Below are 57,671 nucleotides of genomic sequence, written 5' to 3'. Positions count from 1 at the left end.
ATTCTACTAACAGACGGTTATCATCGTCCCAGAGGCCGTCTCCTGGTATTATCGAAGGATATTTCTTTGCGAAGATATCGCAGATGCGGCGCGTTAATTCATAAACGCCCAAATTATGTTCAAATCTGGTGTGCGTTCCCCCAGGAAAGACATAGCTGACAGGTCCAATCTGCTTAATTCTGCGCATCCGCTGGAATTCTTTTGATTTTACGATATCGAAGATAACTTTATCTTCAATATGGATGTAGCCGTGCACCGGGTCACGGAGTACAACTTCTTGTTTTAGTTTTTCACTTTGAAATCTTGCCATAAACATTCACCAAGCTTGTTAATTTAATTTTTGAAAAAATATATTAAAATAGAGTATAACTATATAAATTATAGCAAAGATGTGTCTGAAGTGCTTAACGAAAGGGATGAGAGCGTGACTGATATTACAATCAATTTAACTAGCAAAATTACTCAAGATAACGATACTGAAACTTTTACCAGAACAGCACCAGGAAAGATGACCGAAGACGGGGATATTATTCGCATTTCCTACGCTGAAGAGGGTGCAATTCCCGTCAAAGTGCTTTTAAAGGACGACAAATTGTTGATCAGACGAGGCGTTGATCACAACAACTACTCGTTCATGAAGTTTGTTCCCGGTGAAAAGGAGAGCTGCCGTTATGTAGTTGAAGGCAGACAAATGGATATGGTCAGCGTGACCAACCTGCTCGAATACACAGAAGATGAAGGTTCTCATAAACTTCGGGTTGAATATGACCTCTTTAATGGACTATACTTAATAGGTAACTATGCAGTCACGTTGATTTTTACTTAAACGCCTAGTAGAATAGTAAAGATTGTAAAAGAGAGGACGTACAGCTGTGGGATTAGACAAATTTAAAGACAAAAACCGCGACGAATTATCAATGATCGAAGTTGCTCGTGCAATTTTGGAAGATAATGGTAAGAGAATGGCATTTGCGATATTGTTAATGCCGTACAAAAATACTTGAACAAGAGTGACGAAGAAATTCGTGAACGTTTGCCACAATTCTATACTGACATGAACACCGATGGTGAATTTATTTCCATGGGTGAAAATGTTTGGGCACTTCGCTCATGGTTCCCATACGAATCAGTTGACGAAGAAGTTAACCACCCAGAAGATGAAGATGAAGACGATGTACGCAAGCACCACAAGAAGGTTAATGCCTTCTTAGCCAGTGCAACTGGTGACGATGACATCATCGACTACGACAATGACGACCCAGAAGACGACGACTTAGATGCCACTGCTGATGATAGCGATGACGACTACGGCGACGACGATTCTGATTACGATGAAGATAACGATGATACTGATGACGTGTTGCCAGACGGTATCGAAGGTCAATTGTCACAATTAAACGATGACGATGATGACGAAGAAGATAATTAATTTGCTTGACGCTTGACTTAAGAAGAAAAAGCAGATAATATTTTTCTTGGGCACCCTATGTGCGTTTAGCTCCCTAACTTAAGGGAGCTTTTTTGTTTGAAGGATAAATAATAAAGGAGCAGAAAATGACAAAATACATCTTCGTAACTGGCGGTGTCGTATCTTCACTTGGTAAGGGTATTACTGCATCAAGTCTAGGTCGACTTCTCAAGAATCGTGGTTTAAAGGTAACCATGCAAAAGTTTGACCCATACATCAACATTGACCCAGGTACAATGAACCCATACCAACACGGTGAAGTTTATGTTACCGACGATGGTACAGAAGCAGACCTTGATTTAGGTCACTATGAAAGAATCGTAGACGTTAGAACTAGCAAGTATTCTAACGTAACTACTGGTAAGATTTACCAAGAAGTTTTGGAAAAAGAACGTCGTGGTGACTACCATGGTGCAACAGTTCAAGTAATTCCTCATATTACTGACATGATCAAGAAGAAGATCATGCGTGCAGCTCTTACTACTGATTCTGACGTAATCATTTCAGAAATTGGTGGTACTGTTGGTGATATCGAATCAACTCCATTCATGGAAGCTATTCGTCAAATGCGTCGTGAAGTTGGTCAAGACAACGTAATGTACATTCACTGTACTTTAGTGCCACTTCTTCACGCAGCTCACGAAATGAAGACTAAGCCAACTCAACATTCAGTTGCAGAACTTCGCAGCATCGGTATTCAACCAAACATGCTTGTTCTTCGTGCGGAAGAGCCAATCGACCAAGAACACAAGGACAAGATCTCAACCTTCACCGATGTTCCTGTTGACCGAATCATTGAATCAATTGATGCTCCTTCATTGTTCGATGTGCCTTTGGCTTTCCAAAAGCAAGGAATGGATCAAAAAGTTTGTGACTTCTTGCATCTTGAAAGTTCAAAGCCAGAAGCTGACATGGAAGCTTGGAAGAAGCTTGACGAACGTGCTAAGAGCTTGAAGCACAAGACTAAGATTACTTTAGTAGGTAAGTATGTAGAACTTGAAGATGCCTACATTTCAGTTACTGACGCTTTGCAACACGCAGGTTACCTTTACAACACTAAGATTGAAGTTGATAAGGTTCAAGCTGAAGATGTAACTGAAGACAATATTGCAGAAATCATGAAGGGTTCAGATGGTTTAATCGTTCCTGGTGGTTTTGGTACTCGTGGTCTTGAAGGTATGATCACTGCTATCAAGTACGCTCGTGAAAATGATATCCCATTCTTAGGCATTTGCTTGGGTATGCAAATGGCTAGTGTTGAATTTGCACGTGACGTATTACACCTTGAAGATGCAAACTCTGCAGAAGCAGAACCAAACTGCAAGAACAACATCATCGACATCATGGCTGACAAGCGTGATGAAGAAAACATCGGTGGTACTTTACGTTTAGGTCTTTACCCAGCTGCTCTTAAGAAGGGTACTAAGACTCGTGAAGCTTATGATGATCAAGATGTTATTCAAGAACGTCACCGTCACCGTTTCGAATTCAACAACAAGTACCGTGACGCATTTGAAAAGGCCGGCATGGTCTTCTCAGGTGTTTCACCAGACAACCGCTTAGTTGAAATTATTGAATTGCCAAAGAAGAAGTTCTTCATCGCAGCTCAATACCACCCAGAATTCTTGAGTCGTCCACAACGTCCAGAAGGCTTATTCAAGTCATTTATTGGTGCAGCTAGTGGTCTTCCAGCACAAAAATTCTAGAATAATAGATTTGAATTATACAAAATCTTAAGAAAACAAGAACTGAGGACCTCAGCTCTTGTTTTTTTTGTCAATATCCTTTAACATTATTATGATTAATTGAAAGAGAAAAGGATTTGTTTTCGCCAATGAAGCAGATGATTATTCATGGTGGAAAGCCCCTGCAGGGTGATGTTTGGATTGGTGGAGCTAAGAACTCAACTGTTGCATTGATTCCGGCATCAATTTTGTCTAGAACACCGGTAACTTTGGAAGGCGTCCCAAGAATTGCTGATGTTATTAACTTGATGGACTTATTAAGTGAGATGGATGTGCATTGTGATTTTGGAGAGACAACTTTGCGCATTGATCCAACAGATATTAAGATGAGTCCTTTGCCAGCTGGTAAGATTAAGAGTTTGCGTGCTTCATATTACTTTATGGGTGCACTTCTTGGTCGTTTTGGCAAAGCAGTTGTGGGCTTCCCTGGTGGTGACGATATTGGACCACGTCCTATTGACCAGCATATTAAGGGCTTTGAAGCCTTAGGCGCCAGCGTAAAAAATGAAAATGACCAAATTATAATTACGGCTCCTGAAGATGGCTTACATGGTGCGAAGATTCACCTTAAGATGCCATCTGTTGGTGCAACGATGAATATTATTATGGCCAGTGTAACTGCACAAGGCCAAACCATTATTGAAAATGCAGCGAAAGAACCAGAGATTATTGATTTAGCTACCTTCTTGAACAACATGGGGGCAGTTATTCGTGGTGCTGGTACTGATGCGATTCGTATTGAAGGTGTGGATATGCTTAAAGCACAAATTCCACATACTATTATTCCAGACAGAATTGAAGCTGGAACTTACGTATCACTTGCTGCATGCATCGGTAACGGCATTCGTATTCATAATATTATTGAAGAACACCTTGATTCATACCTTGCTAAGGTTGAAGAAATGGGCGTTGTGATTGATGCGGATGAAGATTCACTTTACGTTTACCCAGCCGGTGATTTGAAGATGGTGCAAGTGAAGACTGATGTATATCCTGGCTTTGCGACAGATTTACAACAGCCAATTACGCCACTTCTTTTGACCGCTAAGTCTGGTGAAGGCGTAGTAATCGATAACATTTATCCCAAGCGAATTGGACATATTGCTCAATTACAAAAGATGGGTGCCAACATCAAGGTTGAAGATAATATTATTTTGGCACATCCAACACCTCAATTTCACGGAGCAGAAGTAACTGCCGGTGAAATTCGTGCGGGTGCTTGTTTGATGATCGCTGGACTTATGGCACATGGTACGACGACTATTGATAAGGCCGGTAATATTTTACGTGGTTATGATCGAGTTCAAGAAAAGTTACGCCAACTTGGTGCTGACGTAACAATTAAAGACGACCCGGATGTACCAGGCGTTTTAGATAATATCTAAAAGCAGGACTTGCATAATTACTAAAGATTAGTAAAATCATATTGTGGCGGAACAGCAGGGTAGGCTGTTTCGTCTTTTTTGTACAAAAAAATCACATGACATTTTATTCCCATGTGATTTTTATTATCTAGAATTTTGCCCTTCTACTAGTCAAGCAAGTCATACTTCAAAGTCATCAAACCGTGACCTTCATCAACCATTTGGCCAAGAAGTTCAACAGTGTTGTTGTAAACAGTGTCAGCCATCTTTTGGTTAGCCGCGATCAACTTGTCTTGCAATTCCTTGCCTGAAAGATTCTTAACTTCCTTGTCAGTGTCGTGTTGGATCTTGTGGCATTGTGCCAAACTCTTTTGTTCAAAGGCATCTTCAAGTTCGCCGTAAACACGGTAGTTGGTGTCGCCAAGTTGTGCAGTTAACTTGTTAAGCCAGAAGATCTTGCTCAAGTTGAACTTAGGAGTAGTTTGGAAGCTTTCTGGAGTAGTAGTTACGTTAGTGTAGAATGGCACCATTGAATTGAATGTGTTAGGACCAAATGCCAACCATTGAACACCAGCGATTTCTGCAGGAACATCGTTTCTGATTTGCAAAATGTGAGTTTCGAAGTTTCTGTTGATACCGATTGGACGGAAAGTCTTCTTTTGTTCAGGAGTACCTTGATCGCCGTAAGCATCATATGGAGTGTCTTGGTAGTGTGAACTTTCAGCCCATTTAATGTCTTCGATTGAGATCAAACGGTTTGCGTGGCAAATGAATGGTTGATCTTGATCAGCAGGAGTGCCGCCAAAGTCTGGATCGAAGTAGTTGTGAATGTACCAAGCACGTGGGTTGTTGTAGTGAGCATCCTTGATAGTTGATGAACCAAAGATGTGACGCATGTTGTAACCTTCACGGTCTGGGTTCAAGTGGTATTCACTGATTAAGTCCTTCAAGTCGCTTGAGGCGGCGAAGTTGTCAGTGTCATCAAAGTCAAATTCATCGATGTTCAAACGGTTTGGTGCGATAACGTATGCATCGTCAGGGATGCGACGTGCGATCCAGTGGTGGCCACCGATAGTTTCAAGGTACCAAATAGTGTCCTTGTCTGAGAAGGCCATACCATTCATTTCGTAGGTACCGTATTTTTCAACAAGGTAACCTACACGCTTAACACCGTCAAATGCTGAATGAAGGTATGGAAGAGTTAAAGTAACAAAGTCTTCTTCACCTAAACCGCCTTCTGATGGGTCAAGAAGTGGGTCAACGCCTTGGATGCGTGAGTTAGTAGTGATAGTTTCAGTAGCAGTCATCGCAATGTTTTCTGCGTTGATACCTGCAGCACCCCAAATACCATTTTTACCTGAAACATCAGGTGCAGAAGTGTAACGAAGAGGAGTTTCAGCTAAATCTTCGTCATCAATCTTTTGCTTGCTGATAACGCTAGTGTAGTACTTAGGTTGGTCTTCTGGGTTAACTGCCTTGAAGCCTTCAGGGATAATAACACGACCGCCGTCTTCACTACGAGCGATCATGGTTGAACCGTCAATAGTTGCTTTTTTACCAACTAAGATAGTAGTACATTCTGTTTGTTTCATTTGATCATTCCTTTACTAGATAAAATTTGCTTCATATTAATATTGTATGCAAAAAAGACATTAATTTCCACGAAATACGTTAGGACTGACGCCGCTATATCGTTTGAATGCCTTGGAGAAAGTGAATTCGTCGCCGTAGCCGACCGTATGCGCGATTTGCTTTAAATTATGCGTAGTATTTTGCAACTCCTTCTTAGCGGCCTCCATCCGCAATTGCATCAGATATTTTTGCGGCGAAATCTTGGTATTCTTTCTAAATAGGGCATACAAAAAACTACGCGAAACGCCAAGCCGGTTGCAGAGCTCCACGATGTTGTAAGTAGGGTCGGTGTAGTTTTTGTTCAAATAATCAATAGCGATCTGGTATTGATCGACCTCAGGTGTCTTGCGAACCGGTGGGTGATCAGGAAATTCGTCGACGAGGTAATAGAAGAGCTGATAGGTGAGAGAGATGATTTGAATGTTATTAAGTAGCGAGGTCTTCTTGTTTAAAATACCGTAGATTTTATGTAAAGTCGTGAAGAACTTAGTGTTCTGAATCTGCCGCAAAAAGTTTTTATTAGGCAAATTAGAAGCCTTAATCATCTGGTTGGTGCCAGGACCGGCTAACCCAATCCAGAAATACTGCCATGGTTCATCATGATCTGCTTGAAAGTAGCAGGTTTGACTACGTGGAATGTAGAATAGGTCGCCTTCTTTCAATTTGACTGAGTGGTGGCCGCTTGAAGTAAAAGTGCCTTTACCCGACATGATGTAATAGAGGACATCGTTTTTGCGCAAATTATTGCCTTCGAAGTATTCGTCAGGCTGACAAGCTTGCTCACCATAAAATAGAATGTGGCTTTCGAGATTTTGATTGTTGAAATTATGATATTGGTTCGGCATATTTTCCTCGCTATTGAAAAACTTTTCTTCTATTCCTATTATAGATAATGATTAAGATTAAGGGGAAGAATAAGTATAGAAAAAGACAAGCAGGATAGATTTTTTGAACGATTTCAGACATCACTAAGAGAATACCTACTCACTTTTAACGATGGCGTGATTGCGATTATGATTATGGTGTTGTCGATTCCTGCACCTAGAAGTGACGGCGACTTTTGGTATGATGCGCACCGCATCTTTATCACCTTTAAAAGAGCGACGAAACAGGTCGTCATCGCAGATTTTTTTCTACTGACACTATCGTTTATTCCCGTGATGACTAAGTGGATTATCATTGATCCTTTGCAAATGGCGCTAGCAGTCTACGGCGGCGTTTATCTGTTGGTGCAAATGTGTGTGTTGGATCTTTGTGGCTGGCAATTATGGCCGCGTTCATAAGGGAGCCGTTTGGCAGACCGCGTTAGTTAGAATGCTGTTGATTGGGATGCCGCTAGCTGTAGTTTTAATTCTTTTGCCTAAAATTACCTTAATCATGTACTTAGTTTTGCCCATCATTTCGTTCTTCGCACCTGATCGAGCACCTAGATAGTTTAGACATTATCATAAAAAGTAAAACGCCTGATTTTTTGTCAGGCGTTTTATGTAGGGTCTAAAGAAATATTTATAGAAAAAATATGTGAGATTTATAAATTATGAAATGGGATATTCAGCTTATTTGGCACCACTTCTTCCATTAAATATAAGGTTAAGCAAAGTAGCACAAATGCTGGCTACTACGATACCGTTACCCAAGAACAATTGAATAGTTTGAGGAAGGTCTTGGAAGATTTGTGGGTAAACGGTAACGCCTAAACCTAATCCGATAGAGATAGCTACAACCAAGATGTTACGGTTGTTTTCAAAGTCAACTTTGGTTAACATTTTGATCCCTTGAACGGCGATCATGGTGAACATGACTAACATGGCGCCGCCTAAGACAGAATCAGGAATAATGGTTACTAAAGCGCCGATTTTAGGAAGAAGACCCATAGCCATCAATAAGCCGGCAGCCCAGTAGATTGGGCGTTTTGTTTTGATACCAGATAATTGAAGCAGGCCAACGTTTTGTGAGAATGTAGTGTAGGGGAAGGTGTTGAAAAGCCCACCGAAGACTTGTGCCAGTCCTTCGGCACGATAACCGCGTTTAAGGTCATCTTCGGTAATATCTTTATGAAGCAGGTCGCCGATTGCAAAGAAGACACCGGTTGATTCAACCATAGAAACCAATGCAATGATGATCATTGTTAAACAAGACGACCATTCAAATTCAGGCACTCCGAAGTAGAAAAGCTGTGGCAGGTGGAACCATGAAGCTTGCATAACTGGTTTTAAGGAAACAAGTCCCATGAAACTTGCAATAACGGTTCCGGCGATTAATCCGATCAAAACGGAAATTGAACGAAGGAATCCTTGGGTCCAGACTTCGATGGCAACGATGATGAGGATGGTAAGAAAGGCAGCGATAAGATTTTTCGCATCACCGAAGTCTTTGGCTTGAGCATTGCCACCGCCCATGTTTTGGACAGCAACAGGAATCAAAGTTAACCCAATAACTGTAATTAAAGTTCCTGTGACGACTGGCGGAAACAGCTTTTTAATTTTTGAGAACCAACCAGCGACTAGGAAAACGAAGATACCGGCGACGATGATTGCGCCGTACATCGTGTTGATCGAAAATTTTTGCCCGATCATTTCAAGTGGTGCAACAGCTTGGATGGCACAGCCTAAAACAACGGGAAGGCCGATACCAAAGTATTTGTTGCGGAACAATTGGATCATGGTGGCAAGACCACACATGAAGATATCAATGGAAACAAGGTAAGTCATTTGTTCGCTATTGAATTTAAGTGCGGTACCGATCAAAAGAGGAACGGCAACAGCACCGGAATACATGGCGAGCAGGTGTTGCAAACCTAAGACAGCAGCTTTTTTGTGACTAACTTCTTTTTGTGCCATTTTTTATTTATTCTTCTCCTTCGAAGTGTACTTTACCGTCTTTGAAACTGTCGATACTTGCTAGTGCTTCAAAGCGTAAGCCTTCGTTTTTAACCCAGTCGCTTCCGCCTTGGAAGGTTTTGGCAACGACGGCACCGACACCAACGATGTCACAGCCGGCTTGTTTAGCAATGTTAACCATACCTTTAACGGCTTCACCGTGGGCAACGAAGTCATCAACGATTAAAAGGTGTTCACCTTTGTGTAAGAATTTTTCTTCAACACAGATCTTGTTGGTAACCTTCTTGGTGTATGAGAAGACATCTGCCCAGTAAACTGCGTCGTTAAGAGTAGATGGCTTCTTCTTTCTGGCAAAGACCATTGGCACGCCCAATTGATAAGCGGTCATGATGCCAGGTGCGATACCTGATGCTTCACAGGTCAAAACCTTGTCGATTTTTTCATCGGCGAAAAGTCGCTTGAATTCTTCACCAACTTGCATCATTAACTTGGGATCAACTTGGTGGTTCAAGAATGAGTTAATCTTAAGAACATCGCCGTCTAAAACTTCCCCATCTCGTTTAATTCTGTCTTCTAATAACTTCAACTACTTAATCCTCCTAAAGAAATAAGGACCTCTTCTACCTACGTTTAGGTAAAAGAAGTCCTTAAGATGTTTTTCTTAACTTTCATTCACCTATAGTCCACCATTTACGGTAGTGGGTAGAAACTGTCGACCTTATTTCGACGATATATAGATATTCTTGTGTTGGTTTAATAGTAACAAAATACATTGCCGAACACAAGTAGAAAATTTTGCTTTAATGTTCGATTATTTCTTGTTGGAGAAGTAATATGTTTTTTATTTCGCCTTCTTTTTAAAAAATCTTAATGTGAAAATTAGATAAGTGACTAATGCTAGGTTAAAGATGAGACCTGAAACGTGGTCAGCAATGCTAGGATCTTGCACGTAATGACGAATGAGGTAGTAAACAAGAAGTAAAACAATTCAGAAAATCACGCTACCGTTAATTAACAAGCTTTTCTCTTCTTTGGGTAAATGTTTTCTACGTCCAGAAATTGTTTTAAAGGCAAGTTGCCGTAAGAAGTAGAAAGTAAATTGATAACTGGCAATGCTAAGTAAGACAAAAGTAATCATTAATACTGCCCATGTCCAGCTCCAAACAGGTAAAAGATGCAAAGTCCAGATCATTATAAGTGGAATGATGGCAAGAATGCAGAGCACTACACCGATAACGATTCATCGGTTATTCTTTTTCCTAAATTCATGAGCAGATGAATCAATTAAATAATTTTGTGTAGATGTTAAAGCAAACTTCTTTTGAGTGATTGATTTGAATTCACGGATCATCAATTTGGCATGAATAAACTAGCCCAATGCAATAGCGATGATGACAATTGGGGCTGTATACGCTATTGTCCCGGAGATCCTAGAAGCAATGAATGTAAAAGACAAAAATAGACAAAATATTGCAAGTGCTACAAAGAATAAAGCGATCGATAAACTTTCAAAGTGGGCCGCCTTTTTTGCGACTTCTAAGTATTGATCAATTTCTTGATCAGTGATTGCTGGTAAAGCTTTTTCTATTTTTTCTTCAGAACTTTTCCCGGGTAATTCAAAAGATGGTGTCCCATTCTTTAATAAATAGTCAGTGGTAACCCCGAATAATTCTGATAAATCGACTATCTTTTTGATGTCAGGTATCGATTGATTACTTTCCCACTTAGAAACGGCTTGGCGACTGACGTTCATTTTTTCAGCTAACGCTTCCTGGGAGAGACCAGATTTTTTGCGTAGATCCGCAATTTTTTGACCTAGTTTCATAATTGGTCGTTCTTTCTGTTTTGTTGATGATTTTAATTTATAAAAAAGTTTAGTTGTTAACAATAACTTTTTGCTTGCGTCTTAGGCAACTAGCGGTTGCAACTGGTAGTTGCATTACCTAAAAGCTGAACATTTAACTTCGGTTTCATAAATATTGATTGACCTTTTTGAAAATTCCTAGTAAAGTTGACTAAAAACGTGTAGTTGAAAAGAGGGAGAATCAAGTGGCTAAAAATCTAGACGATTTTGACAAGATTATTGTTCTTGACTTTGGTAGTCAATACAATCAATTAATCACTCGACGCATTCGTGATTTTGGCATCTACTCAGAACTTTTGCCCCACGATCTTTCAATTGACAAGATCAAGGAAATGAATCCTAAGGGAATTATTTTCTCAGGTGGGCCAAATAGTGTTTATGACGAAGGTGCTTTGAAGGTTGATCCTGAAATCTTTAAATTAGGTATTCCTATTTTGGGTATTTGTTACGGGATGCAACTGATGAGCTATGACTTGGGTGGTAAGGTTGAACCTGCTGACAACAAGGAATACGGTAGAGCAAACATTACTGTTGAAGATCCAGACAGTGCTTTGTTCAAGGGCTTACCAAGCAAGCAATACGTTTGGATGAGCCACGGTGACTTAGTAACTCAAGCACCTAAGGGCTTCGAAGTAACTACTTCAAGCAAGAACTGTCCAATCGCTGCTATTGCTAACCCAGACAAGAAGTTCTATGGTATTCAATTCCACGCTGAAGTTCGTAACTCAGAATATGGTTTGGATATCTTGAAGCGTTTTGCTTTTGACGTTTGTGGCGCCGTAGCTAACTGGACGATGGATGACTTCATCGATATGCAAGTTGATGAGATCCGTAAGGAAGTCGGCGACAAGAAGGTTATCTTAGGCCTTTCAGGTGGTGTTGATTCAAGTGTAACCGCCACTTTGCTTCATAAGGCAATTGGCGATCAATTGACTGCTATTTTCGTTGACCACGGGATGCTGCGTAAAGACGAAGGCGACCAAGTAATGAAGGCTTTGAACAAGGACCTTGGTGTAAACATCATCCGTGTTAATGCGCAAAAGAGATTCTTGGACAAGCTTAAGGGTGTAACTGATCCTGAAAATAAGCGTAAGATCATTGGTAAGGAATTTATCGAGGTCTTCAACGAAGAAGCCAAGAAGATTAAAGATGTCGATTTCTTGGCTCAAGGCACTTTGTACACCGACGTGATCGAATCAGGTACTAATACTGCCCAAACTATCAAGTCACACCACAATGTGGGTGGCCTTCCTAAGGACATGCACTTCAAGTTGATTGAACCACTTCGTAAGTTGTTCAAGGATGAAGTTCGTGAACTTGGTGAAAAGTTAGGTATTCCACATGACTTGGTATGGCGTCAACCATTCCCAGGGCCAGGTCTTGGTATTCGTGTTCTTGGCGAAGTTACCGAAGACAAGTTAAAGATCGTGCGTGAATCTGATGCAATTTTACGTGAAGAAATCAAGCGTGCAGGATTGCAAGAAAAGATTTGGCAATACTTCACAGTTCTTCCAGGTATTCGTTCAGTTGGGGTAATGGGTGATGGCCGTACTTACGACTACACGATTGGTATTCGTGCCGTAACTTCAATTGATGGGATGACTGCAGACTTTGCTAAGATTCCATGGGACGTACTTGGTCACATTTCAGATAGAATCGTAAACGAAGTAGATAACGTTAACCGTGTAGTTTACGATGTAACCAGTAAGCCACCTTCCACTATTGAATGGGAATAAAAATGAAAGACTCGCAATTAATTTTGCGGGTCTTTTTTGGTATTCATAGTATAATTTTAGAAGAAAAGGGGGATTGAAAGATTCCCTTTGTAGCCCGTTTTAAGAGTAAATTATAGTACACTCAATAAATAGCCAAAGTTATAAAACGAGCGGAGTTTGAAAAGCGTATGTTTTGCAATATAATATCTGGTGTTTAGGAGGATATGAAAAATGAAAAAGCATAAATTAATGACATTGCTCGCCGCTGTGATGTTAACAGCGCCGGTTGCTGCAATGAGTACGCAAAAAGCTAGTGCGGTTGAGACTAAGGATGCATGGACTGAATACTACAGAATGGGTGACTCTGCCAATCGTTCACACCCATACTCAGAGGCACAGAGTTTTATTGATATCAGTAAAAAAGAGCGCAAGATGATCATGGACCATTTCAGTTCATTGCTCCAAGGAGAAATGGTGCCATGGTGGGAATACGCTAAGATAGAAAAAGTTTCTGCACTTAATAATGGTACATATACTCAAGAATTATTTATCCCATTAACATACACACCTGAAGGATCTAGTGGTAATGTTGTTGACGGTAAGGCACAACCATACATGAATGAAGAACCGAAGGAAAGATTGTATGATGCTTTGATTAATATTCCTGGTGGTGACGCTGATTATATCGGTATGGGTCATTATGCTGGTAAATCTGATGTTAACCCTGGAATTGAAACTAGCAGTTGGAAATTGCCTTTAAGAGATTTGACCTATGATGATCAGGATGAATCAAAGATGGTAAATGGTATTCCAAGCAATAAACCTATTGGTGTTTCAATTACCAGAACTATCAAAAATGGTACGGATCCTTTGAAGCCAGTTAAAGCTCAAGTAGTCGATATGGATTGTACTGGTAAAGGTGCAATAAACTTTTATCGCTATAAGCGAGTTAAAAAGGGAAGAAAACATATTACTAAATTAGTTAAGGCTGGCCTTATTCCAGCTGAAACAAGCTTTTATGTTTATGGACGTGCAAAGCACAACATGTATAAGCTTGGTAAGAATAAATACGCTCGTATTAAAGACGTTTATCGTGCCCATGATTCAGTTTATTAACGTAAAAAATGAAAGACTCGCAATTAATTCTGCGGGTCTTTTTTCGTGTTCATGGTATAATTTAAGTATGAAAAAAAGGAGAGTCGTGACTCTCCCATGCAGCCCGCTTTAAGAGCGGAGGTAAAAGTTAAATTTTCGACATACGCCTGCTCAAAGTAACTCGGCCAAAAGTTATCAATTTGAGCGGCGTTTTTGTTTATTTTTTGTGATGTTGGTCGATATATGTTAGCAAAGCCAACAAAAATGTCCCAAATAACAGCATCAACGAAATAGATTCGAATACGCTCATCGAGCTTAACCTTTTCTCTCAGATTTTGATCCATAAGATCTCACCTCCAGAGGTAAAACAGCCACCGCTCATAAAACTTTCTGCGTAAATAATTTTATCTAAAAGAAGAAGGTTTGGAAACTGTCAAATAGTTTGTGTAAATAGATCTTTCCCTTAGATTGATTTTTTAATTTATCTTCTAATCAAAGTAGATTCTAAGGTATCTTGAACCTGGCCAAAGCTTTGTGGATTCGATTGAAATATCGATCATTGTAGCTCAATGCTTGGATGCCTATAAATGTGTCCAATGATTGCTCTGTTGGAAATTCAGCTTTACGCTTAACAATATTGTTAAACGATTCAATCATGTTCGTTGAATAGATTGACGGTCTAATCTGCTTTGGATAATTATAAAATACAAGCATATCAGCCTCGATTGCCTTTAAGTTTCTTACCATGTGACCGTATAACTTGCCCCATTTAGCGTAAAAGTCATTCATGACTGCTTCACGATCATTGGTACAAAGATTGCGCATAACATGTACCAGGCAGCGTTGAAAGTGAGCTTTAAGATAAGCTTCTACAAGCGCCTGCTTCATACCAACGACGCCATCTGAAAGAAACAGTTCAACTTGCTTTAAGCCCCGGCTTTTCATGTTCTGAAGCATTTCTGTCCAGACTTCGATATTTTCATTTGGAGCTATGCAGTAGTCAATAACTTCTTTGCGCCCGTTAGGCTTGATACCAATGGCACTGTAATGGCTGCCGTACATCTTCTCAATCAAATCAGCTATTTCTCTGGTGGTCACGCCTTTAGAATAGAGTTTGATAACCATGTCTTCTAAGACATCTGAGTGCTGTTTATAATCGGGTAGAGTGTGCTTGGTGAAACTTGCCATTGCGATCTCGCGGTACTTGGATTTCAATCTCTCCAAATTGGGTATCAATCTTGCGATAATAAGCACCAATTTTAGAATTGCCGGAATTCCAGCTGCTTCTTGCATAAGAGTCATTAATTCAGCTTCTAGCAGATCATTAACTGCTCTTTCAATTTCTTAGCGCAATAAATCATTAATTTGGTCTTGATTAAATAGTGCTTGGGCTATATTTTTGGTAAAATCATTCATGAAAGGGTTCTTCTTTCCGTATTGTTTTTATGTGTTCAAATCAATCATACGGGAAAGGAACTCCTTTTTCTAATATTTAAAGAAATAACTTTAAGGAATCATTCATCCTTACACAAAACATTTTACAGTCTCATAGGGGATGATACTAATTTTGCGAAGAACGAGTCATGCATTATATGCGATTGTCTGGAGCGCCATTATCGGGATGCTCACAGCAGGATACTTAAACTTGATCAACTGGATTATTAAGCGAATCTGGGGACCATATCTTTTAACAGGTGCTATTTGGTATCCATTTATTATTTGTATTCCGTTTGGTTTCCTGATCGGCTTTTTGAATAAGAAACTGGGAGACTATCCTTTAACGATTAAGAAAGTTCTTTATTCAGTTAAAAAAGAGGGCAAGGTTAACTATCATGACTGGTGGAAGACCGCAGTTTTAGGGTTGTCATCTTTGGGAGCCGGAGGAAGTATCGGGCCAGAAGCCTCAACGACTGTTTTAGTCAGCAGTATGATCAACTGGCTAGGTGATCGCCTTCGTTGGGCTAGTCAATTTAATAAAAATATCTGGTTCGCTAAGATGCCAAAGCAAGAATTAGAAAAAAGTGATAAGTTTGGTTCGCTTTTTTCTAATAAAAAAGTAGAGAAACTGATCATTACTTTATTGACGCTGGTTGGCGTAGCCGGAGCTGCCTTTATTTTTAAACTTTTCCCAGAAAAAGGTGTCTTTGGCATCCATAATCGAATAATTTTTTGGTCATGGTCAAGCTTGCTTAATGTCGTACCTGCTTTAATTGTAGTTTTTGGCTTTGGTTACTTCTTTGTTCACTTAAAGAATTGGTTTGCCATTTTAATCAATGAACGGATTAATAAAATCTGGCAGGGTGGGATCTTCGGCCTAATTTTTGCATTAAGCACGTTGATCAGCGTCAATATGCTTTTCTCAGGTGAGTTCCGCATTGTTCCTTTCAGTGAAGAGATGCTTCGTTTCTCTGTTTTATACCTATTAATCATTGGTATTGGCAAGGCAGTCGTTACTAATCTTGGTTTTGTAATGGGCTGGCGCGGCGGAACTATTTTCCCTGCAATTTTCTGTAGCGTAGCAATTGGTGGAGCACTTGCCCAAATGTTGCCAGGTGATCCTAGAATTACGATTGCTATTGTGCTAACCACAAGCCTCATGATGATTTTAAGAAATGCACCGCTTGTCATCATTTTGTTGATGTTACTAATTTCAGTTCAATTATTGCCAATCGTAATTGCCATTTCAGTAATTATCGCTTGGATACAAAAAAATACTAGAGAACTTAAAAAACTCTCTAGTATTTTTTATCTATATCAATTATTTGGATAATTTATGTACCTTATGAGCGATAACCATTTCTTTGTTACGGTCTTCGTAGATGACGTCCTTGACGTAGTTCCAAGGTGCCATTAAACGACCTTTATTATTCTTGCGGAAAAGGAAATCTGCATGGTGATTGTCTAGGTGGCGTAAGTATCTCTTCGCATTTTGAATATGCGTGTGATGCTTCAATGCAATTCTAGGCTCGAAGTCGATAATCTTGTGATCAGCGTTGAAAACTGGCTTTACTCTGTGATGCCAGTTCTTGATGTCAGAGATATGATGACTGACTTTCTTACCAGCTGCTACAATATTTTCTTTAGTGGCCAAACTATTCTGATCTCTTAACTCTGCATGTGGATCTAGATAATAGTTTCCTAAACCGTCTTGCCGATAAAGTCTCAATTTCTTGAAAGATTTATTTTTCTTATCCATTTTAACTTCGATGACATCACCATTAACGTGATTCATTAAATACATGTGATGCTTTTTAGTATAGTTAACTTTTCTCATGATCAGAATTTCACCCCTATTCAATCTAAAAATTATAAACATATTTTTAATGGATGTATAGCAGAATAACATAAATTTTTGATTAATTCATGTGTTTGGCCTTGTTTTAATATAATCTATTGAATTTATATATTATTTTAACTAATTTTTAGTATCTACTTATAATATACCTCTTAATGCCTTGTCGAGTTCCTTACTGAATTCACTCTTTTGCAAAGTGGTCGTTAAGTAATAAAGTGTAGCTTGATTATCATAAACAGTAAAGGCAATTCGAACGGAACCGGCTTTGCCAAGATTGAGCCGCATTTCATAGCAGGGAAGATTATTGAGCTTCTTGCGTGTGGCTAATTTCACTTTGCTCATTCCGGTTTGAACTTCTTTTTCGATGGCAGAGCTAATCTTTGTTTGAACAACCTTTTTATTTTGGGGATGCTTTTTGAAAAAAGATTTGCAGCCGGCTTTATCAAAACTAAGTTTGAGCATCATATCCCTTCTTTCTACTATTATAATTTTACTGTGTTTAGAGGTAGAAAGTTGCAGAAAATGTGTACAAAGTAGCTTTTTTACTGTTTAGCATAGAAAAGTTGCTATAGTATGATAAAAACGGCGCTTAACAATTATGAAAACGGTGTTATCCTTAGATCAGACGTAGTTTATAAGATAATTATTTTAAAATAATTATGATATATAAAAACATGCTTAGCCTTAGTGAGAGGCTAAGCATGATGTCCCATAATACAGCCGTTCGCATGTTGCGGACGGTTTTATTTTATGCAAAATTTTGTTAAAAATAAAAGGGAATTTTCAACAAAATTAGAAATATTTTGAAGGGACATAAATCATGCGTTTAATTCCAGTTAAACAAGCAACAACTTTATTAAAAAAGATGTGCGATCCGAAAAGCCAGTATCGAGAGATAAAATTATTTACTGCCAAAAAGGATCGTTCAATCATCGTTAAAAATGATGGTGAAAATCTAACCTTAATTGAGGATGGCTACCTGCATTTTGAAAAAGAATACTCATTAGCTGAGACTGCAGAGTGTCGTCATGCATTGCTGGCTGCTTTTAAAAAGGAATTTCCTCGCAGCAATCGTGCTTATTTGAATGCAATTAGAAAGTAGCTAACCCCTAGTAGGAAACTAGGGGCTTTTTTGTTATAATTTAAAGCTACATACGATAACGGGGTAAGAATAGGATAAGTGATTATTTGGAAAAGCTAAAACGACATAAAATAGGGCTATTTTCTGCCATCATGCTGGCACTTAATTCATTGATTGGTTCAGGCTGGCTATTTGGTTCAGGTTCGGCTGCAAAAATTGCCGGCCCGGCCGCCATCCTTTCATGGATTTTAGGTGCAGTGATCATTATTGCCATTGCATTGACCTATGTAGAATTGGGGGCGATGTTCCCTGAAAGTGGTGGGATGAGTCGCTATGCTCAATACAGCCACGGCCCGCTATTAGGTTTTATTGCGGCCTGGGCTAACTGGATTTCGTTGGTTACGCTTGTGCCGATGGAAGCTGTAGCCGCGGTGCAATACATGAGTTCATGGCCGTGGAGTTGGGCTAATTGGACGAAGAATTTTATCAAAAACGGTAATATCACTTTTGAAGGAATCGGCGTTGTTTTCCTGTTTATGCTCATTTTTACCATGATCAACTTCTGGTCGGTAAAAATCATGACGCATTTTACCAACCTGATTTCAGTCTTCAAAATTTTATTACCTACTTTGACGATTGTTACGCTGATTTGCAGTGGTTTCCACGCACAAAACTTTGGCTCAAACATTCATGAATTTATGCCATATGGTTCACGTTCAATCTTTGAAGCAACGTCAGTTTCTGGCATTATCATGTCATATGATGCCTTTCAAACTGTAATCAATATGGGTGGGGAATTAAAAAATCCACGCAAGAATATCGTGCGTGGGGTATTAATTTCAATGCTCGTTACGGCCGCAATCTACATTATGTTGCAAGTAACCTTTATCGGGGCAGTTGAGCCAAGCATGCTAGCCAAAGTAGGTTGGCACGGCATCAACTTTACGTCACCATTTGCGGATTTAGCAATTATTTTAGGCATTAACTGGCTAGTAATCTTGCTTTATCTTGATGCATTTGTCTCACCATTTGGTACTGGGGTGGCATTTGTTGCTACTGCTTCAAGAGCCTTAGCTGCGATGACTCATACACGCCACTTGCCGAAATGGTTAGGACGTCTTAATCAAAAGTACTTGATTCCACGTTATGCGATGGTAACTGATTTAGTTTTAGCTACTATTTTAGTTAGTCTATTTAGAAACTGGAACTTGTTAGCTACTGTAATTACTGCGGCTACTTTGATTGCTTATTTAACAGGTCCAGTCACTGTAATGACGTTAAGAAAAATCAGTCCGGATCTTGATCGCCCATTTAAGCCAAGATATATGCCATGGCTTGCACCAATTGCTTTTGTATTAACGAGTTTAGCGATTTATTGGTCAATGTGGCCAACAACTATTCAAGTTATTTTAGTAATTGCGTTAGGGTTGCCAATATATATTTATTACGAAATCCACTACCAACATTCAAATTTAAAGGCACAATTAAAGCACTGCTGGTGGATGATCGTCTATTTGGTCTTCATGTCAATTATGTCATACGTTGGTAGTAGCGGCTTTGGTGGTCAAGATTGGATTAAATATCCGTTTGACTTTGTCGTAATTATCATCATTTCACTTTGCTTCTATTATTGGGGTATTAAGTCAGCTTTGCCTAAGCTTGATCCTTATGCAGAACAAATTGCTCAAAATAAAAAATAAGTAAAAGAAAAATCTGTTGAGAAAAAATTCTCAGCAGATTTTTTTAGTTGTTTGCTTCATTTAGATATTTGTTTAATACTTTGAAGACGCCATTGTCGTTGTTGCTTGGAGCAATAAACTTGGCAATCTTTTTAACGCTATCTTGGCCGTTTTCCATTGCATAGCTAAAACCAGCCAGTTTAAGCATTTCAATGTCGTTTTCACCATCGCCAAAAGCAATTAATTCACTTCTTGGTACATCAAGATACGCTAAGAATTCTTTTAATCCAGTAGCTTTATTAACGCCTTGAGGGATGATATCCATGTAATTCCAGCCACTTGTTGTGACGTGAATTTTTTCAACGCTGCGGCTATTAAAACCATATTCTAATTCACGTCTGACTTTACTTGGATAATCGACTGTGATTTTGGTGTATTGATCATCTTCTGGAATTTGGTTGAAGTCATCAATTTCAACGCTGTTAGGGTAGAAATAATGGTGCCCTCGCTTAAATTCAGCTGGCGTACTCTTTAAAAAGTAAGAGTGTTTAACACCGCTAACTAATAAGGTATCAACAGCGCCAGGATAACGCTGTTTCAGATAGTCGATCAAATGCAAAATGCATTTCTTAGAAAAAGTAGTCGTACGAATGATTTGGCCATCACGTACAAGCACTGCACCATTGTCAGCAACAAAGTCAACAGAATCGATGAAGTCAATAAAGTCATCATGTAAACGACCGGCGGGACGTCCACTAGCGATAATGAAGTGTGCGCCGTGTTTATGCAATCTATATAAGATTTCGTCGAACATCTCGTGATCGTATTCTTTTTTATCGTTTTCGAAAGTACCGTCGACATCAACTGCAACGGCCTTAAAAGGAAGTTGTTTCATGTAATTACCTCTAAAAATTCTGATACCGTTAACAGTTTACCATTTCTTGCAAGTGCTTACATAATTTCTTTATAGTAATAATTAAAAAAAGAATTTAGAAGTGAGGAAAATTTTATGATTCCATGGTGGAAAAAAGCGGTTGTTTATCAAGTTTATCCTAAGTCCTTTCAAGATAGTAACGGCGATGGAATTGGGGATTTGCAAGGAATTATTTCAAGATTAGGTTACTTAGAAAAATTAGGGATTGATGCCATTTGGCTTTCACCAGTTTATCAATCACCTGGCGTCGACAATGGCTATGATATTTCTGATTACGAAGCGATCGATCCACAATACGGTACGATGGCTGATATGGATGAGCTGATTAAAAAGGCAAAAGAACACCATATCAGAATCGTGATGGACTTGGTGGTAAACCATACATCTGATCAACATAAATGGTTTATTGAATCAAGAAAGAGTAAAGACAATCCATATCGTGATTACTACATTTGGCGTGATCCAGTTGATGGACATGAGCCTAATGGATTGAAGTCAGCTTTTTCAGGTTCAGCATGGAAATTTGATGAAAAGACAGGTCAATATTACTTACACTTTTTTGCTGACCAACAACCTGACTTAAATTGGAAGAATCCAGAATTGCGTCATAAGATCTACGACATGATGAATTTCTGGTTGAATAAGGGCATTGGCGGCTTCCGTATGGACGTGATCGAATTGATCGGTAAGGATCCAGACAAGATGATCCGTGAGAATGGCCCAATGCTTCACCCATACTTGCAAGAAATGAACAAGAATACTTTTGGCAAGCGTGATGTGATGACAGTTGGTGAAACTTGGAATGCAACACCAAAGATTGCGGAAGGATATTCTGATCCTGCACGCCATGAATTATCGATGGTCTTCCAATTTGAAAATCAATCATTAGATCAACAACCGGGTAAGGAGAAGTGGGATTTGAAGCCACTTGATCTTGGCGAATTGAAGAAAGTTCTAGTTAAGTGGCAAACCGAGATTGATTTTGACCATGCTTGGAACAGTTTATTCTGGGAAAACCATGATATTCCACGAGTAATTTCTCGCTGGGGCAATGATAAGGAATACCGCGTTCAATGTGCTAAGATGTTTGCCATCGTTTTGCACATGATGCACGGTACGCCATACATTTTTAATGGTGAAGAAATCGGCATGACTAATTGCCCAGTTAAAAATATTGATGAAGTAGAAGATATCGAAAGCATTAATATGTACAACGAGCGTTTAGCTGAAGGCTACGACAAAGATGAGCTGATTCATGCTATCAATGTTAAGGGCCGTGACAATGCTCGTCGTCCTATGCAATGGAATGATGATAAGAATGCCGGCTTTTCGGATGGTAAGCCATGGCTAGCAATTAATCCTAACTATGTTGATATTAATGTAGAAAAAGCATTGGCTGATCCAGATTCAATTTTTTACACTTATCAAAAATTGATTAAGTTGCGGCATGAAAATGATGTTGTGGTAAACGGTGATTTCGAATTGATTCCTGATACAGGGGATTCAGTCCTTGCATACTACCGCGTATTAGGTGATGAAAAGTGGCTAGTAGTTGCCAACTTATCTGGTAGGGAGCAGAAGTTTAATTCAGCTGATCAGATCGACCAAGTTTTGGTTGCTAACTATGACGAAAGAAATGATTTAAACGATATTACTCTTAAGCCATATGAAGCTTTTGCCTGCAAAATAATTAAGTAGTAGTTATTGAAAAAATATCTTGAATTAATAACTTGAAGATGGTATTCTAGTCTACGTTAATCGATTAATCTATGATCTGTAATACGGTCATGGCAAAGGAGTAATAAATTATGAAACAAGGTATTCATCCAGATTATCAAAAAGTAGTTTTCATGGACTCAGCTACTGGTGCTAAGTTCTTAGCTGGTTCAACTTTAAAGCCAGAAGAAACTATCGACTACGAAGGTAAGACTTACCCATTAGTACGTGTTGAAGTTTCATCAGATTCACACCCATTCTACACTGGCAAGCAAAAGTTTGCTCAAGCAGATGGTCGAATCGAAAAGTTCAACAAGAAGTACGGCTTGAAGAAGTAAACCTTTATCTGGTGGAAGCAGTCCCATTAGGGGCTGCTTTTTTCGTTATAGATTATTTGGCAGAATACTTGAAAGACAGTATAATGGTGTCTGTATAAAATTGTTTTTATGGGAGTAATTATTCAATGAAAATGCAAATGGCGGAAATTGCCAAGGCTTTAAATACAACTTGTGAAGGTGACGATCAAACAGTTATTACTTCTGTTGCCTTTGACTCCAGAAAGATCACAAACGGTGGTTTATTTGTACCACTTGAAGGTGAACGTGATGGACATGATTTCGTAGCTGGTGCTATTAGTAATGGTGCTTCTGCTACGTTTTGGAAGAAGGGACACCCTAACAAACCAGAGAATATTGCTGTAATTGAAGTAGATGATCCACTTAGCGCAATGCAAGATTTGGCACACTACTACTTACGCAAGGTTAACCCAACTGTAGTTGGTATTACTGGTTCAAATGGTAAGACTACTACTAAAGACATGGTAGCTGCCGTTTTGTCCAAGCGTTTTAACGTTCATAAGACACAAGCCAACTTTAATAACGAGATTGGTGTGCCAATGACCATTCTTGAAATGAAGCCAAATACTGAAATTTTGGTACTTGAAATGGGTATGGACAGACCTGGTCAATTACACCACTTAAGTGAATTGACTCATCCTGATGTAGCTGTAATCACTATGATTGGTGAAGCTCACATTGAATTCTTCGGCATACGTGACAAGATTGCAGACGCCAAGATGGAAATTACTGACTTCTTACGTGAAGACGGTGAATTTATCTTCAACGGTGATGAACCATTGTTACAAGAACGTGCTAAGAAGCTTGATCAAGTTAAGGCTACCTTTGGCTTCAGGGATGAAGATACAGTTCACGCTACTGGCTTTAAGAGCTACATGCACCACGCTACCTTTACCATTAATGATTCAGAGCAAAAGTTCTCAATTCCAATGATCGGTAAGCACAACGTTTCAAACGCTATGGCTGCTATTAGTGTTGGTCGTCACTTTGGTGAAAGCGATGAAGAAATTGCCTCATCATTGTCTAACTTCAAGCCAACTGCTAACAGAATGGAGTGGGAAAAAGGTGACGCCGGCGAAGCAATTATGAGTGATGTTTATAACTCAAACCCAACTGCTGTTAGAGCCGTTGTTACTAGTTTTGGCCAAGTTGAAGTTAAAGATGATGGTCGCCGTATTGCCGTATTGGGTGATATGCTTGAATTAGGTAAGAATTCTCCTGCACTTCACGCTGGTTTAAGTGATACTTTAGATCCCCAAATCATTAACGAAGTATATTTATACGGCCCAGAAATGAAGAACTTGTACGATGCATTGAAGGACAAGTATAAGCCAGAATATTTGCATTATTACACACAAGATCAAATGGATCGTATGATTGATGATCTTAAGAACGATATTAAGCCGGACGACATTGTTGTATTAAAGGGTTCGCACGGGATGCACCTTGAAAATGTCTTAGCCCGACTAAGATAGGAGAAATAATTTTTTGAAATTTTCAGAATTAGGATTAAACGATGAGCTTCTTAAGGCAATTAAACGCTCAGGTTTTGAAGAAGCAACTCCAATCCAGGAACAAACTATTCCACTTGCTTTAGCAGGCAAGGACGTAATTGGCCAAGCTCAAACCGGTACTGGTAAGACTGCTGCTTTTGGCTTGCCAATTTTACAAAGCATCGATAAAAAAGAGAAAGCAATTCAAGCGATTATTATTGAACCAACGCGTGAATTAGCTATTCAAACTCAGGAAGAATTATTCCGTTTAGGTCGCGATGAACACGCTCATGTGCAAGTAGTTTATGGTGGTGCTGATATTGGTCGTCAAATCCGTTCATTGAAGCACCATGTACCATCAATTTTGGTAGGTACACCAGGACGTTTATTGGACCACTTAAAGCGTGGCACAATCGATTTGGACAAGGTCAAGACTGTTGTCTTAGATGAAGCAGACGAAATGCTTGATATGGGCTTTATTCAAGATATCGAAAGTATTTTGAAATATGCTAAGAATCGCAAACAAACTTTGCTTTTCAGTGCAACTATGCCTAAGCCAATCTTACGTATTGGTGAAAAGTTCATGAACCATCCTGAAATTGTGCAAATTAAGGCTAAGGAATTAACTGCAGACTTAATTGATCAATACTTTGTTCGTGCCAAGGAATCAGAAAAATTCGACATTATGTGTCGTTTAATCGATGTACAAGGCCCAGATTTGGCTTTAGTCTTTGGTCGAACTAAGCGTCGTGTAGATGAGCTTACACGCGGCTTGCAAGCTCGTGGCTATAATGCTGCAGGTATTCACGGAGACTTGTCACAAGCTCGTAGAATGGCTGTCTTGAAGAGATTCCGTGAAGGTAAGCTCGATATCTTGGTTGCTACAGACGTAGCTGCTCGTGGACTTGATATTTCAGGTGTTACTCACGTTTACAACTACGATATTCCTCAAGACCCTGATTCTTATGTTCACCGTATTGGTAGAACTGGTCGTGCCGGTCAAAACGGAATTTCAGTAACTTTTGTAACGCCAAATGAAATTGGCTACATGAGAACCATCGAACAATTGACTAAGAAAAAGATGTCACCACTTCGTCCACCTACAGATGCTCAAGCATTTCGTGGTCAATTAAAGCAAGCTGAAGCTGAAATTGAAGACTTGATGAATGGTGATTTAGGTAAGTATACACAAGAAGCTAGTGAATTGCTTGATAATTACTCAGCTCTTGATTTGGTTGCCGCATTTTTGAAGAATCTTTCTAAGGATTCTACTGACGTTAAGGTCAAGATTACTCCAGAAAAGCCACTTCCATACAAGGGAGATGGTCGTCACCACCGTGGCGGTCGCGGCAAGGGACGTAATAATCGTGGTCGTGGTAATGACAATTACCGTCATCGCAATAACACCCACAACTATCGTCGCAATGGCAATCGTGGTAAACGTGGCCGTGGTAATGGACACGAATTCATTATCAAGAATAAAAAAGATTAATTTTTATCGTAAAAAAGAAGTTGTTATTCTGACAACTTCTTTTTTGTATTATAATGATGTCATTGTGTGAGGTGAAAACTATGATTAAAGGTGTAGGAATCGACTCAGTTGAAGTTGAACGAGTAAAGAAGATTGTAGACAAAGGTGATTCCTTTGCTAAAAAAGTATTGACTCCAAATGAATTTGCTCAATATCAAAAGATGAAGGGCAAAAGAAAAGTTGAATATCTTGGTGGTCGTTTTTCACTAAAAGAATCTTTTTCTAAAGCAATGGGAACAGGTCTTGGCAAGTACGTCGGTTTTCAAGATGTCGAAACCTTATGGGATGATTTAGGTCATCCTGTAATGACCTCAACCAAGTTTGATGGAAAGATTTTTCCAAGTATCACACATGATAATCATGAAATTATTACATTTGTAGTTTTGGAGGAAAATTAAATAATGGTTCCAGGCTATCATCGTCCAGCTGTAGTAAAGATTAATTTGGGCGCAATCAGAAGAAATCTTGAAAATGAAATGAAGCATCTTGAACCAGGTCAAAAGATGCTAGCAGTTGTTAAGGCCAATGCTTATGGTCACGGTGCAGTTGAAGTTGCTAGAGTAGCTAACGAAGTTGGTGCTGCTGGCTTTTGTGTTGCTATCTTGGATGAAGCTTTGCAATTGCGTCGTCATGACATTGTTAAGCCAATCTTAGTTTTAGGTGTTGTTTCTCCTGAATATGCACCAATCGCTGCAGTAAATGGTGTTTCATTGACTGTGCCAAACTTAGAATGGCTTAAAGAGGCTGAAAAGTATCTTGAAAAAGAAAACTTACAATTAAAGGTTCACTTAGGTATCGATTCAGGTATGGGTAGAATCGGCTTTAACGAAGACGAAGACTTCATTGCTGCTAACAAATTCTTGGAAAACAACGATAACTTCTTCGTAGAAGGCATGTTTGCACACTTTGCTTCTGCAGATAGCGCCGATGAATCTTACTTTGAACGTCAAATTAAGAAGTTTAGACATATGGAAAGCCTGTTAACAGTTAAGCCAAAGTGGATTCACATTGACAACACTGCCGCAAGTATTTTCCATGATGGAATTAAGAGCGATTTAGTTCGTTTCGGTATCGGAATTTACGGCTTGAACCCATCATCTACTCCTGATTCACCAGATTTAAAGCCTGCATTTAAGCTTGAACCTGCTTTATCATTTGAAAGTGAATTAACTCATGTTAAGACCATTCATAAGGGTGATGGCGTAAGTTACGGTTCAACTTTTGTGGCTGATGAAGATACAATTATTGGTACTGTACCTGTTGGTTATGCTGACGGTTGGATCAGAAAGTTCCAAGGCTTCAAGGTTAAGGTAGGAGACAAGTACTGCCCAATCGTTGGTCGTATTTGTATGGATCAATTTATGGTAAAAATGCCAGAAAAGATGCCAGTAGGCACCAAGGTAGAAATCATCTCAGATGATCCTACTGCTCCTAACAACATTAAGGCTGCAGCTGACTACGTAGATACTATTCACTACGAAGTAGCTTGCTTGTTAGACGATCGTTTGCCACGTGTTTACTACGAAAAGTAATATTTAAATATATTAGGCAGACAAAAAAGCTTCTAGAATTTCTAGAAGCTTTTTATTGTAGTTAAATTTTTATTTAGTCTTGTGATGGGTGTTCAATAAATACGCCAGGGTTTTCATCACTCATGATTGTCATACCAGCTTGCAAATCTTCGATTTCTGAAACGACAAAACCTTTTTTCTGCAGCTTATCAACAATAGTCTTCATAGTGATTTCTGAAACGCCGGCAGGTAAGGTGAATAATGTTCTTCTTACGAAGTCGCCTTGAAGTTCACCAGCTGCAGCGTCAAGTGTCATGACGCTGGACATGTTAGTGTGCTTAGACACGATCTTAGACATCTTAATCAAGTTACCACGTGCGTTGTCTGACAAAACAGTTAAAACGTAGGAACCGTTCTTGATATCCCAAGCATCTGACAACATATCAAGCAATCTTGAGTGGGTAAGAATACCGTAGAAGTGATTTTCTTCATCCAAAACAGCGATGTATGGTAAGTCCTTGATGTTAAAGAATACCTTGAAGAAAGGTGAGTTAACCTTGATGGTCTTAGTTGCGTTCTTAAGCAAGTAGGTTACAGGTAAATTCATATCGCCGCCTTGTGACTTATGACGATAGATGTGCATCTTATAAATGTTACCGCGGAAAATTGTACCAGTATCATCTACAATAGGCACACATCTATAACCTGAATCTTCTAAGACTTTTAATGCTTCTGCTAACGTGGCTTTTTCATTAACTGTAGTTAAATAGTCTTTCTTAATAACTAAAGATTTAATAAGCATGAGTTCGCCTCCAAAGGGAAAATATTACAAGTAATTATAGCATAATCAATGAGTTAATTAAATATTAATTAAAGACCAGCTAAGATAATCAACTATATTTTAACAATAGTTAGGCAAATAAAAAAGCATCTTCTTGGCGGAGATGCTTTTTAAATTAAAGTTTAATGGATTATTGACGAACCTTAACGCCAGTTTCCTTGAAGGCCTTGTCCATAACTTCCTTCAATTGCTTTGCAGAAGCTTCCATCTTAGCTTGTTCATCATCGCTTAATGGCATTTCGATGATTTGTTCAAGACCCTTGCGGCCAACAACTGCAGGAGTACCAATGTGAAGGTCGTGTAAACCGTATTGACCATCCATAGCTACTGAAAGTGGAAGTACACGGTGTTCATCGTTCAAGATAGCCTTAGCGATCATTGCTGAAGCAGTACCGATACCGTAGAAGGTAGCACCCTTCTTGTTGATGATGTCGTAAGCCATGTCAGCAACTTCCTTGTGGATGTCTTCAAGCTTAGATTCATCCATGCCGTGAGCCTTAACCCAGTCACTAACCTTTACGCCACCAACATTGTTGTAGCTCCATGCTGGGAATTCAGTATCACCGTGTTCACCAAGCATGTATGCGTTAACTGAACGTGGGTCAACGTGTTCCATCTTACCGATAACCTTTTGAAGACGACCAGTGTCAAGTGAAGTACCTGAACCGATAACACGATCCTTAGGGAAGCCTGACATCTTCCAAGTTGCGTGAGTCAAAATGTCAACTGGGTTTGCAACTACTAAGAAGATACCATCAAAGCCTGATTCAACGATTGGTTCAACGATTGATGATAAAATCTTCAAGTTCTTGTTTACAAGGTCAAGACGAGTTTCACCTGGCTTTTGTGGAGCACCAGCAGTGATAACGATTAAGTCTGCGTCCTTGCAGTCTGGGTAATCAGCTGCGTAGATGTTCTTTGGGTAAGTCCATGGAGTAGCATCTGCTAAGTCGATTGCGTCACCTTGAACGTGTTCCTTAGCAATATCGATGATACCTAATTCTTCAGCGATACCTTGTTGTACCATTGAAAATGCGAAGGTAGAACCTACGGCACCGTCACCGACTAAAATAACTTTACGAGGTTTTTCAACTCTTGCCATAACAATAAAGTCTCCTTTATATTAGTGATATTTTTAACAAAGAAAATTATATCATGTTAGCGAGCATTAATAAAATTATTATTTGATGTTTGTGCTATTATATGTGGGATTATGTAATGAGGGGTATATATTAATGAAAATAATTGCAGGTTTAGGTAATCCAGGCCAAAAATACGATAAGACTAAACACAACACAGGATTTATGACAATGGACATTATCTTGATGAAAAGGATTTGTCATTAGATAAGGATAAATTTGAAGGACATTGGACTAAGCAAAAGATTAATGGCGAAGACGTAATTTTGCTTGAACCACAAACTTACATGAACGAATCTGGTCGCTCAGTTAGTCAAGTTGCTAACTTCTTTAAGGTTGACCCTGAAGATATTTTGATTATTCAAGATGATATGGATATGCCAATTGGCAAAATTAGAATTAGAGCTAATGGTAAATCTGGTGGTCATAACGGAATTAAGAGCATTATCCGTGATTTAGGTACTGAAAAGTTCAATCGTTTGAAGATTGGTATTCGTCACCCTAAGAATACCACTGTTGTTTCATGGGTACTTACACCATTTAACGATGAACAACAAAAGTTGATGGATGATGCATTTGATACAAGTGTAAAGATTATCGACGACTTCATTGCAGGTCGCGATAGTCAATATTTGATGAACAAATATAATTAAAATGCGTTTAACAGAAATACTTAAAAAAGATCAAGATTTAAATAATTTTATTGCAAAAACAAAACAAGTAAAAAACTCACTAATCACTGGCGCTAATGCCGGTGCTTTTAGTCTACTCTTAAAACAAATTATTTCTGAGTTAGATGCGCCTTTGATCCTGATTGAGGAAAATGAAAGCAAGGCTCAGAACTTATATGGTGAATTAAATTCAATTTTGGAAGATGATGCTGGACATTATTTTCCAGTAGATGCAACAATTGCTACGCAAACTGCGGTTAGTTCACCAGATGAATTAAGTAGTCGAATTCAATCACTCAATTTTTTGTTGAGTAATAAACCAGGTATTGTGGTAACGACACCGCAAGGCTTGCAATATAAGCTTTCTTCTCCAGCAGATTTTGCTAAAGCAAGACGTGAATTTGCACCAGAAAAAGAATATGAATTAACAGAACTTAATAATTGGTTGGTTGGTGCCGGTTATAAGAGAGAAGCATTAGTAGCGCGTCCTGGTGAATTCGCCATTCGTGGTGATATTTTAGACATTTATCCACTAGATCGTGAAAATCCAGTCAGAATCGAATTCTTTGGTGATGAAATTGATACCATTAAAGAATTTGATTTGGCAAGCCAGCGTAGTCAAAAAGAAATTGATTCAGTAACAGTTGCGGCTGCGCAAGATCGCGTCTTTTCAAAAGATGCAATTTTAAATGCGGCAGAAAAAATAAAGAAGGACATGGCCGATGCGCCAGCACCAGCTAAGGCTGTGAAGGATCACTTTACGGTTGTATTGGATAACCTTGAAGATGGCGGCTTGCCAGATAATTATGCCTTTTTGGTTGATTATCTAATCGAAAAACCAAGTAGCATATTGGAATATTTGCCTAAAAACGGTGAAATTTTATTAGATGATTTGCCATTGATTAAGCAATCAGTTGAAGATGTCGATAAGCAAAATGCTGCCTTTATCAGTGATGAGCTGAAAACTGGTGCGATGTTGCCACATCAAGAATTACGTTCTGATTTTGATGATGTGCTAAGTAAGGATAAACGCCATCGCATTTACTTCTCACTTTTCCAAAGAAGCATGGGACGTCTGCGGTTAGGACAAATGCTCAACTGGCAAACACGTGAACCAGAGCAGTTCTTCGGTCAGATGCCATTGATCAAATCAGAGCTTGAATCTTATCAAAAGTCTGGCCAAACTGTTATTTTGCAGGCTGATAATGAAAAACGAGCAAGACAAATCGATCAAACGATGGTTGATTTTGGTCTTAACTTGCCAATTGTCGGTGAAGATGAATTGGTAGAAGGCAGGGCTCAGATTGTGGTCGGCGGCTATGCGAGTGGCTTTTCTTTGCCAACAGTTAAATTAGTTTATTTAACTGAACGAGAATTGTTTAATAAGCGTCCACAACGTAAAAAGCGGATTAAGACTTTGGAAAATGCACAAAGATTGCGTAATTATACCGAACTTAAACCGGGCGATTATGTTGTTCACGTTAACCACGGTATTGGTCGTTTTGAAGGCATTAAGACTCTCGAAAACAACGGCGTAAAACGTGACTACATCACTATTACTTACCAGCATGGCGATCAGCTTTTTGTCCCAGCAGATCAATTGAGTTTGGTCCAAAAATATGTTGGTTCAGAAGGAAAAACGCCACATATCAACAAATTAGGTGGTAGTGAGTGGGCTAAAACTAAGCGTAAAGTTCAATCTAAGGTTGAAGACATTGCCGATGATTTAATCGAACTATATGCTAAGCGTGAATCTGAAAAAGGTTTTGCCTTTTCACCAGACGATGATTTGCAGCGCCAATTCGATGATGCCTTTCCATATCCTGAAACACCTGACCAGTTGCGTTCAATTAAGGAAATCAAAGAAGATATGGAAAATCCTAAGCCAATGGATCGACTTTTGGTGGGTGATGTTGGCTTTGGTAAAACCGAGGTTGCTTTACGTGCTGCTTTTAAGGCAATTCAAGATAATAAGCAAGTTGCATTTTTGGTACCAACGACTATTTTGGCCCAACAGCACTATGAGACGATTCAAGACCGATTTAAGGATTTCCCAGTAAATACAGCGATGTTGTCACGTTTTCAAACTCCTGCAGAATCTAAAGAGATTATTGAAGGACTAGAAGACGGCAAAATTGATCTGGTTGTTGGGACGCACCGTCTTTTATCAAAGGATGTTCACTTTAAAGATTTAGGCTTGTTAATTGTCGATGAAGAGCAGCGGTTTGGTGTTAAACACAAGGAAAAGTTAAAGCAGTTAAAGGCTAACATCGATGTTTTAACACTGACAGCTACGCCAATTCCACGTACGCTTCATATGTCGATGGTTGGAGTACGTGATTTGTCAGTTATGGAAACTCCACCACAAAACAGATATCCAATTCAAACTTATGTAATGGAACAAATTCCTAGCGTGATTAAGGATGCTTGCTTAAGAGAAATGAAGCGTGGCGGCCAAGTCTTTTATTTACATAACCGAATTAGTGACATTGATGAAACGGTTGAAAAACTGCAACAATTGATTCCTAATGCACGAATTGCAAGTGCACATGGTAGAATGAGTCAAAACCAGTTGGAAGATATCCTGTATCGTTTCTTGAATCGTGAGTTTGATATTCTGGTAACAACCACGATTATTGAAACAGGGATTGATATGCCTAACGTCAACACTATGATCATTGAAGATGCTGATCACTATGGTTTGAGTCAACTGTATCAATTGCGTGGCCGAATCGGTCGTAGTGCTAGATTGGCCTATGCCTACTTCCTTTACCAACCGAATAAGGTATTAACTGAAGTGGGTGAAAAGCGGTTAGATGCAATCCGTGACTTTACCGAATTGGGATCAGGTTTTAAGATCGCTATGCGTGACTTGTCAATCAGAGGTGCCGGTAATATGCTAGGTGCTCAGCAGCACGGCTTTATTGATAGTGTTGGTTATGACTTGTACTCACAGATGCTTAGTGATGCAATTAAAGAGCGTAAAGGCAAGAAGACAGTTAAGAAGTCGAATACTGAAATCGATCTTAAACTTGAGGCATATATTCCTGATTCATATATCGGTGATCAGGAAGAAAAGATCGAATTTTATAAAAAGATCAAGGCTGTTGCAGATCAAGATGAAATGGATAAAATTGAAGACGAATTGATTGATCGTTTTGGTGATTATCCTGTAGCAGTAGAGAACTTGCTGGCAGTCGCTGAATTAAAGGTCGATGCTGATTTGGCCCAAGTACTGACTGTGCTTAAGACTGGCGATAAAATTAAAGTTGAATTCAATAATGCGGCTTCACGTGAACTAGAAGGACCTAATATTTTCAAGGCACTTGAACATGTGAATATGAAAGCTCGCATTAGCATGAACCAAGAAAAACGGATGGTAGTGTTGCTACTGATGCCTGATGAAATGAAGAATCGTGTTTTATTCAATGAATTAGCTACATTCTTGCAGGCGGCAAGCGACATAGTACAAAGATAATTGTGAGGAAAAAACATGAGAATCGATAAATTCTTAAAAGTTTCTAGATTAGTTAAGAGAAGAACAGTAGCTAAGGAAATGGCAGACCAAGGCAGAATTAAAGTTAATGGTCGTGTCGTTAAGTCAAGTTATGATGTTAAAATTGATGACATTATTGAAATTGGCTACGGTGCTAGAGTTATTAAAGCCAAAGTTTTGAATATTCGTGAGACCACTAAAAAGGCTGAAGCAAGCGAACTTTACGAATTAGTTGATTAATGACTTTTAAGTAAATCGCTGTTATACTTAACTTAATTGCATTTACAGTAACAAGCAATAGAGGATTAACGAAAATGAATCATGGTCCACGTATTTATAATTCGATGAGTCCAGAAGAGCAAAGGGCGCGTTTAAAACGTAAACAGGCTAAAAGAGAAAAAGAAGTGCATCGCGTAAGATTGAACAGAATAATTGCTATTTTTGCGATTATTTTTGTCATCTTAGGCGTACAAATTGTACTTAAGATTTCTCAAACTGGACGAATAAATAAACAAGTTGAAGCTGAGAAAGAAACTTTAGCACAAGTGAAGGCTAAAGATCGTGAGTTATCAACAAAAAGACAGGATTTAAAAGATCCAAATTATGTTGCAAAACTAATTCGTTATAAGTTCTATTATTCTAAGAATAATGAGAAGGTTTATAACGTTCACGAAAGAAACGATAATTAATGAAAAAATATCAAGCTGGCAATCGAGTAACGGGAGTAATTAACAATATTACTGACTTAGGAATTTTCGTTACTCTGCCAAATAGACATTCAGGATTAGTTCACCATAGTGATTTTGGCAATAATTGGCCAAGAGAAAAACGGCAGTATAAGGTGGGACAAGAAGTCCGCATAGTTGTCGTTCATATTCATAAGGGCAGATTTAATTTATCAATTTCTCGTGTGAACGATCCCAAGTTAGTTGATCATGATAATCAATTTTCAGATGTAAAACCTGCTGAATTTGATCAAGTTTTGAATAAAACGGCTAAAGATGCCAAAAAAGAAATTGCCAAGTTAAAGCGAGTGTTAACTGAAGATTAGGAAATGGCCTGTAGTGGGCCATTTTTTATTAGGTAAATTATGAAAATTATTGATTTTTTTGAAGATAATAAGATCAGCCTGGATAAAAAATTTTTGGTAGCGGCAAGTGCAGGGCCCGACTCGATGGCTTTGCTTGATATGTTACGAAAAATGAATGTGGAAGTGATTGCGGCACACTTTGATCATCAGCTGCGCAGTGATAGTGAAGATGAAACGAAAATTTTGCAAAAATACTGTGGCAAATATGATATACCGCTATTTACGGCAATTTGGCCTAAAGAAAATCAGCCAAGTAGGGGGATTGAAGCGGCAGCGAGGGATGCGCGTTATGATTTTTTAACTAAGGTAGCTAAAGCGAAAAAGGCAGATTATTTGTTAACAGCTCATCACGGTGATGATTTGCTGGAAAATATTCTGCTTAAATTTATTCGCTCGGGCAATCCAGAAGAAATGAATAGTCTGCAAGCAGTAGGAAAAATGCACGGCGTGTCGCTACTCAGACCGCTTTTGGCTTATAGCAAGCAAGAACTTCTCGACTATGATCAAAAAAATGCTATCGAATTTATTGTGGATTCAACCAACAATGAAGATGAAACAATGCGTAATCGCTTGCGCCATCATGTTGTGCCATTATTGAAAAAAGAAAATCCGAATTTGATTTCAAACGCTCTGAATTATAGTCGAAAGATGACTGATTTAGATAAATTTGTTGAGCAAAAAGTAGACGATGTTGGTCAACTAGAGCCGTTTTTAGGCCGAGCATATCGAATTAAGAGTGAAAAAATTGCTAAGTTGTCGGAAAATGAGCAAATTATTTTTTGGCAGAGAAATATCTGGGATAAGTTTCATCGCCGTGTTAATCAGAATTTAGGTAATTTTTCCGTGAGTGAATATCAGGGCTATTTTTATTTATTCAGGAAAGGGGAAGCGCCTGTAATTGCCTCTTCTCAAATCAAATTGAATGTTCCATTTGTTTTTCAGGGCGAGACGTTTGTTTTAACCGATAAGCAAGAAAAAGATAAAGTAGAGATAGGCAATTTTTGGTTTAAAGAAAAAAATACTTTTAAAGCTGGTTCGCTGATTCCTGGATCTAAATTGCTATTGCAGGATGGACAACGAACAAAGGCTAAGAAAAAATTTGCGGAACATGCTATTCCGTTATCTTTAAGACCACTATGTCTGACCATTTATGCAGATAATGAGCCAATTTTTGTTGAAAAAACATATCAAAATCAAAATTGGATTGAAAACGGTAAACAATATTTTCTGTGTAAATATTAAAAGTCTTCAAAATAGTTGAAAATGTTAGTGGTTGCAACTTATTTTGTGATAGAATTTTAAACGTATAACTTGAAGACTGTGCGGAGGTTTTTTATGAAGAATAACCGGAATAGGCTACTTTCAAATGGCCTTTTCTATATAGTTGTGTTCCTTCTACTCCTATGGGGAATCAACTGGGCACTCGGCGGTTCTAACAATGGAGGCAGTACTGAAAATATCAGCTACTCTCAATTTGTAAAGGATTTACGTCAAGGCAAAGTTAAAAACTTTAGTGTTCAACCTGCTAATGGTGTTTACACTGTTTCAGGTAGTTACAAGAATGCACAAACAACAAAGAATCAATCAAATAGTAGTTTTGATTTCTTTAGTAATAATTCAAGTAGAAAAGTTTCACGCTTCTCTACTACCATGTTACAGAACGATTCGACAGTTTCTAATGTGCAGAACTTGGCACAAAAGAGTAATGCTCGGATGACTACTCAAGGAGAATCACAATCAGGCAATTGGATTTCAACTATTGTCATGCTTGTGCCAACTGTTTTGTTCATTGTCATGCTTTGGATGATGATGAACCAAGGCGGCGCTGGTCGTGGTGGTAGCGGCGGAATTATGAACTTTGGTCGCTCGCACGTTAAACCAGAGGATCCTTCTAAGAACAAGGTTCGTTTCTCTGACGTAGCCGGTGAAGAAGAAGAAAAGCAAGAATTAGTCGAAGTTGTTGAATTCTTAAAAGACCCATCGAAATACACTAAGTTAGGTGCAAGAATTCCATCTGGTGTTTTACTTGAGGGTCCTCCTGGTACTGGTAAAACTTTGCTTGCTCGTGCCGTAGCTGGTGAAGCTAACGTACCATTTTACTCAATCTCAGGTTCAGACTTCGTTGAAATGTTTGTTGGTGTTGGTGCTAGTCGTGTACGTGACTTGTTCAACAATGCTAAGAAGAACGCACCAAGTATTATCTTTATTGATGAAATTGATGCTATTGGTCGTCGTCGTGGTAATGGTACCGGCGGTGGCAACGATGAACGTGAACAAACTTTGAACCAATTGTTGGTTGAAATGGATGGTTTCGAAGGCGACGAAGGCGTAATCGTCATTGCCGCTACTAACCGTTCAGATGTTTTGGACCCAGCCTTGCTTCGTCCTGGTCGTTTTGACCGTAAGGTTTTGGTTGGTCGTCCTGACGTTCGCGGTCGTGAAGCTATTTTGAAGGTTCACGCTAAGAATAAGCCGCTTGCTCCAGACGTTGATTTGAAGGAAGTAGCTCGTCAAACACCTGGTTTCGTGGGTGCCGACTTGGCTAACGTTTTGAACGAAGCTGCTTTGGTAGCTGCTCGTAGAAATGGCACCGAAATTACTGCTTCAGATATTGATGAAGCTGAAGACCGCGTAATTGCTGGTCCGGCTAAGAAGGATCGCTTAATTGCAGAGCCTGAAAGACGTAGAGTTGCCTTCCACGAAGCTGGTCACTCAATCTGTGGTTTAGTTTTAAGTGATTCAAGAACTGTACGTAAAGTAACTATCGTGCCACGTGGTCGTGCAGGTGGTTACAACATCATGCTTCCAAAGGACGATCAATTCATTTTGACCAAGAAACAATTATTTGAACAAATTGTTGGTTTAATGGGTGGTCGTGCAGGTGAAGAAGCAACTATTGGTGATAAGTCAACTGGTGCTTCAAACGACTTTGAACAAGCTACAGCAATTGCTCACAGTATGGTTGTTAACTATGGTATGACAGATTCATTGGGTATGGTTGAACTCGAAAAAGAAGGAGAAACCAATCCTTACGGATTTAAGCCATACAGTGAAGCAACTTCTGCTAAGATTGATGAAGCAGTTAAGAAGATCTTGGATGAAGCTCATGCTAAGGCCTTAGAAATCGTAAAAGAAAACAAAGAAAAGCACAGAATTATTGCAGAAGCTTTGCTTAAATATGAAACTTTGGACGAAAAGCAAATCATGTCTTTATACAAGACTGGTAAGATGCCTGAAAAGTATGAAAGCGAATATCCAAGCGAATCAAAGGCTTCAACTTATGAAGAAGCTAAAGCTGCTGCAGAAAAACGTGAAGTTGAAAAGGCAGAAAAGAAAGATTCAGACCAAGCTAAGGCTGATCAAGAAAAGGATACTTTGGAAACTCCATCAGAAAAGAATCATGAAGTTGAAGAACACAATGCAGAAAATCCTGAAAAGGATCAAAGCACTGATTCAACTAAAGATCCATCTGCAGATGATGAGCACAAAGATAATTAAATAAAAAGTAGGGCCTGAAAAAGGCTCTATTTTTTTAGAGAGAAGGATAAAAATGAATGATTATTTAGTAAAATCAATCGATAAAACTAAGAATTTACGTTTATTAACTATTACTGCTAAAGACGTAGTTAGTGAAGCACAAAAGCGTCATGATTTATGGTCAGCATCTGCAGCAGTTCTTGGTCGTACTTTAGTAGGTTCACTACTTCTTGCTGGTGCAGAGCTTACTGATAAAGAAGAATTAACAGTTAGATTGCTCGGTAATGGTCCAGTTGGTCCAACTATCGTAACTGCAAAATCTGATTTAACAGTTAAGGGATATGTAAAGAATCCTCATATTGCTTTGCCACCTAAGAAAAATGGCCATATTGATGTTAAAAAGGCTGTGGGACAAGGTTGGTTTGAAGTTACCAAGGATCTTGGTTTAAAGGAGCCATATACTGGTCAAGTGCCAATTGTTTCTGGTGAAATTGCTGAAGACTTTGCCTACTACCTTACTAAATCAGAACAAATTCCATCAGCTGTTGGTTTGTCTGTTTTTGTAAATCCAAATAATTCCATTGGTGAAGCTGGTGGATTTATGCTTCAAGCTTTGCCTGGTGCAAGTGATGCTTTGATCGATAAAACAATTAAACGTATTGATGCTTTACCAGCACTTTCTTCCTTATTCTTAGATGGGATGACACCAGAAGATTTATCTCGCAAGATTTTAGGTACTGATTGCAAGATTTTGGAAAAGGACGATGTCGCATTTAAATGTGATTGTTCTAAAGAAAAATATGCTGGAATCCTTGAAACTTTGAAGTCATCACAATTAAAGGCAATGATCGATGAAGATCACGGTGCAGAACTTACCTGCAACTTCTGTGGTAACAAATATCACTACACTGAAGATGAATTAAAGGAAATTTTGACCAAGAAGAAAGACGATAAAGATTATTAATTTTATTTAAAAAGTCCTATGGTTTTATCCCATGGAGCTTTTTTGATATTATAATAGAGTATTTTGAAAGGATGATTTGGTGGATAACAGCTGGAAAATTCGCGATATCACCATTCCAAACCGAGTTGTTGTTGCGCCGATGGCGGGAGTTTCAAACTCAGCGTTCCGCGTTGTATGTAAGGAATTCGGAGCTGGGCTGGTTGTCTGCGAAATGATCTCAGATCATGGGATAATTTATCGAAATAAGAAAACCTTGAGCATGATGGATGTAGACCCAAGAGAACATCCAATGAGTATTCAAATCTTTGGAGGGACCGAAGATACATTGCTTCAAGCTGCTCAATATATAGATCAACATACGGATGCCGATATTATTGACATTAATATGGGGTGTCCTGTACCTAAGGTTACCAAGACCGATGCAGGGTCTAAATGGTTGCTTGATTCTAACAAGATTTATCAAATGGTTCATGCCGTAGTGCAGAATGTACAAAAACCAGTTTCTATTAAAATGAGAATTGGTTGGGACCGTAAGCATGTTTTTGCTGTAGAAAATGCATTGGCTGCTCAAGAAGCTGGTGCCAGCATGATTGCAATGCATGGTAGAACTAGAAAACAAATGTATCAAGGCGAAGCTGATTGGGAAGTTTTGCATGATGTTGCTCAAGTTCTTGATGTTCCATTTGTAGCTAATGGAGATATCAGAACTCCTGAGCTTGCCAAAAAAGCTTTGGATGAAATTGGCTGTACTGCAGTCATGGTTGGACGTGCCGCATTAGGTAATCCATGGATTTTAAAGGATATGGTGCATTACTTAGAAACAGGGGAAACTTTACCACCACAGACTGTGCGTGAAAAGGTCGAAACTGCTAAGCACCAGCTCGAAGGATTAATTAAAATTCACGGCGAAAAGCGTGCAGTTCCAGAATTTCGTCAACAAGCTGCATACTATTTAAAGGGAATTCCCCGTTCAGCCCGTACTCGTGCTAAAATAAATGAGGTCTGGACGCGTCAAGAAGTGTGTGACTTGCTTGATAATTTTGTAGATGAATATGAAAAAAGAGAAAAAGCTCGTGCTGCACGGCGCGCGACAATGAACAAATAAATGGAGGAAAGATAAATTGGCAAAGAATGAAATGAACGACCAATTAAGAGTTCGTCGCCAAAAGATGGACGAACTGCGCGAAAATGGAATTGAACCATTTGGCCAAAGAAAATTTGATCGTCAAGATTTAGCAAGTACTTTGGAAGAAAAGTATGGCAATGAAGACAAAGATGAATTAAACCAAGATATGCCTAAGACCAAGATTGCTGGTCGTATGCTTGCTAAACGTGGTAAGGGTAAGGTAGGATTCGCTGATCTTTATGACCGTACTGGTAAGATCCAAATTTACGTACGTAAAGACATCGTTGGTGAAGACAACTACAAGATCTTCAAGAAATCAGATATCGGTGACTTCTTAGGTATCGATGGTGAAGTTATGAAGACCGATACTGGCGAGCTTACTATTAGAGCTCTTCACGTAACATTCTTGTCCAAGGCTCTTCGTCCTTTACCAGACAAGTACCACGGCTTGAAGGATGTTGAAGCAATTTACCGTCAACGTTACCTTGATTTGATCACTAACCGTGACAGCTACATGCGCTTTGTTCACCGTACTCAAATCATTCAAGCTATTCGTGACTACTTAAATGGTCAAAACTTCTTGGAGGTTGAAACTCCAGTACTTCACAACATTCCTGGTGGTGCTGAAGCTCGTCCATTTATTACTCACCACAACGCTTTGGATATTAACCTTTACATGAGAATTGCTTTGGAACTTCCACTTAAGCGTTTGATTGTTGGTGATATGGAACGTGTTTACGAAATCGGCCGTGTATTCAGAAACGAAGGTTTGGACACTCACCACAACCCAGAATTTACTGAACTTGAAAGTTACGCAGCATACTGGGACTATCACGATGTTATGGATGAAGCTGAAGGTATTATCCGTGCTGCAGCTAAGGTTGTTTCAGATGACGGTAAGATCACTTACCAAGGTACTGACATTGACTTAGGCAAGCCATTCCGTCGCGTTCACATGGTTGACTTGATCAAGGAAAAGACTGGCGTTGACTTCTGGAAGCCAATGACTCTTGAAGAAGCAACTAAGATTGCGGAAGACCACGACATCCACGTTGAAAAGTTCTGGAAAGTTGGTCACATTATTAACGCCTTCTTTGAAAAGTACTGTGAAGAAACTATTGTTGACCCAACCTTCGTTTACGGTCACCCAGTAGAAATCTCACCACTTGCTAAGAAGAACGCAGATGATCCAAGATTTACTGATCGTTTCGAAATTTACATCATGGGTGAAGAATACGGTAACGCCTTCTCAGAATTGAACGATCCTGACGACCAACGTGAACGTTTCGAAGCTCAAATGGAAGAACGTGAAGCAGGTAATGACGAAGCTGATATGATCGATGAAGATTACCTTCGTGCTATGGAATACGGTATGCCACCTACAGGTGGTTTGGGTATCGGTATTGACCGTTTGGTAATGCTTTTGACTGATGCTCCAGCTATCCGTGATGTTTTGCTCTTCCCAACAATGCGTCCTGAAGCTGTTCCTTCAATTGATGCAGAAGTTAAGGCTGATTTAGCTAAGAAGAATAAGAAGGACTAATATCGGGCTTTGGAAGTAAAGATAAAATTGCTTTTAATTTTCAAATTTTTATAAATGATTTGGTAAAAAAGCTGACACAGAAAGTCTCTTACTGTGCTTGATTGCATAGATAAGGGACTTTTTTATAATTAAACTATATTTTATAAAAGAATGAATAACTTGATTTTTTTAGTAGTTATAGCAATAGCATTATTTATTATTGGGGTTATCGTTGGTGTTGAGTATAAACATGAAATAGATACTAAGATTGCATTTTTTAAAAGAAAGTATAGAGAAAATAAAAAAGAAGTAATTGTATCAGGTATTGGAATTTTATTTGGATTGATGGTAGGCGTATCTATTACACTGATTTTTCCAAAAAATTCTATAGGTATGTTGGCTGATTGGATTAGTAGTGTTGGTACTTTAGGTGCTGTAATTGTTTCTTTGTGGTTAGCTACTGGAAGAAAATCACGATTGAAAATTTGTCATGGTCAAAATATAAAAAAATCACACCAGAAAGAAATTTATTTTATTGCTTACAATTTAAGTGATATTTCAATAAGTTTAGAATTTTATGGTGTTAAGAAAAAAGAAGATAAAGTATTTAAAAGAGAGTTTGAACTGATACCTCAACGTGTCAAAGCCGGTGAATTTCAAAAGCAAAGCCTAGAAGTAAGTTTTATAAAGAAAGAATTAGGAATAGACGATAATTATAAAGGAGACATTATATGCTGTTTTGCGGAGCCAGATGGCAGTAAGCATTGTGAAACGATAAATTGGCAAAAAGAAATGCTCAAGTTTAAAAAAGCTCAAGCAAAAATAACTGATAATTAGTAAAGCAATGAAGTGATTTGAAGACATATGAGCGTTTAAGCAGTTTCTTCAATTGATACAGAAGTTAAAACTGACTTAGACTAAGAAAAAATATAAAAAACCTCATATCTATGTTTTGAACATGGATATGAGGTTTTTTGTATGATTTTTAAGTTGCATAGTTTTAAAGTTTATTGTCACGCTGTATTATATGAATAGAACAGTAGGAGGCAATAAGAATGAAAACTACTAAAGCAATTTTAGGATCAATTTTAGCAATAGTTAGTTTAGTGGTGGCATCATTTATTTCTCAATCTATAATTATGCTTTTGAAGAAATGTCATATTGGATATGTTGTTCCTATTCTGATAGGTGCGATTTTATATGCAGTAATTGCATATCTCTTAGTAAAATTAATAGCTGATAGGTATCTGAAAGTTAGTTTACCAAGATTAGGAATCCAAAAGTTTAAGATTAGTCTTAAGTGGATTCTAATTGCAATTTTGTTACCTTTGGCAGTAACTGCAGCTTTTTTAGTAATGAATGGGAAAATCGTAGATGCTAATTCTTCAGATATGGAAAATATTGTATTCAATATTTTTTATGCTAGTTTAGCCGCAGGATTTGTAGAAGAATTAATCTTTCGTGGAGTAATTCTGAACGTTTTGTCGATTAGATGGAACTATCTTGTGGGTGTTTTAGTCCCATCTGTCATTTTTGGACTTTTGCATATTGTTAGTCGAAATTTATCTTTTATTAGTATAATTCAGCTAATAATTGCTGGTACTTTGGTCGGTGTAATGTTTTCTTTAATAGAAATGTCAGAACACTCCATTTGGAATAGCGCTGTAGTGCATGCTATTTGGAACTTAATCACTAGTGCAATATTTGCTATTGCGGTTTCACCACAAAAAGATGCATTGTATTCTTACGTTATTAGTAGCAAGAATGCTTTGCTAACAGGTGGTGGATTTGGAATGGAATCTTCACTCATAGCCGTTATTGGTTATTTAGTAGTAGCCTTGATTGCATATAAGATTTTTGCTAAAAATAAATGATTTAAACTCTATAAAATGAAATCTCATATCTGTGTTTTAAACATGGATATGAGATTTTTTTATGAAAACATATTGCAAAAGAAATAAGTTTTGCTATAATTATATTTGTTATGCGGAAGTAGTTCAGTGGTAGAACATCACCTTGCCATGGTGGGGGTCGCGGGTTCGAATCCCGTCTTCCGCTCCAAGACGAAGGCTCACGAAAGTGAGTCTTTTTTTGTGCCTAAAAATAAATTTATCTTTTTTGAAAAAAGATCTTGCAAAGAAAAATAAGTTTGCTATAATAATATTTGTTCTTGCGGAAGTAGTTCAGTGGTAGAACATCACCTTGCCATGGTGGGGGTCGCGGGTTCGAATCCCGTCTTCCGCTCCAAGACGAAAGCTCACGGAAGTGAGCTTTTTTTGTGCCTAAAATAAATTTATCTTTTTTGGCAAAATGCCTTGCAATGAAAAATGCATTTGCTATAATAATAACTGTTGTCGCGGAAGTAGTTCAGTGGTAGAACATCACCTTGCCATGGTGGGGGTCGCGGGTTCGAATCCCGTCTTCCGCTCCAAGATAGAAGGCTCACCGAATGGTGAGTCTTTTTTTTCGGGAAATAGCTCAGTTTGGTAGAGCGCTATGTTCGGGACGTAGAGGTCGCGCGTTCAAATCGCGTTTTCCCGATTATATTCAAGCTGTCTTAATAGACAGCTTTTTTCTTTTTGCTATAATACACACTAAAACTATAGGGGACATGAAAATGACAGCTACTACGAAAGAAAATTATGAATTGTTAGTGCAGCAGGCCAAAGCATTAGTTGATGGTGAAGATGATTGGATTGCCAATACTGCTAATTTATCTGCGCTTTTGTTTAATTCGCTTGATAATGTTAATTTTGCTGGTATTTATCGCTTTGAAAACGGCGAGTTGATTTTAGGCCCATTTCAAGGGATGCCAGCTTGTGTGCATATTCAAATGGGCAAAGGTGTTTGTGGTACAGCGGCTAAGGAAGAAAAAACACAAATTGTGCCCAACGTCCATGAATTTGCTGGTCACATCGCATGCGACAGTGCTTCGAATTCTGAAATCGTCGTGCCTATTTTTAAGGATGAAAAATTATGGGGCGTTTTTGATTTTGATTCCACAAAGTTAGACAATTTTGATGAAACGGATCAAAAATATTTAACCGAAATTGCCGACGCAATTTTTGATTAATTGAGTGTTTTTGATCATAATGATCACGGAGACAAGTTAAATTATTTTACTTACTGACAAAATAAAAGTAAAATACCATAACGTATCTTAAAGGGGTGGTGTTTGTATGGAAAACTCATATAGTAAAAGCGTTAATCAAGTATTGGAAATTGCGCGTGAACAAGCACAAAATTTCCATCATCGCTTAATTGGAACAGAACATATTTTATTAGCTTTAGTAATTGAAACAGACGGTGAAGCAGGGAAGATACTTCGTTCATGGGGCTTAACTCCTACTGCTGTGCGTGAAGAAATTGAGCGCTACACTGGCTACGGCTCAGCACCTAAAGCTAGTTATATGGAAATGTCACCTCGTTTGAGTTTGGCATTAGATTATGCTAAAAGACAAGCAGATCAAGGTGGATATAAAGAAATTCAAACTAACCACGTTTTGCTAGGAATAACTGCTAGTGAACAAGTATTGTCAGCAATGATCTTGAAGAACTTAAATGTGGATATTAGTCGCTTGCGTCAAGATGCAATTGACAGTTTGGAACAAGATCAAGACTTTGCCGACTCTGCTAACTGGTTAGGCAACAATAATACGTCAGCAGCACCTGCACAAAAAAAGCGTAAGGCAAGTACAACACCTACTTTGGATAAAGTGGCAGTTAACTTGAATCAACGTTCACGTGAAGGAGCTATCGATCCAGTTATCGGTCGTTCAAAGGAAATTGAACGTGTAATTCAAACTCTTTCTCGTCGTACCAAGAACAATCCTGTTTTGGTTGGTGAACCTGGTGTTGGTAAGACTGCTGTAGCTGAAGCAATTGCAACAGAAATCGTTAAGAAAAAGGTACCAGAAGATTTACTTGATAAGCGTGTCATGGCACTTAATATGGGTAATTTGGTTGCTGGTACTAAATACCGTGGTGAATTCGAAGATCGTATGAAGAAGATCTTGGATGAAATTGCTAAAGACGGTAAGGTCATCTTATTTGTAGACGAAATGCATACTTTAATTGGTGCTGGTGGTGCCGAAGGTGCAATCGATGCTTCTAATATTTTGAAGCCATCACTTGCTCGTGGCGATATTCAAATGATCGGTGCAACTACTTTCGATGAATATCAAAAGTACATTGAAAAAGATCAAGCTTTGGCTCGTCGTTTCCAACAAGTTCGTCTTAACGAACCTTCAAGAAAAGAAACATTGGCTATTTTGCAAGGCTTGAAGTCCAAATATGAAAAGTTCCACCACGTAACTATTTCTGAAGCTAGTCTTGAAGATGCGGTTGATTTATCAAGTCGCTACATTTCTGACAGATTTTTGCCAGACAAGGCTATCGACTTGGTCGATGAAGCTAGTGCCGCAGTTAAGATCCGCAATAATGTGGGTTCCAATGATAAGCTGGTTCAAATCAACGATAAGATTAAGAAGTTAATTGATCAAAAGAATGAAGCTGCTGCAAGTCAAAACTTTGTTAAGGCTGCTCAATTGCAAGATGAACAAAATAATTTGCAAGCACAACGTGAAAAGTTGATTGATACTTTGCATTCTAAAGTAAGTAAGAGTGCAATTGTTGAACCTGAAGATATTGCTAAGGTAGTTTCGGATTGGACTGGCGTTCCTGTTACTCAAATGAAGCGTAACGAAACACGTCAATTGGCTAACCTTGAAAGTGTCTTGCATAAGCATGTTATCGGACAAGATAAGGCAGTTTCTGCAGTTGCGCGTGCTATTCGTCGTAGCAGAAGTGGTATTAAGGATGAACGTCGTCCAATTGGTTCATTCCTATTCTTAGGACCAACAGGTGTTGGTAAGACTGAACTTGCTAAGGCAGTTGCTGCAGCAATGTTTGGCTCAGAAGACAACATGATTCGTCTTGATATGTCCGAGTACATGGATCAAATTGCTTCAAGTAAGTTGATCGGTTCAGCTCCTGGTTATGTAGGTTACGAAGAAGGCGGTCAACTTTCTGAACAAGTTCGTCGTCACCCATACTCAGTAGTTTTGCTTGACGAAGTAGAAAAAGCACATCCAGATGTGTTCAATTTGCTTTTGCAAGTACTTGATGAAGGTTTCTTGACTGACTCTAAAGGTAGAAGAGTCGATTTTAGAAATACCATTATTATCATGACTTCTAACTTGGGCTCACGCTCATTGTTTGATACCAATGCAGTCGGCTTTAACGCTGATAACGCAGATCAAGCTAAGGAAAGACAAGGCAAGGTTGAACAAGCAATCAAACAATTCTTCCGTCCAGAATTTTTGAATAGAATTGATGAAATAATTGTCTTCGATGAGTTAACTAAGAAGCAATTACGTAGCATTGTTACTTTGCTTACTCATAAATTGGTTGAACGTTTGCAAAAGAAGGGTATTACGCTTAAGCTTTCTCGCGCTGCTTTGGACAAGATTGTTCAAGACGGTTACGACCCAGAAAATGGTGCACGTCCTCTTAGAAGAGCAATCCAAAATGACATTGAAGATAAAGTAGCTGAAATGTTGATAACTGGCGAAGTTCAAAAGGGTGATACCTTGAAGATTGGTAGTCAACATGGCAAGTTGAAATTTGAAGTTACCAGATCTACCAAAAAATTAGAAAAAGTCAAGTAGTAATAGGCGTTTAACCTTGACTTTTTACCTAAAATAACATATAATTTTTGCTGATTTAAAAAGACTGAGATTCAGGATTTTGCTGATCTATTGTCCAGCAAAATGATATTGACAAAAACGACATACGTTGTTTTTGTCTTTTTTATGCCTAAAATTGCGGTTTTTTAAATTTGTAACAGAAATGTAATATTTGCTTTCTTAGACAGAAAGGATGTTTTTTCCTTGTTAAATGGACACGTAGTGAACTACGGTAAGCATCGAACTAGACGCAGTTTTTCCCGAATTAAGGAAGTATTGAAGCTGCCAAACTTGACCGATGTTCAAACCGAATCATATAAGTGGTTTCTTGATAAAGGCATTAAAGAAGTCTTTGACGACATTATGCCTATTAGTGACTTCTCAGGTAAGCTTTCATTAGAATATGTTGGCTACAAGCTTCAAAAGCCTAAGTACACGGTTGACGAAGCTCGTGATCACGATGCAACTTATGCTGCACCAATGCACGTAACCTTAAAACTTACTAACCAAAAAACTGGTGAAATTAAGACACAAGATGTATTCTTTGGCGATTTACCATTGATGACTGAATCAGGTTCATTCATCGTTAACGGTGCCGAAAGAGTTATCGTTTCACAATTGGTAAGATCTCCAGGTGTATATTACTCTGGCGATTACGACAAGAACGGTCGTCAAATCTTTGGTACTACTGTTATTCCTAACCGTGGTGCTTGGCTTGAATATGAAACTGACGCTAAGAATGTTTCATTTGTTCGTGTTGACCGTACTCGTAAGTTGCCACTTACAGTTTTGATTAGAGCAATGGGTATTGGCTCTGACAGCGACATTATTGATATGTTTGGTCAAAGCGATACTTTGCAATTTACTTTGGACAAGGATGTTCACAAGAACCCAGCTGACTCACGTGTAGCTGAAGCTTTGAAGGACATTTACGAAAGACTTCGTCCAGGTGAACCAAAGACTACTGATTCATCACGTTCATTGCTATATGCCCGTTTCTTTGATCCACGTCGTTATGACTTGGCACCAGTTGGTCGTTACAAGATCAACAAGAAGCTTTCACTTAAGAACCGTTTGTACGGTCAAACCTTAGCTGAAACTTTAGCTGATCCAGATACTGGTGAAATTATTGCTAAGAAGGGTACTGTTGTTAACCACGAAATAATGGACAAGCTTGCTCCATACCTTGATCGTGATGACTTCAAGATGGTAACTTACCAACCTTCAAAGGAAGGTGTTTTACCAGATCCTATTACTGTTCAAGAAATTAAGGTTTACTCAAAGGTTGACCCAGAACGTGAAGTTAAGTTGATGTCTAATGGTCACATTGCTGCAGACGTTAAGCATTTGACTCCAGCTGATGTTTTGGCTTCAATCAACTACTTCTTTGCATTACAAGACAAGATTGGTACTACTGATGATATCGACCACTTGGGTAACCGTCGTATTCGTCGTGTTGGTGAACTTCTTCAAAACCAATTCAGAATTGGTTTAGCAAGAATGGAACGTGTTGTTCGTGAAAGAATGTCAATCCAAGATCCATCAACTGTTACTCCACAACAATTGATCAACATTCGTCCAATTGTTGCAAGTATCAAGGAATTCTTCGGTTCATCACAACTTTCACAGTTCATGGACCAACACAACCCATTAGGTGAATTGACCCACAAGCGTCGTATGTCAGCTTTAGGGCCTGGTGGTTTGACTCGTGATCGTGCCGGATATGAAGTTCGTGACGTTCACTATACTCACTATGGTCGTTTGTGTCCTATTGAAACACCTGAAGGTCCTAACATTGGTTTGATTAACTCACTTGCTTCATACGCAATCATTAACAAGTATGGTTTCATTGAAACTCCATACCGTCGTGTTTCTTGGGATACCCACAAGGTAACTGATAAGATCGACTACTTGACTGCTGACGAAGAAGATAACTACATCATTGCCGGTGCTAACACTCCTTTGAACGATGATGGTTCATTTAAGGAAAAGCTTATCTTGGCTCGTCAAAAGGAAGATAACGTCGAAGTTACTCCAGACAAGATTGACTACATGGACGTTATTCCTAAGCAAGTTGTTTCAGTTGCTTCAGCATGTATTCCATTCCTTGAAAACGACGACTCCAACCGTGCTTTGATGGGTGCCAACCAGCAACGTCAGGCTGCTCCTTTGATCAACCCACACGGTTCACTTGTTGGTACTGGTATGGAATATCGTGCAGCTCACGATTCAGGTGCCGCTTTAATTGCTAAGGCTGCAGGTACTGTTGAATACGTTGATGCTAACGAAATCCGTATTAGACGTGAAGATGGTACTTTGGACAAGTACACTCTTGAAAAGTACCGTCGTTCAAACAACTCTAAGTCATACAACCAAACTCCTAACGTTAAGTTAGGTGATCATGTTGACGTAAGCGATGTAATTGCTAACGGTCCTACTATGGATCATGGTGAACTTGCTTTAGGTCAAAACCCATTGATCGCATTCATGACTTGGAACATGTACAACTACGAAGATGCCATCATGCTTTCAGAACGTTTGGTTAAGGATGATGTTTACACTTCAATTAGTATCGAAGACTACGAATCAGAAGCTCGTGATACTAAGCTTGGTCCTGAAGAAATTACTAGAGAATTGCCTAACATCGGTGAAGATGCATTAAAGGACCTTGATGCTGATGGTATCGTTCGTGTTGGTGCTGAAGTTCACGATGGTGATATTTTGGTAGGTAAGGTAACTCCTAAGGGTGTAACTGAATTATCTGCTGAAGAAAGATTACTTCACGCTATCTTTGGTGAAAAGGCTCGTGAAGTTCGTGATACTTCACTTCGTGTACCACACGGTGGTGGCGGTATCGTTCAAGATGTTAAGGTTTATACTCGTGAAGCCGGCGACGAACTTTCTCCAGGTGTAAACACTATGGTTCGTGTATACATTGCACAAAAGAGAAAGATCCAAGTTGGTGACAAGATGTCTGGTCGTCACGGTAACAAAGGTACTGTTGCCGCAGTTGTTCCAGAAGAAGATATGCCATACCTTCCAGATGGTACTCCAGTAGACATTTGTTTGAACCCAATGGGTGTTCCATCACGTATGAACATTGGACAGCTTCTTGAATTGCACTTGGGTGCTGCTGCTCGTCAATTAGGTATTCACGTTGCAACTCCAGTATTTGATGGTGCAAACGAAAACGATGTTTGGGATACTGTTCGCCAAGCTGGTATTGATAAAGATGGTAAGACTGTTATTTACGATGGTCGTACCGGTGAACCATTCCACAACCGTGTATCAGTTGGTGTCATGCACTACTTGAAACTTACTCACATGGTTGACGACAAGATCCACGCTCGTTCAATTGGGCCTTACTCATTGGTTACTCAACAACCTTTGGGTGGTAAAGCTCAATTCGGTGGTCAGCGTTTCGGTGAAATGGAAGTTTGGGCTCTTGAAGCTTACGGTGCTGCTTACACCTTGCAAGAAATTTTGACTTACAAGTCAGATGACGTTGTTGGTCGTGTAAGAGCATACGAAGCTATCGTTAAGGGCGAAAGAATTCCTAAGCCAGGTGTACCTGAATCATTCCGTGTTCTTGTAAAGGAACTTCAATCATTAGGTTTGGACATTCGTGTTCTTGATATGAACCACAAGGAAATTGAACTTCGTGACATGGATGAAGAATCAAGTGAACACTTGAACATCGATACTTTGTCACGTATGGCAGAAGAACAAGAAAAGAAGAAGTTAGCCGAAGAAACTGGAAAATCAGAAGATAATGAAAAGACTGCAGACCAGCTAGTAGCTCCTGCAGACGAATCTGACGGTAAAGTTTCTAAATAGTAGGAGGTTAAACTTTTGATCGACGTAAATAAGTTTGAAAGTATGCAAATTGGTCTTGCATCACCTAACAAGATCAGAAGCTGGTCATATGGTGAAGTTAAGAAGCCAGAGACCATCAACTACCGTACTTTAAAGCCTGAAAAAGATGGCTTGTTTGATGAAAGAATTTTTGGACCAACAAAAGATTGGTCATGTGCTTGTGGTAAGTACAAGGGTGTTAGATACCGCGGCATAGTTTGTGATCGTTGTGGTGTTGAAGTTACTTCTTCAAAGGTAAGAAGAGAACGTATGGGCCACATCGAATTAGCAGCTCCTGTAACCCATATTTGGTACTTCAAAGGTATTCCATCAAGAATGGGTTTGGTATTGGATATTTCTCCAAGATTGCTTGAAGAAGTAATTTACTTTGCTGCATACATCGTAATTGACCCAGGTGATACTGATCTTGAACCTAAGCAATTATTGACTGAAGCTGAATACCGTGAACAAAAGGCAAAATACGGTAATCGTTTCGTTGCCAAGATGGGTGCTGAAGCTATCCGTGATTTGCTTAAGAAGGTTGACCTTGACAAAGAAGTTAAGGATTTGAAGAAAGAACTTCAAACTGCAACTGGTCAAAAGCGTACTCGTGCAATCAGACGTTTGGATATCTTGGACGCATTCAAGAACTCAGGCAACAAGCCTGAATGGATGGTTATGGATGCAGTTCCAGTTATTCCACCAGATCTTCGTCCAATGGTTCAACTTGAAGGTGGCCGTTTCGCAACTTCAGATTTGAACGATTTGTACAGACGTGTTATTAACCGTAACAACCGTTTGAAGAGATTGCTTGATTTGAACGCTCCTAACATTATCGTTCAAAACGAAAAGCGTATGCTTCAAGAAGCTGTTGATGCCTTAATTGATAATGGTCGTCGTGGTCGTCCAGTTGTAGGACCAGGTAACCGTCCACTTAAGTCACTTTCACACATGCTTAAAGGTAAGCAAGGTCGTTTTCGTCAAAACTTACTTGGTAAGCGTGTTGACTACTCAGGTCGTTCAGTTATCGATGTTTCACCAAAATTGAAGTTCTATCAATGTGGTGTTCCTCGTCCAATGGCTTTGGAATTATTCAAGCCATTCGTAATGCACGAGTTGGTAAAGCGTGGTATTGCTTCAAACATTAAGAATGCTAAGCGTAAGATCGACCGTGAAGACGACGATATTTGGGATGTACTTGAAGACGTTATTAAGGAACGTCCAGTTCTTTTGAACCGTGCACCTACTCTTCACCGTTTGAGTATCCAAGCATTCGAACCAGTTTTGGTACCAGGTAAGTCAATTAGACTTCACCCATTAGCTTGTGAAGCTTACAACGCCGACTTCGACGGTGACCAGATGGCCATCCACGTACCACTTTCAGATGAAGCTGTTGCTGAATCACGTTTGCTTATGCTTGCTGCTCACCACATTTTGGCTCCTAAGGATGGTAAGCCAATCGTTACTCCATCACAGGATATCGTTTTGGGTAACTACTGGTTAACTCAAGCTGAACGTGGTCGTGAAGGTGAAGGCATGATCTTCAGTTCACCAGCAGAAGCAACTGTAGCTTACGAAAATGGTGACATTCACTATCACACCATTATTGGTATGTCAGCTGATTCTATGCCTAAGAAGCCATGGCCTAAGGGACATGAACACGGTATTTTCGTTACTACTTATGGTAAGATCGTCTTCAACCAATTGTTCCCAGATGATTACTTCTACATCAACGAACCAACTGAGAAGAACTTAAACAACCCATTGGATGCTAAGTACTTCTTAGATGAGGGTGAAGACATTAAGGATAGAATCAATAAAGTTGCTGACGACTTAATTGATAGTCCATTTAAGAGTAGTTTCTTATCAGATTCTATTGCTACTATCTACAAGTACTACAAGGTTCAAAGAACTTCAGAATACTTGGATGACTTGAAGAAGTTAGGTTACACTAGTTCAACTACTTCAGGTATTACTATTGGTATGACTGACGTTCCTGAAATCCAAGACAAGGATGAAAAGGTAGCTAAGGCACGTAAGCAAGTTGACGTTGTTTCTAAGCAATTTAGACGTGGTTTAATTACTGAACAAGAACGTCACGACCGAGTAATTAGCATTTGGAATGCATGCAAGGATGAAATCCAAAACGAAATTGCTCAAATTCACTCACCTCGTAACCCAATTTCAATCATGGCCGACTCAGGTGCCCGTGGTAACATTTCTAACTTTACTCAGTTAGCTGGTATGCGTGGTTTGATGGCTACTCCAAACGGTGGTTTGTTCGAAATCCCAGTTACCTCAAACTTCAAGGAAGGTTTGTCAGTGCTTGAATTGTTCATGTCCACTCACGGTGCTCGTAAAGGTATGACTGATACTGCTTTGAAGACTGCTCAGTCAGGTTACTTGACTCGTCGTTTGGTTGATGTTGCTCAGGACGTTATTATCCGTGAAGACGATTGTGGTACTGATCGTGGTATTACAGTTAGCGCCATCATGGAAGGTGACGAATTAATTGAACCATTATTTGACCGTTTACTTGGTCGTTTCACTGCTGAAACTGTTAAGGATCCAAAGACCGGTGAAACTATCGTCGGTAAGGATGTCATGATGGACGAAGCTATGGCTCACAAGATTTGTGATGCTGGTGTAACTAACGTTAAGATTCGTTCAATTCTTACTTGTGACACTTCTCACGGTGTATGTCGTAAGTGTTACGGTATGAACCTTGCTACTGGTGAAGAAGTTGAAGTCGGTGAAGCAGTTGGTACTGTTGCCGCACAATCAATTGGTGAACCAGGTACCCAGCTTACTTTGAGAACTTTCCACAACGGTGGTGTTGCCGGTGCTGAAGATATTACTCAAGGTTTGCCTCGTGTTCAAGAATTGTTCGAAGCACGTAACCCTAAGGGTCGTGCAACCATTTCTGAAGTAGATGGTGTTGTTGATTCAATTCAAGAAAACCCAGCAGAACATACTCGTGAAATCACAGTTAAGGGTAAGATTGATACTAGAAGTTACAGCGTTCCTTACACTGCTTCTGTTGCCGTAGCTGAAGGTGATACTGTTCACTGTGGTGATAAGTTGACTCTTGGTTCTATTGACCCTAAGGAATTGATCCAAGTAACTGATACTTTGACTACTGAAAAGTACATCTTGGCTGAAGTTCAAAAGGCCTACAGAATGCAGGGTGTAGATATTTCTGATAAACACGTCGAAGTATTGACTCGTCAAATGCTTCAAAAGGTACGTGTACTTGACCCGGGTGAAACTGACATCTTGCCAGGTGAAGTAATGGATATCGGTCAATTTAGAGACCGCAACAAGGAAGTAATTATTTCTGGTGGTATTCCAGCAACTGCACAAAGCGTAATCTTAGGTATTACTAAGGCCGCTTTGGAAACTAACAGTTTCTTGTCAGCTGCTTCATTCCAGGAAACTACCCGTGTTCTTACTGATGCTTCAATCAGAGGTAAGAATGACCCACTTCTTGGTCTTAAGGAAAACGTTATTATCGGTAAGATCATTCCAGCTGGTACTGGTATGCCTGTATATCGCAGCATGGAACCCGAAGCTGACGTTAAGAAGCCAGATTCGGTTTACTCAATTGCTGATATCGAAAAACAAATGAAAGAAAAGGACAAGACTAAGTAAAAATAGTTTTGTTTAACAAAAAAGAGTTCCTATCTTAATTGATAGAAACTCTTTTTTTATACTAGAAATTGAGTAAATGCCAATCCAGTAAAGATGAAGGGCAAGAATGGAAAACTTTGATTTTTATCGTTTCTCTCAATGAGAAAAACGATAATTGCTAGAAGAGAAGCGATGAGTAAAGTGAAATTAGCTACGGTTGTAGAGAAGTAACTCGAAATTATTAAATAGATAATTAAATCGCCTGACCCCATTTTTTGTTTGAAAACATTCCAGCCTAGAATAGATATGATGCATATAAAAGAAATCCAATCGATTAGGTTATAATTGGAAAACTGATTATAAAAGATAGCAATTAACGTAGCTGGAACAAGGAAAAGTAAATCAAAATTTTGTTGATTATAATCAGAGATAGTCACTAATAATAATGAAAAAAGCAAGATTGATGTTAAAATGCCATTTTTGTTACTAAAATCAATTGTGGTAAAGGCAATACCGCCGATTAATTCGAATAAGAATAATTCTGCTGGAATAGAAGATTGACAATATTTACAACGACCTCTTAAAACCAAAAACGAAAACAATGGTATTTCATCTAAAAGTGAAAGTTCAGATTTACAATTGTCGCAATGAGAACGAGCAAAAATAATATTTCTTTCAGGCCACCGTTCATAAATAACCAATGCGTGGGATGCAAGACAAGTACCGATAATAAAGTTGAAAAAATAATATATTGAATTCAAAAAATCACCTCATTATTTATTACGCAAAAAAGGGAGATTTTTCTTTTTTTATTTTGAAAAAATTTGATTTCTGTTTAAAACCGAGTACAATAGTCTTTGTATGTTTTGAACAGTCTATTCGTGAGTCAAAAAAGAAACTCCCGGATGTGTGAACAAAATAGTATTTTTAGGAGGAAAAATTAATGCCAACCATTAATCAATTGGTAAGAAAAGGCCGTCATTCAAAGGTTACTAAATCAAAGTCACCTGCTTTGAATTACAGCTACAACAGTATGAAGAAGGAATCAGTATTCAACCCAGCTCCACAAATGCGTGGTGTTGCAACTCGTGTTGGTACTATGACTCCAAAGAAGCCTAACTCAGCTTTACGTAAGTACGCTCGTGTTCGTCTTTCAAACTTGATCGAAGTTACTGCCTACATCCCAGGTGAAGGCCACAACTTGCAAGAGCACTCAGTTGTATTAATCCGTGGAGGTCGTGTAAAGGACCTTCCTGGTGTACGTTACCACATCATTCGTGGTGCCCTCGATACTGCTGGTGTTGATGGCAGAAAGCAAGGCCGTTCTAAGTACGGTACTAAGAAAGATTAAAGGAGGAGTTAAATAATGCCTAGAAAAGGTCACGTAACTAAGAGAGACGTTTTAGCAGATCCAGTTTACAACTCAAAGCTTGTTACCAAGTTAATCAACCACTTAATGATTGATGGTAAGAGAGCTAAGGCATCTTCAATCCTTTACGATGCTTTCAACATTGTTCAAGACAAGACTGGTAAGGAACCACTTGATGTATTTGAAGAAGCTATGAACAACGTTATGCCGGTTTTGGAAGTTAGAGCTCGCCGTATCGGTGGTTCAAACTACCAAATCCCAGTTGAAGTACGTCCTGAAAGAAGAACTACTTTAGGTTTAAGATGGCTTGTTTCATACGCTCGTTTACGTAACGAACACACTATGGATGAACGTTTAGCTAACGAAATTATCGATGCTTCAAACAACACTGGTTCAGCAGTTAAGAAGCGTGAAGATGTTCACCGTATGGCTGAAGCTAACCGTGCATTTGCACACTACCGCTTCTAATTTGTTCGTTTTAATTTAAGGAGAGAATAATTTATGGCTAACAAGCGTGAATTTCCATTAGCAAAGACACGTAACATTGGTATTATGGCCCACATCGATGCGGGTAAGACTACTACTACTGAACGTATCCTTTACTACACTGGTAAGATCCACAAAATTGGTGAAACTCACGAAGGTGATTCACAAATGGACTGGATGGATGAAGAAAAGGAACGTGGTATCACCATTACTTCTGCAGCTACTACTGCACAATGGAAAGACCACAGAATTAACATCATCGACACCCCAGGACACGTTGACTTCACTATCGAAGTAGAACGTTCACTTCGTGTTCTTGATGGTGCCGTAACTGTTCTTGATGCCCAAGCTGGTGTTGAACCACAAACTGAAAACGTATGGCGTCAAGCTGAAACTTACGGTGTTCCTCGTATTGTTTTCGTTAACAAGATGGATAAGATCGGTGCTGACTTCGATAAGTCAGTTAAGTCATTGCACGAACGTTTAAACGCTAATGCACATGCTGTTCAAATGCCAATTGGTTCAGCTGACACTTTTGAAGGTGTTATCGACTTAATCAACATGGTTGCCGACATCTACGACGAAGACAAGCTTGGTTCTAAGTGGGATACTGTTCCAGTTCCTGACGAATACAAGGAAGAAGCTGAAGCACGTCGTAACGACTTAATTGAAGCTGTAGCCGATGTTGATGACGGCATCATGGAAAAATTCCTTGGCGGTGAAGAAATTTCTAACGATGAATTAAAGGCAGCTATCCGTAAAGCTACTTTGGACTTGAAGTTCTTCCCAGTTTACGCTGGTTCAGCATTCAAGAACAAGGGTGTTCAAATGATGCTTGACGGTGTTATTGACTACTTGCCATCACCACTTGACGTTAAGCCTTACGTTGCTCACAATCCTAAGACTGGTGATGAAGTTGAACTTATGGCTGACGATAAGAAGCCATTTGCAGCTCTTGCATTCAAGATCGCTACTGACCCATTCGTAGGTCGTTTGACT

Annotated in this window: 46 protein-coding genes, 4 tRNA genes, 3 pseudogenes and 1 riboswitch (2 of these 54 only partly in view); of the genes and pseudogenes, 39 read left to right on the top strand and 14 right to left on the bottom strand. The window is 39.0% G+C overall.

The features are described from left to right. Positions 1 to 310 carry the 5' portion of an HD domain-containing protein gene (locus tag JCM1039_RS04075; RefSeq protein WP_025014758.1) on the bottom strand. Its footprint begins 1,055 nt before the window's first position, so 310 of the gene's 1,365 nt are visible here — the first part of the coding sequence; the start codon lies at positions 308 to 310; its stop codon lies beyond the left edge, outside the window. 114 nt (positions 311 to 424) lie between these two features. Between JCM1039_RS04075 and JCM1039_RS04070 the strand changes: the two genes are divergently transcribed. From JCM1039_RS04070 to murA, 4 genes and pseudogenes are all read left to right on the top strand, one after another. After that, positions 425 to 826, top strand: a complete 402-nt coding sequence (locus tag JCM1039_RS04070) for a YwiB family protein (RefSeq protein WP_025014757.1) — start codon at positions 425 to 427, stop codon at positions 824 to 826. Between the two features lie 46 nt (positions 827 to 872). Beyond that, positions 873 to 1,429 (top strand): annotated as a pseudogene (gene rpoE, locus JCM1039_RS10600) (DNA-directed RNA polymerase subunit delta). A gap of 125 nt (positions 1,430 to 1,554) precedes the next feature. After that, a complete protein-coding gene (gene pyrG, locus JCM1039_RS04060; RefSeq protein WP_025014756.1) occupies positions 1,555 to 3,174 on the top strand; it encodes a CTP synthase in 1,620 nt (539 codons plus the stop codon). A gap of 128 nt (positions 3,175 to 3,302) precedes the next feature. Then, positions 3,303 to 4,598, top strand: coding sequence for a UDP-N-acetylglucosamine 1-carboxyvinyltransferase (murA, locus tag JCM1039_RS04055; RefSeq protein ID WP_025014755.1), 1,296 nt, complete (start codon positions 3,303 to 3,305; stop codon positions 4,596 to 4,598). Between the two features lie 146 nt (positions 4,599 to 4,744). Here the strand turns inward: murA and JCM1039_RS04050 are convergent, their stop codons facing one another. Together JCM1039_RS04050 and JCM1039_RS04045 are read right to left on the bottom strand one after the other, a co-directional pair. Then, positions 4,745 to 6,169 carry a C69 family dipeptidase gene (locus JCM1039_RS04050; RefSeq protein WP_025014754.1) on the bottom strand — a complete coding sequence of 475 codons (1,425 nt, stop codon included), beginning with the start codon at positions 6,167 to 6,169 and terminating at the stop codon, positions 4,745 to 4,747. A 60-nt stretch (positions 6,170 to 6,229) separates the two neighbouring features. Continuing rightward, the gene (locus tag JCM1039_RS04045) at positions 6,230 to 7,054 is read right to left on the bottom strand and encodes an AraC family transcriptional regulator (RefSeq protein ID WP_025014753.1); all 825 of its coding nucleotides are present in this window, start codon (positions 7,052 to 7,054) and stop codon (positions 6,230 to 6,232) included. A 409-nt stretch (positions 7,055 to 7,463) separates the two neighbouring features. Here JCM1039_RS04045 and JCM1039_RS12570 point away from each other — a divergent pair, with 409 nt between their 5' ends. Continuing rightward, positions 7,464 to 7,643, top strand: a complete 180-nt coding sequence (locus tag JCM1039_RS12570; protein WP_236692589.1) for a hypothetical protein — start codon at positions 7,464 to 7,466, stop codon at positions 7,641 to 7,643. A gap of 122 nt (positions 7,644 to 7,765) precedes the next feature. Here the strand turns inward: JCM1039_RS12570 and JCM1039_RS04035 are convergent, their stop codons facing one another. The 3 genes from JCM1039_RS04035 to JCM1039_RS11670 all read right to left on the bottom strand — a co-directional run bounded on the left by JCM1039_RS04035 (position 7,766) and on the right by JCM1039_RS11670 (position 10,874). Next, the gene (locus tag JCM1039_RS04035; RefSeq protein WP_025014752.1) at positions 7,766 to 9,049 is read right to left on the bottom strand and encodes a nucleobase:cation symporter-2 family protein; all 1,284 of its coding nucleotides are present in this window, start codon (positions 9,047 to 9,049) and stop codon (positions 7,766 to 7,768) included. A gap of 7 nt (positions 9,050 to 9,056) precedes the next feature. Further along, positions 9,057 to 9,635, bottom strand: a complete 579-nt coding sequence (locus JCM1039_RS04030; RefSeq protein WP_025014751.1) for a xanthine phosphoribosyltransferase — start codon at positions 9,633 to 9,635, stop codon at positions 9,057 to 9,059. A 73-nt stretch (positions 9,636 to 9,708) separates the two neighbouring features. Next, positions 9,709 to 9,806: riboswitch (purine riboswitch) on the bottom strand. A gap of 612 nt (positions 9,807 to 10,418) precedes the next feature. Continuing rightward, a complete protein-coding gene (locus tag JCM1039_RS11670; protein ID WP_051523207.1) occupies positions 10,419 to 10,874 on the bottom strand; it encodes a helix-turn-helix domain-containing protein in 456 nt (151 codons plus the stop codon). A gap of 224 nt (positions 10,875 to 11,098) precedes the next feature. On the opposite strand from JCM1039_RS11670, the gene guaA reads away from it, so the two are divergent. Beyond that, positions 11,099 to 12,649 carry a glutamine-hydrolyzing GMP synthase gene (gene guaA, locus JCM1039_RS04020; protein ID WP_025014750.1) on the top strand — a complete coding sequence of 517 codons (1,551 nt, stop codon included), beginning with the start codon at positions 11,099 to 11,101 and terminating at the stop codon, positions 12,647 to 12,649. A gap of 210 nt (positions 12,650 to 12,859) precedes the next feature. After that, positions 12,860 to 13,744 (top strand): hypothetical protein, encoded by an 885-nt coding sequence (locus JCM1039_RS04015; protein WP_025014749.1) that lies wholly within the window; start codon positions 12,860 to 12,862, stop codon positions 13,742 to 13,744. 23 nt (positions 13,745 to 13,767) lie between these two features. Here JCM1039_RS04015 and JCM1039_RS12985 read toward each other — a convergent pair whose 3' ends face one another. After that, complete coding sequence (locus tag JCM1039_RS12985; protein WP_025014748.1) at positions 13,768 to 14,067, bottom strand: hypothetical protein; 300 nt, start codon at positions 14,065 to 14,067, stop codon at positions 13,768 to 13,770. 137 nt (positions 14,068 to 14,204) lie between these two features. Beyond that, positions 14,205 to 15,139: pseudogene (locus JCM1039_RS10585) on the bottom strand (transposase). Between the two features lie 151 nt (positions 15,140 to 15,290). Here JCM1039_RS10585 and JCM1039_RS04000 point away from each other — a divergent pair. Then, positions 15,291 to 16,493 (top strand): chloride channel protein, encoded by a 1,203-nt coding sequence (locus tag JCM1039_RS04000; protein ID WP_025014747.1) that lies wholly within the window; start codon positions 15,291 to 15,293, stop codon positions 16,491 to 16,493. Here JCM1039_RS04000 and JCM1039_RS03995 read toward each other — a convergent pair. Both JCM1039_RS03995 and JCM1039_RS03990 read right to left on the bottom strand, forming a co-directional pair. Next, positions 16,482 to 16,997, bottom strand: coding sequence for a PH domain-containing protein (locus tag JCM1039_RS03995; protein ID WP_025014746.1), 516 nt, complete (start codon positions 16,995 to 16,997; stop codon positions 16,482 to 16,484). The genes JCM1039_RS04000 and JCM1039_RS03995 overlap by 12 nt on opposite strands. A gap of 159 nt (positions 16,998 to 17,156) precedes the next feature. Continuing rightward, complete coding sequence (locus tag JCM1039_RS03990; RefSeq protein WP_025014745.1) at positions 17,157 to 17,480, bottom strand: hypothetical protein; 324 nt, start codon at positions 17,478 to 17,480, stop codon at positions 17,157 to 17,159. A gap of 358 nt (positions 17,481 to 17,838) precedes the next feature. Between JCM1039_RS03990 and JCM1039_RS03985 the strand changes: the two genes are divergently transcribed. Continuing rightward, the gene (locus JCM1039_RS03985; RefSeq protein WP_025014744.1) at positions 17,839 to 18,120 is read left to right on the top strand and encodes a hypothetical protein; all 282 of its coding nucleotides are present in this window, start codon (positions 17,839 to 17,841) and stop codon (positions 18,118 to 18,120) included. Positions 18,121 to 18,206: 86 nt separating this feature from the next. Further along, on the top strand, positions 18,207 to 19,799 hold the full coding sequence (locus JCM1039_RS03980) for an APC family permease (RefSeq protein ID WP_025014743.1): 1,593 nt from the start codon (positions 18,207 to 18,209) through the stop codon (positions 19,797 to 19,799). Between the two features lie 43 nt (positions 19,800 to 19,842). Here JCM1039_RS03980 and JCM1039_RS03975 read toward each other — a convergent pair whose 3' ends face one another. Beyond that, on the bottom strand, positions 19,843 to 20,673 hold the full coding sequence (locus JCM1039_RS03975; RefSeq protein ID WP_025014742.1) for a Cof-type HAD-IIB family hydrolase: 831 nt from the start codon (positions 20,671 to 20,673) through the stop codon (positions 19,843 to 19,845). A 114-nt stretch (positions 20,674 to 20,787) separates the two neighbouring features. Between JCM1039_RS03975 and JCM1039_RS03970 the strand changes: the two genes are divergently transcribed. The 6 genes from JCM1039_RS03970 to alr all read left to right on the top strand — a co-directional run bounded on the left by JCM1039_RS03970 (position 20,788) and on the right by alr (position 27,340). Further along, positions 20,788 to 22,410, top strand: coding sequence for a glycoside hydrolase family 13 protein (locus JCM1039_RS03970; RefSeq protein ID WP_025014741.1), 1,623 nt, complete (start codon positions 20,788 to 20,790; stop codon positions 22,408 to 22,410). A gap of 110 nt (positions 22,411 to 22,520) precedes the next feature. Next, positions 22,521 to 22,766, top strand: coding sequence for a type B 50S ribosomal protein L31 (locus tag JCM1039_RS03965; protein ID WP_013437106.1), 246 nt, complete (start codon positions 22,521 to 22,523; stop codon positions 22,764 to 22,766). Between the two features lie 125 nt (positions 22,767 to 22,891). Further along, the gene (locus tag JCM1039_RS03960; RefSeq protein WP_025014740.1) at positions 22,892 to 24,259 is read left to right on the top strand and encodes a UDP-N-acetylmuramoyl-tripeptide--D-alanyl-D-alanine ligase; all 1,368 of its coding nucleotides are present in this window, start codon (positions 22,892 to 22,894) and stop codon (positions 24,257 to 24,259) included. 13 nt (positions 24,260 to 24,272) lie between these two features. Next, positions 24,273 to 25,769 carry a degradosome RNA helicase CshA gene (gene cshA / locus JCM1039_RS03955; protein ID WP_025014739.1) on the top strand — a complete coding sequence of 499 codons (1,497 nt, stop codon included), beginning with the start codon at positions 24,273 to 24,275 and terminating at the stop codon, positions 25,767 to 25,769. A gap of 80 nt (positions 25,770 to 25,849) precedes the next feature. Beyond that, entirely contained in the window at positions 25,850 to 26,206 is a 357-nt protein-coding gene (gene acpS, locus JCM1039_RS03950; protein WP_025014738.1) for a holo-ACP synthase, read from the top strand. 3 nt (positions 26,207 to 26,209) lie between these two features. Next, positions 26,210 to 27,340, top strand: a complete 1,131-nt coding sequence (alr, locus tag JCM1039_RS03945) for an alanine racemase (RefSeq protein WP_025014737.1) — start codon at positions 26,210 to 26,212, stop codon at positions 27,338 to 27,340. 73 nt (positions 27,341 to 27,413) lie between these two features. On the opposite strand, the gene cbpA is transcribed toward alr, so the two are convergent. Then, on the bottom strand, positions 27,414 to 28,121 hold the full coding sequence (cbpA, locus tag JCM1039_RS03940; RefSeq protein WP_025014736.1) for a cyclic di-AMP binding protein CbpA: 708 nt from the start codon (positions 28,119 to 28,121) through the stop codon (positions 27,414 to 27,416). 169 nt (positions 28,122 to 28,290) lie between these two features. After that, the gene (locus tag JCM1039_RS03935) at positions 28,291 to 29,262 is read right to left on the bottom strand and encodes an L-lactate dehydrogenase (RefSeq protein ID WP_025014735.1); all 972 of its coding nucleotides are present in this window, start codon (positions 29,260 to 29,262) and stop codon (positions 28,291 to 28,293) included. Between the two features lie 133 nt (positions 29,263 to 29,395). Here JCM1039_RS03935 and pth point away from each other — a divergent pair. From pth to rpoC, 20 genes and pseudogenes are all read left to right on the top strand, one after another. Next, positions 29,396 to 29,952, top strand: a pseudogene (pth, locus tag JCM1039_RS10580) (aminoacyl-tRNA hydrolase). A 1-nt stretch (position 29,953) separates the two neighbouring features. Continuing rightward, a complete protein-coding gene (gene mfd, locus JCM1039_RS03925; protein ID WP_025014734.1) occupies positions 29,954 to 33,448 on the top strand; it encodes a transcription-repair coupling factor in 3,495 nt (1,164 codons plus the stop codon). 15 nt (positions 33,449 to 33,463) lie between these two features. Further along, positions 33,464 to 33,706 (top strand): RNA-binding S4 domain-containing protein, encoded by a 243-nt coding sequence (locus JCM1039_RS03920; protein ID WP_011254102.1) that lies wholly within the window; start codon positions 33,464 to 33,466, stop codon positions 33,704 to 33,706. Positions 33,707 to 33,780: 74 nt separating this feature from the next. Further along, a complete protein-coding gene (locus JCM1039_RS03915) occupies positions 33,781 to 34,155 on the top strand; it encodes a septum formation initiator family protein (protein WP_025014733.1) in 375 nt (124 codons plus the stop codon). Next, positions 34,155 to 34,517, top strand: a complete 363-nt coding sequence (locus tag JCM1039_RS03910) for a S1 RNA-binding domain-containing protein (protein ID WP_025014732.1) — start codon at positions 34,155 to 34,157, stop codon at positions 34,515 to 34,517. Before JCM1039_RS03915 ends, JCM1039_RS03910 begins: the two co-directional genes overlap by 1 nt. 39 nt (positions 34,518 to 34,556) lie before the next feature. Beyond that, entirely contained in the window at positions 34,557 to 35,798 is a 1,242-nt protein-coding gene (tilS, locus tag JCM1039_RS03905; RefSeq protein ID WP_025014731.1) for a tRNA lysidine(34) synthetase TilS, read from the top strand. Between the two features lie 93 nt (positions 35,799 to 35,891). Next, entirely contained in the window at positions 35,892 to 38,054 is a 2,163-nt protein-coding gene (gene ftsH, locus JCM1039_RS03900; RefSeq protein WP_025014730.1) for an ATP-dependent zinc metalloprotease FtsH, read from the top strand. Positions 38,055 to 38,106: 52 nt separating this feature from the next. Continuing rightward, positions 38,107 to 38,997 carry an Hsp33 family molecular chaperone HslO gene (gene hslO / locus JCM1039_RS03895; RefSeq protein WP_025014729.1) on the top strand — a complete coding sequence of 297 codons (891 nt, stop codon included), beginning with the start codon at positions 38,107 to 38,109 and terminating at the stop codon, positions 38,995 to 38,997. A 79-nt stretch (positions 38,998 to 39,076) separates the two neighbouring features. After that, positions 39,077 to 40,102 (top strand): tRNA dihydrouridine synthase DusB, encoded by a 1,026-nt coding sequence (gene dusB / locus JCM1039_RS03890; RefSeq protein WP_025014728.1) that lies wholly within the window; start codon positions 39,077 to 39,079, stop codon positions 40,100 to 40,102. Positions 40,103 to 40,118: 16 nt separating this feature from the next. Beyond that, positions 40,119 to 41,666 carry a lysine--tRNA ligase gene (gene lysS / locus JCM1039_RS03885; protein ID WP_025014727.1) on the top strand — a complete coding sequence of 516 codons (1,548 nt, stop codon included), beginning with the start codon at positions 40,119 to 40,121 and terminating at the stop codon, positions 41,664 to 41,666. 159 nt (positions 41,667 to 41,825) lie between these two features. Further along, entirely contained in the window at positions 41,826 to 42,482 is a 657-nt protein-coding gene (locus JCM1039_RS03880; RefSeq protein ID WP_025014726.1) for a ubiquitin family protein, read from the top strand. A 218-nt stretch (positions 42,483 to 42,700) separates the two neighbouring features. Next, entirely contained in the window at positions 42,701 to 43,519 is an 819-nt protein-coding gene (locus JCM1039_RS03875; RefSeq protein WP_025014725.1) for a CPBP family intramembrane glutamic endopeptidase, read from the top strand. Between the two features lie 112 nt (positions 43,520 to 43,631). Further along, positions 43,632 to 43,706 (top strand) — tRNA-Gly (locus JCM1039_RS03870). A gap of 111 nt (positions 43,707 to 43,817) precedes the next feature. Then, positions 43,818 to 43,892: transfer RNA gene (locus JCM1039_RS03865), tRNA-Gly, on the top strand. Positions 43,893 to 44,001: 109 nt separating this feature from the next. Next, positions 44,002 to 44,076: transfer RNA gene (locus JCM1039_RS03860), tRNA-Gly, on the top strand. 36 nt (positions 44,077 to 44,112) lie between these two features. Continuing rightward, positions 44,113 to 44,186 (top strand) — tRNA-Pro (locus tag JCM1039_RS03855). A gap of 76 nt (positions 44,187 to 44,262) precedes the next feature. Continuing rightward, positions 44,263 to 44,718 (top strand): free L-methionine (R)-S-oxide reductase MsrC, encoded by a 456-nt coding sequence (gene msrC, locus JCM1039_RS03850; protein WP_025014724.1) that lies wholly within the window; start codon positions 44,263 to 44,265, stop codon positions 44,716 to 44,718. Between the two features lie 106 nt (positions 44,719 to 44,824). Beyond that, the gene (locus JCM1039_RS03845; RefSeq protein WP_025014723.1) at positions 44,825 to 47,314 is read left to right on the top strand and encodes an ATP-dependent Clp protease ATP-binding subunit; all 2,490 of its coding nucleotides are present in this window, start codon (positions 44,825 to 44,827) and stop codon (positions 47,312 to 47,314) included. Between the two features lie 222 nt (positions 47,315 to 47,536). After that, on the top strand, positions 47,537 to 51,169 hold the full coding sequence (gene rpoB, locus JCM1039_RS03840; RefSeq protein WP_025014722.1) for a DNA-directed RNA polymerase subunit beta: 3,633 nt from the start codon (positions 47,537 to 47,539) through the stop codon (positions 51,167 to 51,169). Between the two features lie 15 nt (positions 51,170 to 51,184). Next, complete coding sequence (rpoC, locus tag JCM1039_RS03835; protein WP_025014721.1) at positions 51,185 to 54,838, top strand: DNA-directed RNA polymerase subunit beta'; 3,654 nt, start codon at positions 51,185 to 51,187, stop codon at positions 54,836 to 54,838. Positions 54,839 to 54,894: 56 nt separating this feature from the next. On the opposite strand, the gene JCM1039_RS03830 is transcribed toward rpoC, so the two are convergent. Continuing rightward, positions 54,895 to 55,578, bottom strand: coding sequence for a prepilin peptidase (locus JCM1039_RS03830; protein WP_025014720.1), 684 nt, complete (start codon positions 55,576 to 55,578; stop codon positions 54,895 to 54,897). 182 nt (positions 55,579 to 55,760) lie between these two features. Here JCM1039_RS03830 and rpsL point away from each other — a divergent pair, with 182 nt between their 5' ends. The 3 genes in view from rpsL to fusA are tightly spaced (at most 33 nt apart) and all read left to right on the top strand, a layout consistent with a single transcriptional unit that may run on beyond the window. Continuing rightward, the gene (gene rpsL, locus JCM1039_RS03825) at positions 55,761 to 56,168 is read left to right on the top strand and encodes a 30S ribosomal protein S12 (RefSeq protein WP_025014719.1); all 408 of its coding nucleotides are present in this window, start codon (positions 55,761 to 55,763) and stop codon (positions 56,166 to 56,168) included. A gap of 15 nt (positions 56,169 to 56,183) precedes the next feature. Next, positions 56,184 to 56,654, top strand: a complete 471-nt coding sequence (gene rpsG, locus JCM1039_RS03820; protein ID WP_003549021.1) for a 30S ribosomal protein S7 — start codon at positions 56,184 to 56,186, stop codon at positions 56,652 to 56,654. Positions 56,655 to 56,687: 33 nt separating this feature from the next. Continuing rightward, positions 56,688 to 57,671, top strand: partial view of an elongation factor G gene (gene fusA, locus JCM1039_RS03815; protein ID WP_025014718.1) — the beginning only. Its footprint extends 1,110 nt past the window's final position; the window shows 984 of its 2,094 coding nt (coding positions 1-984); it begins with the start codon at positions 56,688 to 56,690; its stop codon lies off the right edge, out of view.

The sequence above is a fragment of the Lactobacillus kitasatonis DSM 16761 = JCM 1039 genome, from assembly GCF_000615285.1.
Classification (GTDB): Bacteria; Bacillota; Bacilli; order Lactobacillales; family Lactobacillaceae; genus Lactobacillus; species Lactobacillus kitasatonis.
This window is presented reverse-complemented; position numbering and strand designations above follow the sequence as displayed.

What these genes read in the sequence shown, in the direction of transcription:
- pyrG (WP_025014756.1), top strand. Translation starts at nt 1,555, where the DNA reads ATGACAAAATACATCTTCGTAACTGGCGGTGTCGTATCTTCACTTGGT.
- murA (WP_025014755.1), top strand. Translation starts at nt 3,303, where the DNA reads ATGAAGCAGATGATTATTCATGGTGGAAAGCCCCTGCAGGGTGATGTT.
- JCM1039_RS04050 (WP_025014754.1), bottom strand. Translation starts at nt 6,169, where the DNA reads ATGAAACAAACAGAATGTACTACTATCTTAGTTGGTAAAAAAGCAACT.
- JCM1039_RS04045 (WP_025014753.1), bottom strand. Translation starts at nt 7,054, where the DNA reads ATGCCGAACCAATATCATAATTTCAACAATCAAAATCTCGAAAGCCAC.
- JCM1039_RS04035 (WP_025014752.1), bottom strand. Translation starts at nt 9,049, where the DNA reads ATGGCACAAAAAGAAGTTAGTCACAAAAAAGCTGCTGTCTTAGGTTTG.
- JCM1039_RS11670 (WP_051523207.1), bottom strand. Translation starts at nt 10,874, where the DNA reads ATGAAACTAGGTCAAAAAATTGCGGATCTACGCAAAAAATCTGGTCTC.
- JCM1039_RS04015 (WP_025014749.1), top strand. Translation starts at nt 12,860, where the DNA reads ATGAAAAAGCATAAATTAATGACATTGCTCGCCGCTGTGATGTTAACA.
- JCM1039_RS12985 (WP_025014748.1), bottom strand. Translation starts at nt 14,067, where the DNA reads ATGGATCAAAATCTGAGAGAAAAGGTTAAGCTCGATGAGCGTATTCGA.
- JCM1039_RS03995 (WP_025014746.1), bottom strand. Translation starts at nt 16,997, where the DNA reads ATGAGAAAAGTTAACTATACTAAAAAGCATCACATGTATTTAATGAAT.
- JCM1039_RS03990 (WP_025014745.1), bottom strand. Translation starts at nt 17,480, where the DNA reads ATGCTCAAACTTAGTTTTGATAAAGCCGGCTGCAAATCTTTTTTCAAA.
- JCM1039_RS03985 (WP_025014744.1), top strand. Translation starts at nt 17,839, where the DNA reads ATGCGTTTAATTCCAGTTAAACAAGCAACAACTTTATTAAAAAAGATG.
- JCM1039_RS03975 (WP_025014742.1), bottom strand. Translation starts at nt 20,673, where the DNA reads ATGAAACAACTTCCTTTTAAGGCCGTTGCAGTTGATGTCGACGGTACT.
- JCM1039_RS03970 (WP_025014741.1), top strand. Translation starts at nt 20,788, where the DNA reads ATGATTCCATGGTGGAAAAAAGCGGTTGTTTATCAAGTTTATCCTAAG.
- JCM1039_RS03965 (WP_013437106.1), top strand. Translation starts at nt 22,521, where the DNA reads ATGAAACAAGGTATTCATCCAGATTATCAAAAAGTAGTTTTCATGGAC.
- JCM1039_RS03960 (WP_025014740.1), top strand. Translation starts at nt 22,892, where the DNA reads ATGAAAATGCAAATGGCGGAAATTGCCAAGGCTTTAAATACAACTTGT.
- acpS (WP_025014738.1), top strand. Translation starts at nt 25,850, where the DNA reads ATGATTAAAGGTGTAGGAATCGACTCAGTTGAAGTTGAACGAGTAAAG.
- alr (WP_025014737.1), top strand. Translation starts at nt 26,210, where the DNA reads ATGGTTCCAGGCTATCATCGTCCAGCTGTAGTAAAGATTAATTTGGGC.
- cbpA (WP_025014736.1), bottom strand. Translation starts at nt 28,121, where the DNA reads ATGCTTATTAAATCTTTAGTTATTAAGAAAGACTATTTAACTACAGTT.
- JCM1039_RS03935 (WP_025014735.1), bottom strand. Translation starts at nt 29,262, where the DNA reads ATGGCAAGAGTTGAAAAACCTCGTAAAGTTATTTTAGTCGGTGACGGT.
- mfd (WP_025014734.1), top strand. Translation starts at nt 29,954, where the DNA reads ATGCGTTTAACAGAAATACTTAAAAAAGATCAAGATTTAAATAATTTT.
- JCM1039_RS03920 (WP_011254102.1), top strand. Translation starts at nt 33,464, where the DNA reads ATGAGAATCGATAAATTCTTAAAAGTTTCTAGATTAGTTAAGAGAAGA.
- JCM1039_RS03915 (WP_025014733.1), top strand. Translation starts at nt 33,781, where the DNA reads ATGAATCATGGTCCACGTATTTATAATTCGATGAGTCCAGAAGAGCAA.
- JCM1039_RS03910 (WP_025014732.1), top strand. Translation starts at nt 34,155, where the DNA reads ATGAAAAAATATCAAGCTGGCAATCGAGTAACGGGAGTAATTAACAAT.
- tilS (WP_025014731.1), top strand. Translation starts at nt 34,557, where the DNA reads ATGAAAATTATTGATTTTTTTGAAGATAATAAGATCAGCCTGGATAAA.
- ftsH (WP_025014730.1), top strand. Translation starts at nt 35,892, where the DNA reads ATGAAGAATAACCGGAATAGGCTACTTTCAAATGGCCTTTTCTATATA.
- hslO (WP_025014729.1), top strand. Translation starts at nt 38,107, where the DNA reads ATGAATGATTATTTAGTAAAATCAATCGATAAAACTAAGAATTTACGT.
- JCM1039_RS03875 (WP_025014725.1), top strand. Translation starts at nt 42,701, where the DNA reads ATGAAAACTACTAAAGCAATTTTAGGATCAATTTTAGCAATAGTTAGT.
- msrC (WP_025014724.1), top strand. Translation starts at nt 44,263, where the DNA reads ATGACAGCTACTACGAAAGAAAATTATGAATTGTTAGTGCAGCAGGCC.
- JCM1039_RS03845 (WP_025014723.1), top strand. Translation starts at nt 44,825, where the DNA reads ATGGAAAACTCATATAGTAAAAGCGTTAATCAAGTATTGGAAATTGCG.
- rpsL (WP_025014719.1), top strand. Translation starts at nt 55,761, where the DNA reads ATGCCAACCATTAATCAATTGGTAAGAAAAGGCCGTCATTCAAAGGTT.
- rpsG (WP_003549021.1), top strand. Translation starts at nt 56,184, where the DNA reads ATGCCTAGAAAAGGTCACGTAACTAAGAGAGACGTTTTAGCAGATCCA.